This window comes from Streptococcus sp. Marseille-Q6504, assembly GCF_965111625.1.
This window is the reverse complement of sequence record NZ_CBCOON010000002.1, coordinates 229,037-286,707: the sequence shown is the minus strand read 5'-3', so window position 1 is coordinate 286,707 and position 57,671 is coordinate 229,037. Positions and strand designations below refer to the sequence as shown.

At 40.6% G+C, this 57,671-nt stretch carries 56 protein-coding genes (2 of these 56 running past the window's edge); 7 read left to right on the top strand and 49 right to left on the bottom strand.

Annotation, left to right across the window (positions count from 1 at the left end; all coding sequences use genetic code 11):
• From ACWPUA_RS03510 to ACWPUA_RS03470, 9 genes are all read right to left on the bottom strand, one after another.
• On the bottom strand, window positions 1-380 hold the 5' portion of the coding sequence (locus ACWPUA_RS03510; protein ID WP_454379126.1) for a shikimate kinase. 97 nt of this gene lie to the left of the window's left edge; 380 of the gene's 477 nt are visible here — the first part of the coding sequence; it begins with the start codon at window positions 378-380; the stop codon falls past the left edge of the window.
• Entirely contained in the window at window positions 373-1,656 is a 1,284-nt protein-coding gene (aroA, locus tag ACWPUA_RS03505; RefSeq protein WP_454379124.1) for a 3-phosphoshikimate 1-carboxyvinyltransferase, read from the bottom strand. The genes ACWPUA_RS03510 and aroA overlap by 8 nt, the downstream gene beginning before the upstream one ends.
• Window positions 1,657-1,745: 89 nt before the next feature.
• Window positions 1,746-2,084 carry a YlbF/YmcA family competence regulator gene (locus tag ACWPUA_RS03500; protein ID WP_195183758.1) on the bottom strand — a complete coding sequence of 113 codons (339 nt, stop codon included), beginning with the start codon at window positions 2,082-2,084 and terminating at the stop codon, window positions 1,746-1,748.
• A gap of 11 nt (window positions 2,085-2,095) precedes the next feature.
• The gene (locus ACWPUA_RS03495) at window positions 2,096-3,199 is read right to left on the bottom strand and encodes a prephenate dehydrogenase (protein WP_454379121.1); all 1,104 of its coding nucleotides are present in this window, start codon (window positions 3,197-3,199) and stop codon (window positions 2,096-2,098) included.
• A gap of 9 nt (window positions 3,200-3,208) precedes the next feature.
• Entirely contained in the window at window positions 3,209-4,375 is a 1,167-nt protein-coding gene (gene aroC / locus ACWPUA_RS03490) for a chorismate synthase (RefSeq protein ID WP_006151452.1), read from the bottom strand.
• Window positions 4,376-4,384: 9 nt separating this feature from the next.
• A complete protein-coding gene (gene aroB / locus ACWPUA_RS03485) occupies window positions 4,385-5,452 on the bottom strand; it encodes a 3-dehydroquinate synthase (RefSeq protein WP_254724427.1) in 1,068 nt (355 codons plus the stop codon).
• 18 nt (window positions 5,453-5,470) lie between these two features.
• Window positions 5,471-6,325 (bottom strand): shikimate dehydrogenase, encoded by an 855-nt coding sequence (locus ACWPUA_RS03480; RefSeq protein WP_454379119.1) that lies wholly within the window; start codon window positions 6,323-6,325, stop codon window positions 5,471-5,473.
• A complete protein-coding gene (gene aroD / locus ACWPUA_RS03475; protein ID WP_016466646.1) occupies window positions 6,315-6,992 on the bottom strand; it encodes a type I 3-dehydroquinate dehydratase in 678 nt (225 codons plus the stop codon). Before aroD ends, ACWPUA_RS03480 begins: the two co-directional genes overlap by 11 nt.
• Window positions 6,989-8,152 carry a class I SAM-dependent rRNA methyltransferase gene (locus tag ACWPUA_RS03470; RefSeq protein WP_454379117.1) on the bottom strand — a complete coding sequence of 388 codons (1,164 nt, stop codon included), beginning with the start codon at window positions 8,150-8,152 and terminating at the stop codon, window positions 6,989-6,991. The genes aroD and ACWPUA_RS03470 overlap by 4 nt, the downstream gene beginning before the upstream one ends.
• A 260-nt stretch (window positions 8,153-8,412) precedes the next feature.
• On the opposite strand from ACWPUA_RS03470, the gene ACWPUA_RS03465 reads away from it, so the two are divergent.
• The gene (locus tag ACWPUA_RS03465) at window positions 8,413-9,864 is read left to right on the top strand and encodes an alpha-amylase (RefSeq protein ID WP_036757168.1); all 1,452 of its coding nucleotides are present in this window, start codon (window positions 8,413-8,415) and stop codon (window positions 9,862-9,864) included.
• Window positions 9,865-9,910: 46 nt separating this feature from the next.
• On the opposite strand, the gene ACWPUA_RS03460 is transcribed toward ACWPUA_RS03465, so the two are convergent.
• The 12 genes from ACWPUA_RS03460 to cdaA form a co-directional block, all read right to left on the bottom strand.
• The gene (locus ACWPUA_RS03460; RefSeq protein ID WP_004252223.1) at window positions 9,911-10,585 is read right to left on the bottom strand and encodes a DnaD domain-containing protein; all 675 of its coding nucleotides are present in this window, start codon (window positions 10,583-10,585) and stop codon (window positions 9,911-9,913) included.
• A gap of 8 nt (window positions 10,586-10,593) precedes the next feature.
• Window positions 10,594-11,538: a homoserine O-acetyltransferase MetA gene (gene metA / locus ACWPUA_RS03455; RefSeq protein ID WP_036757166.1), complete on the bottom strand. Its 945-nt coding sequence runs from the start codon at window positions 11,536-11,538 to the stop codon at window positions 10,594-10,596.
• A 192-nt stretch (window positions 11,539-11,730) separates the two neighbouring features.
• Window positions 11,731-12,243 carry an adenine phosphoribosyltransferase gene (locus ACWPUA_RS03450; protein ID WP_001049312.1) on the bottom strand — a complete coding sequence of 171 codons (513 nt, stop codon included), beginning with the start codon at window positions 12,241-12,243 and terminating at the stop codon, window positions 11,731-11,733.
• Between the two features lie 139 nt (window positions 12,244-12,382).
• The gene (locus tag ACWPUA_RS03445) at window positions 12,383-12,976 is read right to left on the bottom strand and encodes a hypothetical protein (RefSeq protein WP_006151558.1); all 594 of its coding nucleotides are present in this window, start codon (window positions 12,974-12,976) and stop codon (window positions 12,383-12,385) included.
• Window positions 12,976-14,844 carry an ABC-F family ATP-binding cassette domain-containing protein gene (locus tag ACWPUA_RS03440; RefSeq protein WP_454379113.1) on the bottom strand — a complete coding sequence of 623 codons (1,869 nt, stop codon included), beginning with the start codon at window positions 14,842-14,844 and terminating at the stop codon, window positions 12,976-12,978. Before ACWPUA_RS03440 ends, ACWPUA_RS03445 begins: the two co-directional genes overlap by 1 nt.
• Window positions 14,841-16,040: a CCA tRNA nucleotidyltransferase gene (locus ACWPUA_RS03435; protein ID WP_454379111.1), complete on the bottom strand. Its 1,200-nt coding sequence runs from the start codon at window positions 16,038-16,040 to the stop codon at window positions 14,841-14,843. The genes ACWPUA_RS03440 and ACWPUA_RS03435 overlap by 4 nt, the downstream gene beginning before the upstream one ends.
• Window positions 16,037-16,804 (bottom strand): 4-hydroxy-tetrahydrodipicolinate reductase, encoded by a 768-nt coding sequence (gene dapB, locus ACWPUA_RS03430; RefSeq protein ID WP_006152230.1) that lies wholly within the window; start codon window positions 16,802-16,804, stop codon window positions 16,037-16,039. The genes ACWPUA_RS03435 and dapB overlap by 4 nt, the downstream gene beginning before the upstream one ends.
• Before the next feature lie 263 nt (window positions 16,805-17,067).
• Window positions 17,068-17,916, bottom strand: coding sequence for a DegV family protein (locus ACWPUA_RS03425; protein WP_454379109.1), 849 nt, complete (start codon window positions 17,914-17,916; stop codon window positions 17,068-17,070).
• A 5-nt stretch (window positions 17,917-17,921) separates the two neighbouring features.
• Complete coding sequence (locus ACWPUA_RS03420; protein WP_454379107.1) at window positions 17,922-18,296, bottom strand: DUF1149 family protein; 375 nt, start codon at window positions 18,294-18,296, stop codon at window positions 17,922-17,924.
• Window positions 18,297-18,362: 66 nt separating this feature from the next.
• The gene (gene glmM / locus ACWPUA_RS03415; RefSeq protein WP_454379105.1) at window positions 18,363-19,712 is read right to left on the bottom strand and encodes a phosphoglucosamine mutase; all 1,350 of its coding nucleotides are present in this window, start codon (window positions 19,710-19,712) and stop codon (window positions 18,363-18,365) included.
• A 26-nt stretch (window positions 19,713-19,738) separates the two neighbouring features.
• A complete protein-coding gene (locus ACWPUA_RS03410; protein ID WP_454379103.1) occupies window positions 19,739-20,527 on the bottom strand; it encodes a CdaR family protein in 789 nt (262 codons plus the stop codon).
• A complete protein-coding gene (gene cdaA, locus ACWPUA_RS03405; protein WP_247912694.1) occupies window positions 20,514-21,371 on the bottom strand; it encodes a diadenylate cyclase CdaA in 858 nt (285 codons plus the stop codon). The genes ACWPUA_RS03410 and cdaA overlap by 14 nt, the downstream gene beginning before the upstream one ends.
• Window positions 21,372-21,503: 132 nt before the next feature.
• Here cdaA and ACWPUA_RS03400 point away from each other — a divergent pair, with 132 nt between their 5' ends.
• Window positions 21,504-22,472 (top strand): NAD(P)/FAD-dependent oxidoreductase, encoded by a 969-nt coding sequence (locus ACWPUA_RS03400; protein ID WP_454379101.1) that lies wholly within the window; start codon window positions 21,504-21,506, stop codon window positions 22,470-22,472.
• Window positions 22,473-22,504: 32 nt separating this feature from the next.
• Here ACWPUA_RS03400 and whiA read toward each other — a convergent pair whose 3' ends face one another.
• From whiA to rlmD, 12 genes are all read right to left on the bottom strand, one after another.
• Window positions 22,505-23,416 carry a DNA-binding protein WhiA gene (gene whiA, locus ACWPUA_RS03395; RefSeq protein ID WP_414311827.1) on the bottom strand — a complete coding sequence of 304 codons (912 nt, stop codon included), beginning with the start codon at window positions 23,414-23,416 and terminating at the stop codon, window positions 22,505-22,507.
• Window positions 23,413-24,390 carry a YvcK family protein gene (locus tag ACWPUA_RS03390; RefSeq protein WP_006151791.1) on the bottom strand — a complete coding sequence of 326 codons (978 nt, stop codon included), beginning with the start codon at window positions 24,388-24,390 and terminating at the stop codon, window positions 23,413-23,415. The genes whiA and ACWPUA_RS03390 overlap by 4 nt, the downstream gene beginning before the upstream one ends.
• The gene (gene rapZ / locus ACWPUA_RS03385; protein ID WP_070677118.1) at window positions 24,387-25,277 is read right to left on the bottom strand and encodes an RNase adapter RapZ; all 891 of its coding nucleotides are present in this window, start codon (window positions 25,275-25,277) and stop codon (window positions 24,387-24,389) included. Before rapZ ends, ACWPUA_RS03390 begins: the two co-directional genes overlap by 4 nt.
• Window positions 25,278-25,327: 50 nt before the next feature.
• Window positions 25,328-25,708, bottom strand: a complete 381-nt coding sequence (locus tag ACWPUA_RS03380; protein WP_001140424.1) for a RidA family protein — start codon at window positions 25,706-25,708, stop codon at window positions 25,328-25,330.
• A 9-nt stretch (window positions 25,709-25,717) separates the two neighbouring features.
• Window positions 25,718-26,305, bottom strand: a complete 588-nt coding sequence (gene yihA, locus ACWPUA_RS03375; protein WP_049494688.1) for a ribosome biogenesis GTP-binding protein YihA/YsxC — start codon at window positions 26,303-26,305, stop codon at window positions 25,718-25,720.
• Between the two features lie 8 nt (window positions 26,306-26,313).
• Window positions 26,314-27,546, bottom strand: coding sequence for an ATP-dependent Clp protease ATP-binding subunit ClpX (gene clpX, locus ACWPUA_RS03370; protein ID WP_006152251.1), 1,233 nt, complete (start codon window positions 27,544-27,546; stop codon window positions 26,314-26,316).
• Between the two features lie 201 nt (window positions 27,547-27,747).
• Window positions 27,748-28,254, bottom strand: a complete 507-nt coding sequence (locus tag ACWPUA_RS03365) for a dihydrofolate reductase (RefSeq protein WP_454379097.1) — start codon at window positions 28,252-28,254, stop codon at window positions 27,748-27,750.
• Between the two features lie 127 nt (window positions 28,255-28,381).
• Complete coding sequence (locus tag ACWPUA_RS03360) at window positions 28,382-28,900, bottom strand: Dps family protein (protein ID WP_006148031.1); 519 nt, start codon at window positions 28,898-28,900, stop codon at window positions 28,382-28,384.
• A gap of 149 nt (window positions 28,901-29,049) precedes the next feature.
• Window positions 29,050-30,831: an ABC transporter ATP-binding protein gene (locus tag ACWPUA_RS03355; protein ID WP_414272590.1), complete on the bottom strand. Its 1,782-nt coding sequence runs from the start codon at window positions 30,829-30,831 to the stop codon at window positions 29,050-29,052.
• Between the two features lie 10 nt (window positions 30,832-30,841).
• Window positions 30,842-32,578: an ABC transporter ATP-binding protein gene (locus ACWPUA_RS03350; protein ID WP_254724445.1), complete on the bottom strand. Its 1,737-nt coding sequence runs from the start codon at window positions 32,576-32,578 to the stop codon at window positions 30,842-30,844.
• Between the two features lie 123 nt (window positions 32,579-32,701).
• Window positions 32,702-33,460, bottom strand: a complete 759-nt coding sequence (tpiA, locus tag ACWPUA_RS03345) for a triose-phosphate isomerase (protein WP_006154694.1) — start codon at window positions 33,458-33,460, stop codon at window positions 32,702-32,704.
• A gap of 117 nt (window positions 33,461-33,577) precedes the next feature.
• The gene (gene rlmD, locus ACWPUA_RS03340) at window positions 33,578-34,945 is read right to left on the bottom strand and encodes a 23S rRNA (uracil(1939)-C(5))-methyltransferase RlmD (RefSeq protein WP_254724446.1); all 1,368 of its coding nucleotides are present in this window, start codon (window positions 34,943-34,945) and stop codon (window positions 33,578-33,580) included.
• Between the two features lie 55 nt (window positions 34,946-35,000).
• Here rlmD and ACWPUA_RS03335 point away from each other — a divergent pair, with 55 nt between their 5' ends.
• The 3 genes from ACWPUA_RS03335 (at window position 35,001) to ntdP (ending at window position 37,185) form a co-directional block, all read left to right on the top strand.
• On the top strand, window positions 35,001-35,777 hold the full coding sequence (locus tag ACWPUA_RS03335; RefSeq protein WP_454379093.1) for an aminoglycoside 3'-phosphotransferase: 777 nt from the start codon (window positions 35,001-35,003) through the stop codon (window positions 35,775-35,777).
• A 10-nt stretch (window positions 35,778-35,787) separates the two neighbouring features.
• Window positions 35,788-36,564 (top strand): recombination regulator RecX, encoded by a 777-nt coding sequence (gene recX / locus ACWPUA_RS03330; RefSeq protein ID WP_454379091.1) that lies wholly within the window; start codon window positions 35,788-35,790, stop codon window positions 36,562-36,564.
• An 87-nt stretch (window positions 36,565-36,651) separates the two neighbouring features.
• Window positions 36,652-37,185: a nucleoside tri-diphosphate phosphatase gene (gene ntdP / locus ACWPUA_RS03325; protein WP_004252157.1), complete on the top strand. Its 534-nt coding sequence runs from the start codon at window positions 36,652-36,654 to the stop codon at window positions 37,183-37,185.
• Between the two features lie 77 nt (window positions 37,186-37,262).
• Here the strand turns inward: ntdP and ACWPUA_RS03320 are convergent, their stop codons facing one another.
• The 5 genes from ACWPUA_RS03320 to ACWPUA_RS03300 all read right to left on the bottom strand — a co-directional run bounded on the left by ACWPUA_RS03320 (window position 37,263) and on the right by ACWPUA_RS03300 (window position 42,723).
• The gene (locus tag ACWPUA_RS03320) at window positions 37,263-38,030 is read right to left on the bottom strand and encodes an epoxyqueuosine reductase QueH (protein ID WP_000567559.1); all 768 of its coding nucleotides are present in this window, start codon (window positions 38,028-38,030) and stop codon (window positions 37,263-37,265) included.
• Window positions 38,031-38,097: 67 nt separating this feature from the next.
• Entirely contained in the window at window positions 38,098-39,297 is a 1,200-nt protein-coding gene (locus ACWPUA_RS03315; protein WP_454379088.1) for an MFS transporter, read from the bottom strand.
• 271 nt (window positions 39,298-39,568) lie between these two features.
• On the bottom strand, window positions 39,569-40,912 hold the full coding sequence (asnS, locus tag ACWPUA_RS03310; protein WP_414317136.1) for an asparagine--tRNA ligase: 1,344 nt from the start codon (window positions 40,910-40,912) through the stop codon (window positions 39,569-39,571).
• Between the two features lie 147 nt (window positions 40,913-41,059).
• Window positions 41,060-42,238: a pyridoxal phosphate-dependent aminotransferase gene (locus ACWPUA_RS03305; RefSeq protein WP_454379085.1), complete on the bottom strand. Its 1,179-nt coding sequence runs from the start codon at window positions 42,236-42,238 to the stop codon at window positions 41,060-41,062.
• Window positions 42,235-42,723 carry a cell wall elongation regulator TseB-like domain-containing protein gene (locus tag ACWPUA_RS03300; protein ID WP_414291197.1) on the bottom strand — a complete coding sequence of 163 codons (489 nt, stop codon included), beginning with the start codon at window positions 42,721-42,723 and terminating at the stop codon, window positions 42,235-42,237. Before ACWPUA_RS03300 ends, ACWPUA_RS03305 begins: the two co-directional genes overlap by 4 nt.
• A 268-nt stretch (window positions 42,724-42,991) precedes the next feature.
• Here ACWPUA_RS03300 and ACWPUA_RS03295 point away from each other — a divergent pair, with 268 nt between their 5' ends.
• Window positions 42,992-43,540: an NADPH-dependent FMN reductase gene (locus ACWPUA_RS03295; RefSeq protein WP_454379083.1), complete on the top strand. Its 549-nt coding sequence runs from the start codon at window positions 42,992-42,994 to the stop codon at window positions 43,538-43,540.
• 42 nt (window positions 43,541-43,582) lie between these two features.
• Here ACWPUA_RS03295 and ACWPUA_RS03290 read toward each other — a convergent pair whose 3' ends face one another.
• Window positions 43,583-44,773 (bottom strand): O-antigen ligase family protein, encoded by a 1,191-nt coding sequence (locus ACWPUA_RS03290; RefSeq protein ID WP_004252136.1) that lies wholly within the window; start codon window positions 44,771-44,773, stop codon window positions 43,583-43,585.
• Window positions 44,774-44,984: 211 nt separating this feature from the next.
• On the opposite strand from ACWPUA_RS03290, the gene birA reads away from it, so the two are divergent.
• Window positions 44,985-45,920, top strand: a complete 936-nt coding sequence (birA, locus tag ACWPUA_RS03285; protein WP_303404225.1) for a bifunctional biotin--[acetyl-CoA-carboxylase] ligase/biotin operon repressor BirA — start codon at window positions 44,985-44,987, stop codon at window positions 45,918-45,920.
• Between the two features lie 58 nt (window positions 45,921-45,978).
• Here the strand turns inward: birA and ACWPUA_RS03280 are convergent, their stop codons facing one another.
• The 10 genes from ACWPUA_RS03280 to ldcB form a co-directional block, all read right to left on the bottom strand.
• A complete protein-coding gene (locus ACWPUA_RS03280) occupies window positions 45,979-47,169 on the bottom strand; it encodes an acetate kinase (protein WP_454379080.1) in 1,191 nt (396 codons plus the stop codon).
• A 50-nt stretch (window positions 47,170-47,219) separates the two neighbouring features.
• Window positions 47,220-48,173 (bottom strand): class I SAM-dependent methyltransferase, encoded by a 954-nt coding sequence (locus tag ACWPUA_RS03275; protein WP_454379078.1) that lies wholly within the window; start codon window positions 48,171-48,173, stop codon window positions 47,220-47,222.
• A gap of 96 nt (window positions 48,174-48,269) precedes the next feature.
• Window positions 48,270-49,877 (bottom strand): CTP synthase, encoded by a 1,608-nt coding sequence (locus tag ACWPUA_RS03270; RefSeq protein WP_454379076.1) that lies wholly within the window; start codon window positions 49,875-49,877, stop codon window positions 48,270-48,272.
• Between the two features lie 270 nt (window positions 49,878-50,147).
• Entirely contained in the window at window positions 50,148-50,723 is a 576-nt protein-coding gene (rpoE, locus tag ACWPUA_RS03265; protein ID WP_006148015.1) for a DNA-directed RNA polymerase subunit delta, read from the bottom strand.
• 177 nt (window positions 50,724-50,900) lie between these two features.
• Entirely contained in the window at window positions 50,901-52,100 is a 1,200-nt protein-coding gene (locus ACWPUA_RS03260) for an ABC transporter permease (RefSeq protein WP_454379073.1), read from the bottom strand.
• Window positions 52,097-52,990: an ABC transporter ATP-binding protein gene (locus ACWPUA_RS03255; RefSeq protein ID WP_454379071.1), complete on the bottom strand. Its 894-nt coding sequence runs from the start codon at window positions 52,988-52,990 to the stop codon at window positions 52,097-52,099. Before ACWPUA_RS03255 ends, ACWPUA_RS03260 begins: the two co-directional genes overlap by 4 nt.
• A 196-nt stretch (window positions 52,991-53,186) precedes the next feature.
• Window positions 53,187-55,592, bottom strand: coding sequence for a phenylalanine--tRNA ligase subunit beta (gene pheT, locus ACWPUA_RS03250; RefSeq protein ID WP_454379069.1), 2,406 nt, complete (start codon window positions 55,590-55,592; stop codon window positions 53,187-53,189).
• Between the two features lie 76 nt (window positions 55,593-55,668).
• Complete coding sequence (locus ACWPUA_RS03245) at window positions 55,669-56,178, bottom strand: GNAT family N-acetyltransferase (protein ID WP_036757072.1); 510 nt, start codon at window positions 56,176-56,178, stop codon at window positions 55,669-55,671.
• Window positions 56,178-57,224, bottom strand: a complete 1,047-nt coding sequence (gene pheS / locus ACWPUA_RS03240; protein WP_414309894.1) for a phenylalanine--tRNA ligase subunit alpha — start codon at window positions 57,222-57,224, stop codon at window positions 56,178-56,180. Before pheS ends, ACWPUA_RS03245 begins: the two co-directional genes overlap by 1 nt.
• Before the next feature lie 276 nt (window positions 57,225-57,500).
• A protein-coding gene (gene ldcB, locus ACWPUA_RS03235) for an LD-carboxypeptidase LdcB/DacB (protein ID WP_454379066.1) crosses the window boundary here: on the bottom strand, window positions 57,501-57,671 show its 3' portion. 546 nt of this gene lie beyond the right edge of the window; 171 of the gene's 717 nt are visible here — the last part of the coding sequence; its start codon lies beyond the right edge, outside the window — the gene reads right to left on this strand; the stop codon is at window positions 57,501-57,503.

Here is a 57,671-nt window from a genome sequence, read left to right as displayed (position 1 = left end):
ATCGCAGCTAAACCTTCCTTGCTATTCTTTAAAAATAGTGGACGTTGATTGTCCTTATCAGCTGAAATTCGCTGGTAAAGTGTCTCAAAATCTGCTTTAAGGTAAATGTTGTCTGGATTTTGTTTGAGCAAGGCACGATTACGTGGAGAAATGACTATCCCTCCGCCTGTAGAAATAACTTTATCTGTCTTTAGCAAGTCAGCTAAGACCTCTTCTTCTAGCTGGCGGAAGGTAGCCTCTCCTTTTTCTTCAAAGAAACGAGCAATCGGCATCCCCAGTCGGTCTACCAGCAAGGCATCCATGTCTACAAAGTCAGAATCTAGCTTTCTAGCAATAGTAGTTTTTCCTGAACCCATAAAACCTAGTAAAACCTTAGCCATGAATCAAAGTCTCCAAATCATAAAAGAAGCTTGGGTAGCTAGTATTAATAGCTTCGGCTCGATCCAATTCAACTTCTCCATCTGCAACCAAGAGAGCTGCAATGGCTGTCAACATGCCGATTCGATGGTCTCCAAAGGTATTGACTCTAGCGCCATGGAGGGGAGATTTCCCTTTGATAATCATGCCGTCTGCTGTAGGAGTAATAGTTGCTCCCATGCTATTTAAAGCATCTGCGACAACTTGAATGCGATCCGTTTCTTTAACCTTGAGTTCTTCTGCATCTTTGATAACTGTTTGACCTTGAGCTTGGGTAGCAAGGAGCGCGATAATCGGCAATTCATCAATTAAACGTGGAATCAAGACTCCGCCAATTTCTATCCCGTTTAGTTCTGAAGTCTCGACAGTCAAGGTTGCAGATTTGGCAATTGGATCCATATCAGTAATCTCTAATTTCCCGCCCATAGCTCGGATAACATCGATAATACCTGTACGTGTTTCATTAATACCGACATTCTTCAGCACGACACGAGAATTTGGCACAATCAAACCTGCTACTAACCAAAAGGCTGCACTAGAAATATCTCCTGGTACGACAACCGTTTGTCCACTAAGTTTCTGTGGCCCTTGAACAGTGATTTTCTTACCATTGACACTTAACTCTCCACCAAATTGATGTAGCATATCTTCTGTGTGATTACGAGTGCACTCCTTCTCGATAATGACTGACTGACCTTGAGCCTGCAAAGCCGCAAAAATCAAGGCTGACTTGACTTGAGCAGAGGCAATTGGCAATTCATATTGAATAGGTTTTAAGCTTTTTGTTCCTTTTAAGTGCAACGGTGGCAAGTCTCGCTCTGTTTGACCTGAAATTGTAACTCCCATTTTTTTCAAAGGACGGGTTACACGATCCATTGGGCGTTTAGAAAGACTGTCATCCCCAAACATCTCTACTTCAAAGTCTGCACCAGCAAGGACACCTGAAATTAAACGAATAGAGGTCCCAGAATTTCCCATATCTAGAGCATTCTGAGGAGCTTTCAAACCATCCATGCCAACACCTTGAATGGTAATGACACCGTCCTTGTCCTCAATCTCAACGCCGAGATCGCGAAAAACTTGCATAGTTGATAAGACATCTTCTCCACGTAGGATATCATAAACCTTAGTCTCACCCTCAGCTAAGCTTCCAAAAATGATAGAGCGATGACTAATGGACTTATCCCCAGGTACGCGAATACTACCATTTAAGTACTTAATGTTTGTTTTTAATTTCATACCGGCCCTCATACTGACAATACTTTTTCTTATTTTATCATAAAAAGTCAGAAATTTCTTAAAAATTCCTGACTTTATGAGGTAAATTCTTATTTTAAAAGTTCTGAAATTGGTTCAAAAACAATTTTTTCAATATCAGAAAGGTAAATCGAAAGTTGTTGCTGTTTGGCAAAGAATTCTGACAAGAGAGAGTTACCTTGAATCTGCTTACCAAAGCTTTCCATTTTTTCTTGGAAAGAAACATCTGGAATTTGACCAGTCTGTGCCATGATTTGGATTTCATGTTGAAAAGCAATATAATCTGCAAAAATTTTGCTTGCTTCTGCATCCGCTTGGATGGCATCTCTAGCTTCTTTAACTGCCTTGTATTCAGGCAATTCGCGTAGTCCACGACTTAGTGCATTTGCACTATCATAAATATTTGACATAATTGTCCTCCTTATTTAATAACGACTGTGTAGTCAGTATTTTCTGTAATGACTTGCTCAGCACGTTTTAAATCCTGAGCATTCTTAAAGGAAATTTGCAGAATCCCGTGAACATCCTCACGGTTTTCCTCATTGATATGGATATTGACCAAAGAAGTTCCACGTAGCAATTCCAAGATGCGTAAAATCACATCTTCCTCATCGGGAACATCAACATAAAGGTCATAAGAACTATCTACACCACCACGTTTATGGATTTCCATAGCCTGACGTTGCTCACGCGCTTGATTGAAAAAGTTCCAGATTTGGTTTTCATCACCCTTACTGATAGCTTGTCCAATCTCGTCCAAACGGCCCTTGAAATCCTCGATGCGTTCAATAATGGTATCCCGATTGGATAAGAGGATAGAAGTCCACATACTAGGCTCACTTTCGGCAATCCGAGTCATATCACGAAAACCACCTGCCGCAAAGCGTCGCGCCATTTCATGCTCTTCAGCATAACTTGCAGTTTGTTCCATTAGGCCTGATGCTAAGATATGCGGAAAATGGCTAATCTGAGAAGTCACTCGGTCATGCTCTTCAGCATCGATTTCAATGAAACGAGCATGAAGACCTGACAGCAAGTCTCTCATTTCTTCGAGCGTATCCGGAGTTGTCAGACTAGATGGCGTGAAGATATAATAGGCATTTTCAAAAAGATTAACATCCGCAGAGGCAGCTCCTGTCTTATGACTTCCTGCCATGGGATGAGCTCCAACAAAGCGAACGGACTTATCAGCAAAATACTTCTCTGCTGTAGCCACGATAGCTGACTTGGTCGATCCAGCATCAGAAATAATGACACCTTCTTTCAAGTTCAAGTTGGCCAATTCCTTAATAAAGGCAATAGTTTGCTCGATTGGCAGGGTAAGAATGATGACGTCTGCAAGTGGAGCAAAACTAGCAAAATCATCCGTCGCTCGGTCAATCATTCCTCTCTCCAAGGCAATATCTCTAGACGCTTGACTACGATTGTATCCTAAAATTTCATAATCAGGATGATCCCGCCTGATTCCGAGTGCCATGGAAGCACCAATCAAACCTAGTCCTGCGATATAGATGGTTTTTGCCATAAGAACTCCTTAATAATTCTTTGTATACTCCCGATGTTTCGCAACAGCTTCTTTTAATTCTTCCAGATTATCAGAGGAGAATTTCTCAAGGATTTCTTGAGCCAAAACCGTTGCTACGACTGCCTCCATAACGACACCTGCTGCTGGAAGAGCAGTAGGATCACTTCTCTCTACTGTTGCTTTATAAGGCTCATGAGTTTCAATATCAACACTCATCAACGGCTTGTAGAGAGTCGGAATTGGCTTCATAACTCCACGAACGATAATCGGTTGGCCGTTGGTCATACCACCTTCGAAGCCTCCAAGGTTATTAGTCCGACGAGTATAGCCATCTTCTGATGACCAGAGAATTTCATCCATGACTTGGCTACCCTTAAGATGGCCTGCTTTAAAACCAAGACCAAACTCCACACCCTTAAAGGCATTGATAGAAACAACAGCTTGAGCTAGCCTTGCATCTAGTTTACGATCCCATTGAACATAAGAACCAAGACCAACCGGAACACCTCCGACAACTGTTTCCACAACACCTCCGATGGTATCCCCATCTCGCTTAATCTGGTCAATATAGTCCTTAATCTCCTGCTCACGTTCTTGGTTGACGATAGAAACTTCAGACTGGGCAGCCAATTTCTTAATCTCTGAGACTGTTAAGTTTTCTGGAACATTGATTTCCTTACCACCAAAGACAACAACATGGTTAGCAATTTCGATATCAAGCTCAGCTAAAAGCCGCTTAGCAACAGCTCCAACTGCCACTCGCATAGTTGTTTCACGAGCAGATGAACGTTCCAAAGAATTTCGTAAATCATCAAAGCGGTATTTGATGCCCCCAACCAAGTCTGCGTGACCTGGACGAGGATGTGTGATTTTTCGTTTACTTTTGAGTTTGTCTTCAATATCCTCGGCAGACATGATATCTAGCCATTTTTGGTGGTCTTTGTTAATGACATCCATGGTAATGGGAGCCCCTGTCGTCTTACCATGACGAACCCCAGAAGTGAAGACAACCTGATCACTCTCGATTTTCATGCGTCCACCACGACCGTAACCGCCTTGGCGACGTTTGAGATCCTCATTGATATCTTCTGCAGTCAAAGGCAGTCCTGCTGGAATTCCTTCAATAATTGCTGTCAGACGAGGACCATGTGATTCTCCTGCTGTTAAATATCTCATACATTCTCCTTATTTTACTAAGTAATCTTTCATTTCTTCGAGAGAAACTGGGTGAATCGTCGCTGAACCAAGCTCAGGTACCAAAACTAACTTCATGGTATTCCCACGCGCTTTTTTATCATGAGTCAAAGCTTGATAGAGCTTTTCAAGATCCCAGTTTTCATAATCAACAGGAAGCCCAAATTTCTGACACATCTCTCGGATAGATTTGGTTATTCCCACTGGCATGAGTCCTTTTTCTTCGGCTACCTTAGAGACCTGAACCATTCCCATAGCTACTGCCTCACCGTGCATGACTTTTCCGTAACCAGCAGTTGCTTCGATGGCATGGCCAATTGTGTGACCAAAGTTGAGATATAAACGAACGCCATTATCCAACTCATCCTCAACTACCATCTTGCGCTTAACCTGACAAGAATGCTCAATCAAACTCTCGGAATGTTCCAATATGCTTTCGACAGAACCATCCATATCAGATAATAGGTCCCAAAGCTCTGAATCTTCGATCAGGCCATACTTGATGACTTCACCCATTCCTTCAATCAACTCTCTCTTACCCAAGGTCTCAAGAACAGTTGGGTCAATCAAAACACCATCCGGCTGGGCAAAAGTTCCTACCATATTCTTAGCAAAAGGAGTATTCACTCCTGTCTTACCACCGATTGAAGAATCCACCTGGGCTGTCAAACTAGTTGGAATTTGAACGAAATGAACTCCTCGCATGTAGGTTGAAGCCACAAAACCAGCCAAATCGCCAACTACACCACCTCCGAGGGCTACGATGCCATCACTACGAGTTAAACCTTGCTTAACTAAAAATTCATAGACTTTTTGAACTGTAGTCAGATTTTTTCGTTCTTCGCCCTCTAAAAAGTCAAAAACTGCCACTTGAAAGCCAGCATCCTCCAAACTCAATTTAACCTTTTCTGCATAGAGTGAAGCAACACGGTTATCCGTTATGATAACAATTTTTTGTGGTTGCCAAAGTTCGCGCAACCATTTTCCTGCTTGAGACAAGCATCCTTTTTCAATCTGAATATCGTAAGGATGATGTGGAAGGTCTATTCTAATTTTCATAGCAGGTCTCCTTTTTCTTTATTGGTACTTTTGTTTTAATAATTCCCAGATTTGATCTGTTGGCATTTCCTTGCCTGTCCATAACTCAAAAGCTTCAGCAGCTTGGTAAAGCAACATGCCAAGGCCATTGATAGATTGATTTCCCTGCTCTTTAGCCCACTTTAGAAATGGAGTTTCAAAGGGTTGATAAATCACATCTGCTACCATGAGCTTCTCTGGTAAAACGATGCTGGTCGGGATCGGCTGAGAGGATCCATCCATGCCCACACTAGTAGCATTAACCAAGAGGTCGGCTTGAGTGATGCTGTCTTGAAGTTCTTGAATATCCTCTAATGCAAATAAATCTACTCTAAATCCAGTCGCATTCTGTATTTTTTCTAAGTAAGGTCTTGTTTTTTCCATGGATGAAGAACGAACAAAGACAGAAATCTGACTGACTCCATCCAAGATTGCCTGTGCCAAAATTGCCTTGGCTGCACCGCCTGCTCCTAACAAAACCACTCTTTTCCTTGATATTTTAAAAGAAAGCAAGCTCTTAAAGAATCCCTTGCCATCTGTGTTATATCCAATTAATGTTCCTTCTCGATTCACAACTGTATTAACTGCACCAATTAAACAAGCCTCTTCGCTCAACCGGTCCAGATAAGGAATCACTTGTTCCTTGTAAGGCATGGAAAGATTGATTCCATACATCTGGTAGCGACGAATATTGGCAACTGTTTCTGCTAGTTCAGCCTCATCTACTTCCCAAGCTAGATAAACACCATTGGTATTGGTTGCTTCAAAAGCGCTATTGTGAATAAATGGAGAAATGGAGTGTTTGATAGGATTTGCGACTACAGCTGCTAAACGTGTGTAGCCATCAATCTTCATTTAGAAGCTCCCTAATTTTTTTCATGCTAGATAGTGAAATTTGTCCTGGAGCACTAGCTTCATCTAGACTTGCAAAAGACCAACTAGAACCAGTCACATCTGAAGTAATACGAGAGACCTTGCCCACTTTTCCCATAGAAATCGTTACATATTCTTGTTCAGGATTCAGTGTTTTAAAGCCACGTGTAAAGTTCATCAAATCCAACACATCCTGTTCTGTATTAGCCATAACAGCTATTTTCACAACTTTAGGATTTAAACTTGTTAACTCAGACAATATTTCCATTAGATTTTCAGGTGTCTCTTGAAAGTTATGGTAGCTCAAGACAAGATTTGGAAAGTCCAACATCTGATCAAAAACATCCTTGTAGCTAAAATACTCAAAATCAATATAATCTGGTTGATAAAGCTGTGCCACTTCCTTGATAATTTGAACATACTCTTCTGAAGAGAGCTCAATTTGACCACCCTCGGCACGAGTACGTAAAGTGAAAACAAGCTCACGACCTGCAAATTTTTCAAAAATAGCTGGCGCTACCTGCAAGATAGCTTCCTTGGGTAAGAAGTCTGCTCTCCACTCAATGATATCTGCATCATGATACCGCATAACATCAATAGCCTGAGCCTCTTCTATACTTCTTGGCATGACAGAAACAATTAATTTCATTTACTAACCTTCATGGTAATCACTTTGAGGTAATTACTACTTTCATCTTTTTCATTGTAGACAAAGTCTGCTGGAAGTCCATATTTATGAAGGACCTGATACTTTCTACCTGCAAATCCTTTGTCGATTTGTTCTGTAAATTTTTGACGGGAAACATTAGCCGCATTGGTACTAGCAATAATGATTCCACCTGGGTTTAAAATCTCTAGGCTTTGGGAAATCAACTTATGATAATCCTTAGCTACAGAGAATGTTTGTTTTTTATTTCGGGCAAAGCTAGGCGGATCCAGAACAATTACGTCATAGCTTAAACCTTTTCTTTTAGCATATTTAAAGTATTCAAAGACATCCATGACAAGCAATCGATGATTGTCTAGACTCAAACCATTGGCATGAAAATGAGCTTCTGATAATTCTCTTGAACGCTTGGCCAAATCCACAGAAGTCGTTTCACTAGCTCCCCCCATAGCTGCAGCGACTGAGAAGGCCGCTGTATAGGAAAACATATTGAGCAAGGATTTCCCCATTGCTAAACCATCAACTAAGCTCCCACGAACTTCATGCTGATCCAAGAAAATCCCTGTCATAAGACCATCATTCATAAAGACTTGGTACAAGACTCCATTCTCGAGAACAGTGAAATATTCAGCTGCTTCTTGACCATAGATATGGGCAGACTCATAGACTAGACCTTTAAAGCGAATCTTTTCATAGGCACCTAAGACTTCTGGAAATACCTGAGCAAAGGCTGCCATAATCTCTTGGCGAAGCCCATAGATATAGGAGTTATACCAAGAAAAAACAACATAATCTCCATAAAGATCCAGTGTCATGCCACCAAATCCATCACCTTCTTGATTAAACAAACGAAAGGCAGTTGTCAACTCATCTTGATAGTAGGAAGAACGTTTTAGTTTGGCTTGCTTAAACAAACTTTCAAAGAAGGTTTGTTTAAAAGAAATGTTCTGGTTGGTTACAAACCAACCAATTCCCTTATTTTGTCGGGATAAATAAGCCTTCCCTAAAAATTCTTTGCGTTGGCTGAAAAGTTCAACTTCCTGATCAGTTTCAGATAAGTCTGGAAAATCAACTTCTTCCAAAAGAGCCTGACCTTTGTGGAGCTTTTTTTCGACACGCCGACTGACGAATACTTTATTCATAGATACAATTATATCAAATTTGTTGAAAATTCACAAAGTAGAAAGTGATTTCTCCATTGATGTCATAGGAACTATCCAAGCTTTTTGTTTCCGCTTGATGATTTCTAAATGAGAATGGTCATTTGTGTTGAGAAATTTCATTCTATTACCGTAAAAATAGACATTCACATCCTGAGGTCTATTTTTATAGCGCAAACGTTTGTGCATTTACTTGCTTTGTGGTAAAATGATTCTCAAATTGTTAAGTATGAGGACTATCTATGAAAAATCAAACCCTAATGCAATATTTTGAGTGGTACCTTCCCCACGATGGACAACACTGGACGCGACTTACCGATGATGCTGAGCACCTTGCAAATCTAGGAATTAGCCACGTCTGGATGCCACCTGCCTTTAAAGCTACCAACGAAAAAGATGTCGGTTATGGTGTCTATGACCTTTTTGACCTCGGTGAATTTGACCAAAAAGGAACTATCCGTACCAAGTACGGTTTCAAAGAAGACTATCTTCAAGCCATTCAAACACTTAAATCTCACGGGATTCAACCTATGGCTGACGTCGTCTTAAACCACAAGGCAGCTGCCGATCATTTAGAATCCTTCCAGGTTATTGAAGTCGACCCAGAAGATCGCACAATTGAACTTGGAGAACCTTTCACCATCAATGGTTGGACAAACTTTACTTTTGATGGAAGACAAAACACCTACAATGATTTCCACTGGCACTGGTACCATTTCACTGGAACTGACTATGATGCCAAAAGACGGAAGTCTGGTATCTACCTTATCCAGGGAGATAATAAGGGCTGGGCCCACGAAGAATTAGTCGATAACGAAAATGGTAACTATGACTATCTCATGTATGCGGACTTAGATTTTAAGCATCCAGAAGTCATACAAAATATATACGATTGGGCTGATTGGTTCATGGAAACGACTGGCGTAGCTGGTTTTCGCTTAGATGCAGTCAAGCATATCGATTCCTTCTTTATGCGTAATTTCATTCGTGACATCAAAGAGAAATATGGACAAGACTTCTATGTCTTTGGAGAATTCTGGAATCCAGACAAGGATGCAAACCTAGAATACCTTGATAAAATCGAAGAGCGCTTTGACCTTGTCGATGTCCGCCTCCATATGAATCTCTTTGAAGCAAGCCAGGCTGGTGCAGACTACGATTTGCGTACCATCTTTAATGATAGTCTGGTTCAAATCAAACCAGATAAAGCTGTAACCTTTGTCGAAAACCATGATACTCAACGAGGACAAGCTTTAGAATCTACTGTAGAAGAATGGTTTAAACCAGCAGCCTATGCTCTCATCCTCCTACGTGAACAAGGGCTTCCTTGTGTATTTTACGGAGACTACTACGGTATCTCTGGTCAATATGCTCAGCAAGATTTTAAAGAAGTTCTTGACTGTCTCTTAGCTATCCGAAAAGATTTGGCTTATGGAGAGCAGACAGACTACTTTGATGACCCTAATTGTATCGGTTGGGTTCGTTCTGGAGCTGACAACCAATCACCTTTAGCTGTTCTTATCTCAAACGCTCAAGAGAATTACAAAACCATGTTTGTAGGTCCAGAATGGGCTGATCATACTTTTGTTGATATTCTTGGCAACCATTCAGACCAAGTGACTATTAATGCTGAAGGATATGGTGACTTCCCAGTTTCTGAACGTTCTGTAAGTGTTTGGGGACTTGCTAATTAAAAATAAAAGAACTTGCCAAGCAGGCAAGTTTTTTTGTTATTCATTATTAGTCTTTCCATAGATCCATAGCATTTTTAAAATCAGATGAAACCTGAACATTTTGAGGGTTTGTTGCCTCTCTCTCTTGACGTTTCGCTTCTACCTGGGCTACGCTCCTAATCCCCTCATGACGCCAGTTTCGTAGGATAGCTTGGATATATTTCCAATTTGGTTTTCCATTTAGAACAGCTTCTCGTAAGGCTTCTTTTATCAAATCCGCACTAGTTCCGTCTTCTTTCAAACTCTTTTCCAAGTCTTCAATCTCAAACGGGCTCAATAGACGACCTAGCTCCTGTTGGAAAGTATCTACCAAGCTCTTTAAATCATTTGGGGCAGATTGCACCTGGTTTGGAGCTTGTTTTTCAAACAGTTGGTCTAGGCGCTCCAAGGCAAGAGTTGCATCGAAGATTACTTCTATTTCGCCATTCAGTTCAATGGTTCGGTATTGAAGCAACCCTTTCTCAGTCAATCGTGAAATAGCTTGATTGACTTCAGTGACATTTTTGCCGATTTTTTCAGCAATCTGACTTGGAGACAATTCACCTAAAGCCGTTGTATTCTGTAGGTAAAAGAACTGCCAAACCAAGAAATCATCGCTTGACGAGAACAGTTGATTGTAATGTAAGAGCAGGTCACTCGGTAACACTAAGTTTCCTGATTTGAAAGCATCTAAATATGTCATAATTCCTCTTATAAATATCCAAAATGAGACACATCATCTTCCACACTTTTCCACTCAAACGGCGTTTCTTGGTAAACTGCATAGTTTACCCAGTTACTAAAGAAGAGAGCTGCAGATGAACTCCACCGCATACAAGGAAGCTCATGAATGTCATCATTTTTGAAATAATTTTCTGGTATATGTGGATCTAAACCAGCATCTAGATCTCTAAAATATTCCTTTGCAAGCGTATCGCGATCATACTCTAAATGCCCAAAGCTATAGACTTCTCTCAAATCTCGACTCGCAAGGATAGAGATTCCCACCTCTTTTCCTGATGCTAAAATCTCTAGATTTGTTTTATTCAGGATATCTTCTTTGTGGACTTCTGTATGGCGAGAATGAGGAGATACATATAAATCATCAAATCCTCTCAATAGGAGATGACCTTCTTTCAAAACATCTTGAGGATAAATCCCAGAAAGCTTCTGGTCCATCTGGTATTTATCTACGCCATAGCGATAGTATAGACCCGCCTGTGCCCCCCAGCAAATATACAGGGTTGAAAAGACATGAGTCTTAGACCAATCGATAACCTTAGTAAATTCCTCCCAATAGTCCACTTCTTCAAAAGGGAGATGTTCAACTGGAGCACCTGTAATAATCAAGCCATCAAAATACTGGTCTTGAACTTCTGAGAAGGTCTTATAAAAAGTCTTCATATGCTCAGAACGAGTTGTTTTCGACTGATGACTTTCCATATATAAAAATTCAATATCTAACTGCAAAGGAGTATTGGCTAAATGGCGTAAAAGCTGAGTTTCTGTAACCATTTTCAGTGGCATCAAGTTTAAAATCAGAATTTTCAGTGGTCGAATATCCTGATGAGCCGCCCTCTGGTCATCCATGACGAAAATATTTTCCGTTCGTAAAATCTCAACTGCTGGTAATTTTTTATCAATTCGAATCGGCATAGAAATCTCCTTACTGTATCATATTGGACTCAAGTAAACATGGTATCGTCAACGGGGAAAAATGCTGACGTTTCTCTTTCCCTTTATTATACTGTATGAAGATATAGTTTTCAATTATAGTTTTTCTCTAACTAGATATAGCCTTTTTTTATATCATCATTAAGAGAAAACAGCCCTAGGGACTGTTTTTCATTAATAATGCATCAAAACTTTATAATCGTAATCTCCGATTGCCTCACGACCTTTTAGCTCGTCAAGCTCAATCAAGAAGGCACAACCAGCTACGACACCGCCTAATTTCTCAATCATTTCGATTGTCGCTTTAACAGTACCACCTGTTGCCAAGAGGTCATCTACGATAAGAACACGTTGACCTGGTTTGATAGCATCTGCGTGCATGGTCAAAGTGTCAACACCATATTCTTTTTCGTAGTCAGCTGAAATGACTTCGCGTGGCAATTTCCCTGGTTTACGTACAGGTGCAAAACCAATTCCCAACTCAAAAGCAACTGGACATCCAACGATAAATCCACGCGCTTCTGGCCCTACGATCATATCAATCTTTTTGTCAGTAGCATATTGAACAATTTCACGAACAGCATAGCTGTAGGCATTGCCGTTAGCCATCAAAGGGCTGATATCACGGAATGTAATTCCTTCTTGCGGATAATTTTCAATACTTGCAATGTAATCTTTTAAGTTCATAGCGTTTCTTTCTTTTAAAGTTTTTACTCCCTATTATACCATAATTCCTAGAAAAGCAAAATAGAAAGAAGCCTTGATACTTGGTACAAGACTTCTCATTTTTTCTTCAATTGTTGCTAGCATTCGCTGAATGAAGTACTTACTTCTTTTTGCTTTTAGAGTTTTGGTTTCGTTGACGATTTTGTTCGATGCGCCACTCTCGCTCAAAGTAAGACATGGTTTCAAATACTCTTTCTGGCAAGCCAACATCCAGCAAATAGATTGGGATTTTCAAAACATTAGAATGTTTTGAACTTGTAAATCTACTTCGAAGACGATACCAGAAAAAGTTGGGTTTTAAAAGTTCCTTGTCATAAAACTGAACCTCAATAATATAAAAATCCCTTGCATTTCTACTACCCTTAATTCTCGTGAGAGCAAACTTTTCTACCTGTCCCCAGGAAAAAAACTGCCAGTCTTTCTTCGGATATGGCTTATAGGAAAATCCTTGAGCCGTACATTTCAAATACTCTTTATCAGAAAAAAGAAGTCGCAAACGTTGATACAAAATCAAGCCAACTATGAGGATTAAGAAACCAATAAAGAGAATTAAAGCCACCAATCCCGCAGGTGCTTCTTCGGGATAGCTCAGCAAAAACGAAAAAATCCAAAGTAGAAGAGCCAATTCTAGTAGGTAAAGAATAAGGCTCAAAACGATTTTCTTACTGCTCCATTTAATAATTGTTTCTTCCATTATGCCAACTCACTTAAATATTCATAGCGTTCGTATTTTTCAAGCAAGGCTTCATTCTTCTCATCTAGCTCCTTTTGAAGAGTAGCTAGCTTCCCAAAGTCAGAGCCATTTGCTTGCATTTCTTCTTCAATAGCGGCGATGCGATTTTCCAAGGCTTCAATGTCACCTTCAATACTTGCCCACTCCTGCTTTTCTTGGTAGGTCATCCGTTTCTTTTCTTCACGAACTTTGACGACTTTTTCCTTGTCAGCTTTTTGGATTTGAGTTACCGTTTCTGCTTCAAAGGCCTTTTCATCTAGATAATCTGTATAATGGCCAAAGAAAGGACGGATGGTTCCATTCTCAAAGGCAAGGATCTTAGTCGCAACCTTATCAAGAAAATATCGGTCATGACTGACTGTCAAAACTGGACCTGCAAAACCTTGTAAGAAATTTTCTAGAACCGTTAAGGTCGCAATATCAAGGTCATTGGTTGGCTCGTCTAAGAGGAGGACATTAGGTTTTTCAAGAAGTAATTTGAGGAGATAAAGACGTTTCTTCTCTCCGCCTGATAGCTTCTCAATCAAAGTCCCGTGCGTTGAACGAGGGAAAAGAAATTGTTCTAGTAATTCTGCAATGGATGTCGTAGTACCACCGCTAGTCTTAACCTCTTCTGCCACTTCCTGCAGGTAATTGATAACCCGCTTACTTTCATCTAAACCTTCGATTTGTTGAGAGAAATAAGCAATGCGAACCGTTTCTCCGATAATAACTTGACCTTCAGTTGGTTCAAGACTTCCTGCAATGAGGTTGAGTAGCGTTGACTTCCCAACACCATTATCCCCGACGATTCCGATACGGTCCTTGGCTTGGACTAAAAGATTAAAATGTTTCAGAATCGGTTTATCGTCATAGGCAAAGGAAACATTCTTAAACTCGATGACCTTTTTACCGATACGGCTAGTTTCAAAATTCATGCTTAGGTCTGTCTCAACACTATTATCTGAAACTTCCTTCTTCAAGTCATGGAAACGATTGATACGCGCCTGTTGCTTGGTTGCACGAGCTTGAGGTTGGCGTCTCATCCATGCTAATTCCTGTTTATAGAGTTGTTCCTTTTTGTGAAGAAGAGCTGCATCGCGCTCATCCTGTTCCGCCTTGAGACGAACATAGTCTTGGTAATTTCCTTGATATTCTGTCAAACCTGCTCTGTCCAACTCAAAGATTCGCGTAGAAAGAGCATCTAGGAAATAGCGATCGTGGGTGATAAATAATACTGTTTTCTTGGAATTTTTCAAGAAGAGGGTTAGCCACTCAATGGTCGCAATATCCAAGTGGTTGGTAGGCTCATCAAGAAGCAAAAGATCATGGTTGCCCAGAAGGACTTGCGCCAACTGAACCCGTCTTCGCAGACCACCTGACAATTCTCCAACAGGAGTTGATAATTCTTGAATGCCTAGTTTACTGAGAACAGTCTTGACCTGACTTTCGATTTCCCATGCTTGGAGGGAATCCATCTCCGCCATAACCCGTTCTAAACGAGCCTGCTTGTCCTCACTATAGTTAAGCATGAGCAGTTCATACTCACGTATTAACTGGATTTCCTTCAAATCACTTGATAAGACAGTATCTAAGACAGTCTTGCTGTCATCAAAATCTGGATCCTGAGTCAAATAACCAATCTTGTAATCACTCTTTGCTGAAAATGGGCTTACGTCACCATCAAAACCTGAAACGCCAGAAAGAACATCTAGAAGGGTTGTTTTCCCGGTTCCGTTGACACCGATAAGACCGATACGATCTAAGTCGTGGATGATAAAAGAAATATCCTTAAAAACAGTCTTGTCACCAACTGATTTGCTTAGTTTTTCAACGATAAAATCACTCATTTTCTCTCCCTTAAGTATGCATGAATGGCTTCCACTTCATTATCTAGATTACCATCCACAATAGCGTACTCAATTTCCTCTAAAACATCTCCTAATTCTGGACCTGGATGATAGCCATATTCCTTGATGAGAATGCCACCATTAATTTGCATCTCTTTCTTATCATGAATAGTCAAGCTCTCGTAGGTTTCTGTGATCGCTTGTGGGTTGACTTCCTTCCCTTGAGCTCTGCGAAGATTTTCAGCCTGTAAAAGCAAGTCCAAATCAAAACGGTAACAATCACGTCTACCTAGTTCCCCTTCTTCTCGGAGAGCCAAAATAGACAGCAAATCCTGTACCTGCTTGGCAAATTGGCGTGAAGTCTTCCAATGTTTCAAAAATTGTTGAGCATTTTCCACTTCTAAAACCCATAAAAGTGCTGCCCAAGCTTGCTCAGAAGATTCAAAAGTAAAATCTTTTTCTAAATCAAACAAAGACTGGAGTTTGTCCTGACTGCCTACCATATCTGGAAGATAATCATAAGCTTGACTCTCAATCATAGAAAATAAACCTACTCGCCAATAGGGAGCCAGTAAAAGCTTATCAAACTCGACAAAGGTGCGCTCCACAGAGATTTTCTCCAAGAGTGGCGTTAAGGCCTTCATCGCTTCAAACGTTTCTTGCTCGAGTTCAAAACCAAGACTAGCTTGGAAACGAAAGCCACGCATGATGCGTAGTGCGTCTTCGTTGAAACGTTCACTAGCTACACCGACAGCTCGCAGGATCTGATTTTCTAAATCTTTGAGACCATCAAATAAATCAACGATTTCTCCTGTCTCATCCAAGGCAAAGGCATTGACTGTGAAATCTCGGCGTTTGAGATCTTCTTCGAGTGAACGAACAAAAGAAACAGAACTTGGTCTCCGATAGTCTACATAGACATCCTCTGTTCGAAAAGTGGTTACTTCGTACTCTTCATCTCCATCTAAAACCAAAACGGTCCCATGCTCAATGCCGATATCAGCTGTGCGTGGAAAAATCTGCTTGGTCTCTTCAGGATAAGACGAAGTCGCGATATCCACATCATGGATGGGACGATTGAGTAGGGCATCCCTAACAGAGCCACCCACAAAATAAGCCTCAAATCCTGCTTCTTTAATTTTTTCTAATACTGGTAAAGCCTTCTGAAATTCAGAAGGCATTTTTGTTAATTTCATAGTAAGTGTTCTAATCCATAGACAAGCTCATGACGCTTGACAACTTCTTTGATTCCCAAATTCACCCCTGTCATGAAGGAGCTACGATCATAGGAGTCATGACGCAGAGTCAATCCCTCTCCCTGATTTCCAAATATAACTTCCTGATGGGCTACCAATCCTGGCAAGCGAACTGAGTGGATACGCATACCATCAAAGTTAGCTCCACGTGCTCCCGCAATGAGTTCTTCCTCATCGCTAGCACCTTGTTGAATAGACTCACGAACTTCAGCCATCAACTCAGCTGTTTTGATAGCTGTCCCGCTCGGCGCATCTTTTTTCTTATCATGGTGAAGTTCAATAATCTCCACATTTGGAAAGTATTTAGCTGCCTGTGCTGCAAATTGCATGAGTAAGACAGCACCCAAGGCAAAGTTAGGAGCAATCAAGCCACCCAAGCCTTTGGAACGAGACAATTCCTTTAATTCTTCGATTTCTTGACTGGTGAAACCTGTCGTTCCTACTACTGGAGCAAAGCCATTTTCAAGAGCAAAGCGTGTATTCTCATAGGCGACAGCTGGTGTAGTAAAGTCTACCCAAACATGGGCATCAAAGCCTGCTAAGTCATTTTTATCATTGAATACTGGAATTCCTTGCCATTCAGATGCAGTCTCAAAAGGATCCAAAACAGCTACTAGTTCAAGTTCAGGATCAGACAAAACCATCTGACAAGCAGCTTGTCCCATTCTTCCCTTAAAACCAGCAATAATCACTCGAATACTCATCTTTACTCCTATCTAAGATACAAAGCCTGTAAGAACACAAAGTGAAAATAGGAGTTCTGATCAAGGAGTTTCTTCTCCTTGGAAGAACTATCTTTTTCACATAGGGTTCCAGGCGTGTTCAATTGCTAAGATACAAAGGACGTTAGCTGCCCATGAAAAATAGGGAATGGCGCTGACTTTCCACGAAAGGCAAGACAGGCATCTTTTTTCAAGAGGCAGATAGTCCGTGTTCAATTTTAAGATACAAAGCCTGTAAGAACAATCTAGACAATTGGTGTATAACCTAAAGCAATACTTCCTTCTCCCAGGTGAGTCCCAATAACACTACCGAAGGTTGCAATTGAAATGTCTGTAGCCACTCCGCCGTCTAACAAAAGCTGAAGCAAATCAGCTGCTTTTTGAGGGGCATTCCCATGAATTACAGTAATCTGATAATTTCCATTACTTGTTACTTCTTTGACAATTTCAACCAAACGTTTTGTTGCTTTCTTCTCTGTACGAACCTTCTCATAAACTTCGATAACACCTTGGTCATTGAAATAGAGGATTGGTTTAATGCTAAGAAGATTCCCCAAAATAGCTGCACCATTTGATAAACGACCACCTTTAACCAGATGATCAAGGTCATCTACCATGATAAAAGCAGAAGTATTTTCAATCTGTTCTGTTAACTTATCTAGTATAGACTGGAAATCATCTCCCTGCTCAGACCATTGAAAAACACTGTCTACCATGAAACCTAGAGGGGCACTTGTAATACGAGTATCAGGAAAAGCAATGGTTAGACTTTCGAACTCATCCGTCATATACTGGATATTCTGGTGAAACCCTGAGATTCCAGAAGAAAGGAAGAGACCCAAAACATGAGTATAGCCTTTTTCTTTTAATGATGATAAAATTTCATCCAACTTTGCAATACTTGGTTGACTTGTTTTAGGTAGTTCAGATGAACGAGCCATTTTTTCATAAAATTCTTGAGCGGTTAGATTTACACCTTCAACATACTCCTGTCCGTCGATATTCACAGGAATGTCAAGCACAAATAAATCTTCTTTCCGCAAGGTTTCCGCTTGTAGAAAAGCAGATGAGTCTGTTATGACCGCTAATTTCATTTTTTTTAAAACTCCAAATTAATTCCTGGTAAGTCTAGTGCAATTTCCGTTACTTCATAAGTCAAACGGTTTAGCATATCCAAAGAAGGACGAGCAAGCGTCTCAACTTCTTCTTGACTAAAGTCACTTGGTTGATCTACAATACGACCTTCAATATGGTTGACTTGGGAGATCGTTCCGCTGATTACAAATTTATCAAAGACAATCATAAAGCTCAAAACAACTACAAGAGAAGTCACTTGATTTTCTTGGTCGTGTTGTAGTAGTTGGAAATTCACATCGACCTTTGTTTCAGGAATTCCGTTCTCATTTTCCCATTCAAAATTACGTGCATCAAAATGATACTGACTTACAAATTCTTGTTCACGTTTTAAATTCATCATATTCTCCATGGTTACAATTTACTTTGACATTGTAACATATTTTCTTATTTTCTGCTAATTTTCCTAAATACCAATCTCTGCTTTCACAACTTCAGCAATAGTATCAACATAATAGTCTACTTCTTCAGTTGTTGGTGCTTCAGCCATGACACGCAAGAGTGGTTCAGTTCCACTTGGACGAACGAGAATACGACCGTTACCAGCCATCTCTTCTTCCATCTTATCGATAATAGCCTTAATAGCTGGTACTTCCATAGCTTTTTCTTTCATGGCATTTTCCACACGGATATTGACCAATTTTTGTGGGTAGATAGTTACCTCTGAAGCCAACTGAGACAAGCTCTTACCTGATCCTTGCATAATCTTAGTCAATTGAACTGCTGACAACTGACCATCACCAGTTGTATTATAGTCCATCAAAATAACATGACCTGATTGTTCGCCACCCAGATTGTATCCAGATTTTCTCATTTCTTCAACTACATAACGGTCTCCAACTGCAGTGACTGCTTTATTGATTCCTTCACGATCCAAGGCCTTGTGGAAACCAAGGTTAGACATAACGGTTGTTACGATCGTATTTTGAGCCAATTGACCTTTTTCAGAAAGGTATTTCCCGATAATATACATAATCTTGTCACCATCGACGATTTCTCCATTTTCATCCACAGCAATCAAACGGTCGCTATCACCATCAAAAGCCAAACCGATAGCTGACCCGCTTTCTTTTACAAGTTCTTGCAAGGCTTCTGGATGAGTTGAACCAACGTTCAAATTGATGTTAAGGCCATCTGGTGTTTCACCGATAACAGTTAATTGTGCACCCAGGTCTGCAAAAATTTGTCGAGCACTTGTAGAAGCTGCTCCATTTGCAGTATCTAAGGCTACCTTCATCCCTTCAAGAGCTGTTCCAGTTGAAATCAGGTAGGCTTCATACTTGCGTAATCCTTCTGGGTAATCAACAACAGTACCTAATCCTTCAGCACTTGGACGTGGGAGAGTATCTTCACTGGCGTCAAGCAAGGCTTCGATTTCTGCTTCTTTTTCATCGTCTAGCTTAAAGCCATCGCCACCAAAGAATTTAATTCCGTTATCAAGGGCTGGGTTGTGACTAGCTGAAATCATGACACCTGCGCTCGCTCCTTCAGTTTTCACCAAATATGCTACTGCAGGCGTAGCAAGTACACCAAGTTTATAAACGTGAATTCCCACAGAAAGAAGACCAGCAATCAAGGCTGCTTCTAGCATTTGACCTGAGATACGTGTATCGCGTCCAACAAAAACCTTAGGCGCTTCTGTCGCATGTTGACTGAGGACATATCCTCCAAAGCGACCCAATTTAAAGGCCAATTCTGGCGTTAATTCTACGTTTGCTTCTCCACGGACTCCGTCCGTTCCAAAATATTTACCCATTTTATCATTCCTTTTCTAGTTTAATGTTAATTTTGCTTTGAAGTATCTGCCTTCGTTTCTGCTGCTGTCGTTGATGAGTTTTCAGCAGTCGAAGCATTACTTGTAGTCGTACTACTTGTTGTTCTGACAGTTTTAGTTGAGACTTTTATTGTAGTCTCAGAAGGTGTAATAACCGTTGGTAAGACTGATCCATTTTTATCAACAGCTTGCAAAGGAACTGATCCAGAATAGTTCCCTGTAATCTGTTCACTCGTTGGTAAAACTGCAACAATCCGATCAATCTTAGATAGTGTATCCGCATCACTAGTTACTGAAACTTTTTCATCAGAAACAGTCACACGTTCGATTATAATCTTCTCATCAATTTGACTAGAATCAATTTGAGGTACAACAGGTACATTATCCCTAGTGACCTTCTTACCAACCTTGACTGTGATCTTTTGTGGTGTTGCTACAGCTGTCAAACCACTTGGAAGATTTTCAATGGTCAAGGGAACTTCAATCGTTCCTTCTGTAGCTTGCGTCAAATCAGCAGTCACTTTAAATTTACGAGTGCTCTCTTGCATCTCACTAGCCAAGGTGACTCGATTTGAACCCGTTAGAAAAACTGTCACTTCTGAACTGAAACCACTGATAAAATACTGCTCACTATCATACTGAATATCAATCGGTACATTGACTACTGTATTGGTATAGGTTTCAGTTTTAGTTTGTCTTGCGTTGGTATTGTTTTGATAATTGATTGATGTTGCATAGATAAACAGGACACATGCAAAGAGGAGTGAGGAGATGATATAAAGACTATTTCTTTTCATTATTCCAGCCTCCTAATAGACGTTCTTTTAAGCTTAGTTCTTGTTCATCCTTAGGTATCAGAATACGACGTAGTTCTTCCTCGAATTCTTCCAAACTTAGATCATGTTTGAAGACACCATTGTAGGTGATGGATATACCTCCAGTTTCTTCAGATACAACAAAAGTAAGGGCATCTGAAACTTCTGATAAACCAATGGCTGCACGGTGACGAGTTCCGAACTCTTTGGAAATACCTGTGTTTTCAGTCAGTGGTAAATAGGCAGAAGTTACTGCAATCCGATCTCCACTGATAATGACTGCACCGTCATGGAGAGGCGTATTAGGGATAAAAATGTTAATTAATAACTCAGCAGAAATCTTAGCATCCAAAGGAATTCCTGTAACGATGTACTCCTGCAAGGTTCTCACACGTTGAACAGCTACCAAAGCTCCAATCTTTCGCGGGCTCATATACTCAACCGATTTTACAAAAGCCTGTACCATCTGCTCTTCTGAACTTATAGGAGTATTTGAAAAGAAGTCCGTAGCTCGACCTAATCGTTCCAAACCTGTCCGAATTTCTGGAGAAAAGATAACAACCGCTGCGATAACTCCATAGGTAATCAATTGGTTAATCAACCAGGAAATAGTCGTCAAGCCCAAAAAATTAGCCGCAATCTGAGCTAAGATAAAAACTAAAACGCCTCGAACCAGAATCATAATCTTGGTTCCTGCAATTGATTTTGTAAATTGATATAAGATATAAGCGACGATTAGAATATCAATCACATTTATCGCAATACTCCAAGGACTGGAAAACAAACTAGACCAGTATTGAAGATTAGATAATTGCTGAAAATTCATCCTGTGTCCCCTCTCCAAAAAAGCTTCTCTTCATTATACCATTTTTAATGGAAATTTTCTCCCCCCTACCTCATTTTAAATTGGTAGAAAATATGATAGAATAAAATGATAAAAATGAAATAAGGAGAAACCATGTCTGAATTATATGATATTACCATCATAGGGGGTGGCCCAGTTGGTCTTTTCGCAGCCTTTTATGCAAATTTACGTCAAGCTAAAGTACAAATCATTGACTCTCTTCCTCAATTAGGTGGCCAACCTGCCATTCTTTATCCTGAAAAACAAATTCTTGATGTCCCAGGTTTCCCAAATCTCACTGGTGAAGAACTAACTAATCGCCTCTTAGAACAACTAAAAGGTTTTGATACACCAGCACATCTCAATGAAACTGTTCTTGAAATTGAAAAAGAGAATGATGTATTTAAGATAACAACTACTAAAGGTATTCATAGTAGTAAAGCTGTCATTATCGCTATGGGGGGAGGTGCCTTTAAACCGCGTCCACTTGAATTGAATGGTGTTGATAGTTATGAAAATATCCATTACCACGTTTCTAACATTCAACAATATGCTGGCAAGAAAGTAACCATCCTGGGTGGAGGAGACTCTGCTGTAGACTGGGCCTTAGCTTTTGAAAAGATTGCCCCAACTACACTTGTTCACCGTCGGGACAACTTCCGGGCGCTCGAACATAGTGTACAAGCCCTTCAAGAGTCATCTGTGACTATCAAAACACCATTTGTGCCAAGTCAACTTCTTGGAGATGGAAAAACTCTTGACAAGCTTGAAATTACAAGAGTCAAATCCGATGAGACCGAAACTATTGAAATCGACCACCTCTTTGTCAACTATGGCTTCAAATCATCAGTTGGTAATCTTAAAAACTGGGGACTTGACCTTAACCGTCACAAGATTATCGTCAATAGCAAGCAGGAGTCAAGCCAAGCTGGAATTTACGCTATCGGTGACTGCTGCTACTACGATGGTAAGATTGACTTGATTGCAACAGGTCTTGGTGAAGCACCAACTGCTGTCAACAATGCCATTAACTACATCGACCCTCAACAAAAAGTACAACCAAAACACTCTACAAGTCTATAAGAAAAGAACCACGAATCATAAGATTCGTGGTTTTATAGTTCATCAGCAATTTTATTTATCTTTCTCAATCTATGATTAACACCGCTTTTGGTAAGTGGATTTGTCAAACTGTCAGCCAATTGCTGGATAGAGTAGTCCGGATGTTGGATACGCAAATGTGCTACTTCCTGCAAATCTACTGGTAGGCTATCTAGACCTATGGTATCAATGATTTTACTGATATTGTTGATAGTTTTCATGCTTGCAGAAACCGTACGAGCGATATTAGCTGTCTCTGCATTATTAGCACGATTGAGATCATTCCGAGTTTCTCGGAGAATCTTGACGCCTTCAAAAGTATCTCTCGCTTCCATGGCTCCCACTAAAATCAGAAAATCCATAATATCTTCCGCTCGCTGAAGATAGGTCACCGCGCCTTTTTTTCGTTCGATCACTTTAGCATCTAGCAAGAACTGCTGCAAGAGCGAAGCAATCCCTTGGGCATGGTCTAGATAAACAGAACTTATTTCTAACTGATACTTGCCTGACTCCGGATCCCGAATACTCCCATTTGCTAAAAATGCACCACAAAGATAGGCACGACCTGCTTCCTCATCTCCTAAAATATCTGGATCAATCCCAGTCTCCAAACCAAAGAAAGAGTCCGCCAAACGCAAATCTGCCAGTAATTCCTGGACTCGCTCATCCGTAAAAACAGTATAGACACGATTTTTCCGTAGATTACTTCTCTGGTGGTGACGAATCTCAGACTTGATGTCATAAAAGTGCAAGAAAGATTCATAGAGATGACGGGCCAACTTAGCATTCTCTGTAATGACGGACAAGGTCAAACCAGAGCTCGATAAACCAATACTACCAGACATCTTGATAATAGCTGACAATTCATGACGACTCAGGTGATGCTGACTTAAAATTTCTTCTTTTACTGCTACTGTAAAACTCATTTTCTCACCTGTATGATCCGCATGAGCTCATCTACGATTAAATCACCATCGTGAAAGGCTCCCCCATTTTCCAAGCGTAGAAAGTTGGATGAAATGACACGTGGGACTTGCTTACGCAAACCTTCAAAATCATGCTCAACCTGCACCAAATACTCATCAAAACGGTTGGTATCCATATAGTCCCTCGGAACCTTTTCGATATTAACAAGGACAGTATCGATAAATGGACGGCCCAAATGACGATGTAAGACTTCTACGTGATCACTATCTGAGAAATGCTCCGTTTCTCCACGTTGGGTCATAATATTGCAGACATAGGCAATCTCTGCCTTAGTCTCTAGAAGAGCCTGACCGATTTCTTCGATGACGATATTAGGCAAAATCGAAGTAAAGAGCGATCCTGGTCCCAAGACAATCATATCACTCTCAAGAATAGTATTGACAACACGACGGCTAGCCTGCGGTTTTTCATCATCTAGAGTGTTTGTCACATAGACATGGTCAATCATGCCTGGATGATCAGCGATGTGACTTTCCCCAGCTACTTCTGAACCATCTTTAAACACAGCATGGAGTGTCAAAGGATGGTCACTTGATGGGAAAATCTTCCCTGTAGTATGGAAGAATTTACTCAGCAATTGCATGGCATTATAGGTCGAACCCTGCATTTCAGATAATCCAGCTATGATAATGTTTCCTAATGGATGACCAGCAAAAGCACCAGCATCCTCTGAAAAACGGTATTGAAAGACTTTTTCATAGAATTTTGGCATATCTGACATGGCTACAAGGACATTACGTAAATCCCCTGGAGGTGTTAACTGTTGAATATTCTTACGCAATTCACCTGAAGAACCACCATCATCCGCAACGGTAACTATGGCTGCAATTTCGACGTCTTTTTCCCGTAGACTATTTAAAATAACAGGGATTCCGGTTCCTCCACCAATCACCGTAATTTTGGGTTTTCTCATGAACGGTTTACCGTTTCCTTTCTTCGGTCTTTATCACGATGACTTTCATTTACAGGCCAACTTTTAGATAGGTCATTCGCTAAACGCTTGGCAAAAGCAACACTTCGGTGTTGGCCACCAGTACAACCAATCGCAATAGTTAAGACTGATTTGCCTTCTTTTTTATAGCCTGGTAGGATTGGTTCAACCAAGGCTAACAAATGACGGTAAAAATCTTCAGATTCTTCATGGTTCATGACATAGTCATAAACTGCCTGGTCCTCACCTGTCTGATTACGAAGTTCTGGCAAATAGTATGGGTTTGGCAAGAAACGAACATCAAATACCAAATCGGCATCAATTGGAATGCCGTATTTAAAACCGAAGGACATGACCTCAATACGGAAGGACTGCGTTTGTTCTTGGTCAGAAAACTGCTCTGCAATGGTCTTGCGAAGTTCACGAGGAGTTAGTTCAGTAGTATCAACCACATTTTGGCTCATATTTTTTAATGGAGCTAAGAGTTCGCGTTCCAACTTGATACCGTCCAAAATACGACCATCTGCTGCAAGAGGGTGACTTCTTCTAGTTTCCTTATAACGTGCCACCAATTCCTTATCAGCAGCATCCAAAAAGAGAATCTTGAAGTCCAAATCATCTTGATTTTCCAATTCATCCAAGACAGCCTGAATCTCTGAGAAGAAAGAGCGGCTTCGCATATCCACCACTAGGGCTAACTTGTGGTCATCATCCTTGGTCTCTACCAACTGCAAAAACTTTGGCAATAGAGCTGGTGGCATATTATCAATGGTAAAATATCCTAAATCTTCAAAGGATTGAATGGCTACAGTTTTCCCTGCACCACTCATCCCTGTTACAATCACCAGGTGAAGTTGTTTCATTGTCATCATAGTCTCCTTATATCAAAAGAAGTTTGGAAGAACCAAACTTCAACTCGCTATCCAATCTCAGCGATGACTTCAATTTCGACTTTTACATCGCGAGGAAGACGAGCTACTTCGACAGCTGAACGAGCTGGAAATTCCTTATTAAAGGCTGTTTGGTATACCTCATTGAAAGGTACGAAGTCGTTCATATCACTCAAGAAACAAGTTGTTTTAACAACATGGTCAAAATCTGTGCCTGCTTCAGCCAAAATAGCTCCAATGTTTTTCAAAACTTGTTCAGTCTGTTCTTGGATCGTTTCTCCTACGATTTCTCCAGTTTCTGGAGATAAAGGAACTTGACCGCTAGCAAACAAAAGGTTTCCAACGATTTTTCCTTGAACGTAAGGTCCAATTGCCTTTGGAGCTTTATCTGTATGAATTGTTTTTGCCATATGTATTCCTCACAATTTTTCTAAAATAGCATCCCAAGCTTGATCCATTCCTGCTTTTGTTACGGATGAAAAGAGGATAAAATCATCACTTGGATCAAAGTTTAATTTCTTTTTAATAGCTGATTCGTGCTTGTTCCATTTACCACGCGGAATCTTGTCTGCCTTGGTGGCCACAATGATGACAGGAATCTCATAATATTTAAGAAATTCGTACATCTGTACATCATCTGCTGACGGATCGTGACGAAGATCAACGAGACTAACCACTGCTCGAAGATTTTCTCGAGTGGTTAAGTACTCCTCAATCATGCGTCCCCATTTTTCGCGTTCCTTTTTGGACACACGGGCATAACCATAACCAGGCACATCTACAAAACGCATCTTATCATCAATATTAAAGAAATTGAGTAGTTGTGTTTTCCCTGGTTTTCCAGAGGTACGAGCTAGATTTTTACGATTGAGCATGGTATTGATAAAGCTCGATTTACCAACATTTGAGCGTCCTGCAAGAGCAATTTCAGGAAGTTCATCCTGCGGATAGTGGGACTTATTGGCAGCACTCAGTAAAATCTCAGCATTGTGTGTATTGATTTCCATAGTCACCTCTAGGCTGTCTCTAGGATTGGCTTAGCTGTTCCATCAACTGCTTCTTTTGTGATACGAACAGTTTTCACATTTTCTTGACTTGGAACTTCAAACATAACATCTAGCATGGTTTCTTCGATGATTGAGCGAAGACCACGCGCACCAGTTTTGCGTTCAATAGCTTTGTTAGCAATCTCTTGGAGAGCCTCATCGTCAAATTCAAGCTCAACATCGTCATATGAAAGCAAGGTCTGGTATTGTTTAACCAAGGCATTTCTTGGCTCTTTCAAAATGCGAACCAAGTCATCCACTGTCAACTGCTCCAAGGCTGCAAAGACAGGCAAGCGTCCAATTAATTCAGGAATAATACCGAATTTCTGAATATCTTCTGCAATGATTTCTTGCATGTATGAGCTGTTTTCGTCAATAGCCTTGCTATTTTGTCCGAAACCGATAACTTTTTCACCAAGACGCTGTTTGACAATTTCTTCAATTCCATCAAAGGCACCACCCACGATAAAGAGGATATTCTTGGTATCTACTTGAATCATTTCTTGTTGTGGATGTTTGCGTCCACCTTGTGGAGGAACACTTGCTACTGTACCTTCGATAATCTTGAGGAGGGCTTGTTGCACACCTTCACCAGAAACATCACGTGTGATGGAAACATTTTCGCTCTTCTTAGCAATCTTATCAATCTCATCGACGTAGATAATTCCACGCTCTGCACGCTCGATGTTGAAGTCAGCTGCCTGCAAGAGTTTGAGGAGGATATTTTCAACGTCCTCACCTACATAACCAGCCTCAGTAAGAGCTGTTGCATCAGCAATGGCAAAAGGTACATTCAAACTTCTAGCAAGAGTCTGAGCAAGGAAAGTCTTCCCTGACCCAGTTGGGCCAATCATTAGAATGTTTGACTTTTGCAAATCAACATCTTCAGTCTCTTCACGAGTGTCATGGAAATTGATGCGTTTGTAGTGGTTATATACAGCCACTGCCAAAGCACGTTTAGCACGATCTTGACCGATCACATAGTGGTTCAAAATATTTAGGAGTTCGATTGGTTTTGGTACCTCAGACAAGTCCGCCAAAACTTCCTCAGCCAACTCCTCACGAATAATTTCCTGAGCCAACTCCACACATTCATTACAGATAAAGGCATTGTTCCCAGCAATTATTTTTTTAACTTCTTCTTGGCTTTTGCCACAAAATGAGCAATAAACCATCATATCATTTTTCCTATTTGTAGACATGATTCCCTTCCGTTCTAACTATTCATTCTATCTAAAATAAGGTCATATAAAAAGCATGAATGCTATTCACCAAGTTTGTGAAAGCATTTAGCCAAAGCAGAGTAGCAAGTCCAAAGCGCTTTTTACGAAAAGCGTGTGTTCCAGCTACAAGACAGACAGCACACAAAAGAGCTGTAAAAAATCCAAAAATACTGCGCTCCATTAGACTTCCTTTCTCTTTCTATATTCGATGGTAAAATCATAGACATTTTTCTCATCTTTGGAATAAGATTTGCTTGCAACAGTCTCAAAAGCAGTCAAGTCAAAATCTTCTGGGAAATAGGTATCCCCTTCAACTTGAGCATGAATTTGTGTCACAATAATCTCATCGAGATAAGGTTCAAAAAGCTGAAAAATCTGTTTACCACCAAGAATGTATAGATTTTTATCCTGGTTATGGCACCAGTCTAAAACATCCTCGACATTTTGGAAAACCAGAGCTCCCTCAATTGACTCTTCAGGATTGCGCGTCAAAATCAAGGTTTCACGTCCTGGAAGCAATCGTCGACCAATCCCATCAAAGGTTACACGACCCATTAAAATGGCATGATTCAAGGTTGTTTCTTTAAAATGCTTTAACTCTGCAGGCAAATGCCATGGTAAGCGATCCTCTTTCCCGATCACACCCTTTTCATCTTGAGCCCAGATGGCTACGATTTTTTTTGTCATGCTTTCATCCTTTTCATTGATAGTTCTATTTTATCAAAAATCTTCAAAAAAGACTGTTTTGGAATGCCCTCTTGAATAGAAAAAATCCGTAGAAAACTTCTACGGATTTTTAGAAAAATACAGTATCTTACAAACCAGGTGTTTGTCCTAATTCTGCTGCAAGCATCCAGACTGTTTTTTCAAGGTCTGCCTTAGCACCAACGAAAATATCATTAGTAACATCATCACCTTCTTCATCTGTTACATCCAATGCTTTTTGGAAAAGAGTGATGAGGTAACGATAAATTTCAAGGACACGTTCCAAGCTTTCTTCTACGTTACGGAACTCTCCAACTTCTTCTTCGATTTCACTGTGTTGAAGGAATTCTGTCAAAGTAGAGTAAGGTTTGCCACCAAGAGTGATCAAGCGTTCGCTGATTTCATCAAGGTAACCATCCAGGCTATCCATGTATTCATCCATCTTAGGATGCCATACCATAAAACCACGTCCACGCATGTACCAGTGTACTTGATGAAGAGCGATATGCGCTACGTACAAGTCTGCCACGGCTTGATTCAAGACTTCCTTCGTTTTTACTAGCGTTTCAGGAGCTGTCTTAGATAATGTTGTTACATCTTTTAATGCATCTTTTTTCAATTCAACCATTTTTCTCACCTCGTAAAATTATTTTTGTAACCATATTTATTGATTACTACCTCATTATACTACTCCAAGTAGACAAAAGCAAGAAAATTAACCCATATTAAAAAAGTTGTAATTGACTGATAATTTAAGAAAATGAGTGGCTATTTACCCTAGCTATTTTCTCTGTTTTTACTAGAAAATTGACTTTGATAAAGGTCATAATAGAAACCTTTTGCAGCTAGGAGACTTTCATGATTTCCTTGTTCGATAATCTGCCCATCTTTCAGCACCAAAATTTTGTCAGCTTCCTGAATAGTCGAAAGTCGATGGGCAATGACAAAGCTTGTTCTCCCTTTCATCAAACGTTTCATAGCCTTTTGAATCAAGAGTTCTAGACGAGTATCGACTGATGAGGTCGCTTCGTCCAAAATTAAGATTGTAGGATCCGCCAAGAGAGCACGCGCGATAGTTAACAACTGTTTTTGCCCAAGAGAAATATTACTTGACTCTTGGTTCATTTCCATGTTATAGCCACCAGGAAGGGTGCGGATAAAGTGGTCAACATTGGCCGCCTTAGCAGCTTCAACGATTTCTTCATCTGTTGCATTCAGATTTCCAAAGCGAAGATTTTCCTTGATACTGCCTTCATAGAGCCAGGCATCCTGTAGAACCATCCCAAACTGGCGACGATAGTCCTGACGAGACAGGTCACGAATATCTTGGCCATCCACTAAAATGGCACCAGCTGTCACATCGTAAAAACGCATGAGAAGGTTAATCAAGGTTGTTTTCCCTGCTCCGGTAGGTCCAACGATAGCTACCATCTCTCCAGGTTCAACATCTAAATTAAAATTGCGAATCAATGGTTTGTTTTCCACATATTGGAAATCGACATTTTTGAAACTAACTTGACCTGTCAATGGTGCTAGTTCTTTCACTTCAGCAGTTTGAACTTCTTCCTGTTCATCTAAAACTTCGAAGACACGATCAAGCGAAGACTTAGCACTTTGCATTTGCCCAGCTAATTGAGTAATGTTTTGGATTGGTTGACTGACCTGCCACACATACTGAACGAAGGCCTGCATATTACCAATCGTCAAACGCCCTGCAATAACCTGCAATCCACCTAATACTGCAACAATCAGGTAGGTTAAATCAGATACGATGTGAAGGGCAGGCATCATCAATCCTGAAATAAAGCTCGCCTTGAATCCGACTTGTTGCAATTCATCCGTAATCTTTTCAAATCTCTCTTGAGAATTTTCTTCTCGTCCGAAAAGTTTTAAAACATTGAAACCTGTCAAGTTTTCCTGTACAAATCCATTCATACGTCCCAATATAGCTGCCTGCTGTTTAAAGTATGGCTGCGAACGGTTTAGAATCGTTTTGGCTCCAAAATAAGTCACTGGAATCGACAAGATAACAATGATAGCCAACTGAAGATTTAGATAGAGGACCATTCCCATAACAAAAATAATGGTAAAGACTGCATTAACAATCTGTAAGAAGGATTGTTGGAGTGCATTAGATACGGTCTCTACATCACTAGTAAAACGTCCCAGCAAATCTCCAAATTGGTGCTTGTCAAAGTAAGACACAGGGATGCGGTTGATTTTTTCGCTCATTTCATTTCGCAAATCCTGTATCATAGACTGGACAGCATTGGTCATGAAATAGTTTGAGTAGTAAGAACCCAACTCATAAAAAAGGCCACGCAAGAGATAGATCACCAGAATCACTGCGATATAGCTGGTATTAATCCCTGCTCCTGCAACACCATTTGCCATGGCAAGGAGGTTGCTGGTTAACTCAGTGATAGCAAGCCCCAATATGAATGGCTCGATAACACTCATTATGACGCTGACTATTTTCAAGAAGACTGCAAAGAAAACAGAGAAACGGTAGGCTTTTAAATAACTCCATAGACGAGCTAGGCTAGATTGTTGTTTCATCCTTTACCTCCTATTCTTCTGTCAGAGACGCATTTTTCAACTGCGACTCAGCAATTTCTCGATAGATGTCATTGGTTTCCATCAATTCTTCATGACGACCACGGCCAACTATTTCGCCCTTATCAAGGACGATAATCTGGTCCGCATCCATAATGGTTCCAACACGTTGCGCAACAATCAATACCGTAGCATCTTGAGTCACTTCCTTGAGACGACGGCGCAAGATAGCATCAGTACGGTAGTCCAAGGCTGAGAAGGAATCATCAAAGATATAGATATCTGGACCCTTGATGACTGCGCGGGCAATCGACAAGCGTTGCTTTTGACCACCTGATAGATTGCTTCCCCCTTCAGCTAGATGAGTTGCAAAACCTTCTTCTCGACTCTCGATAAAGTCCTTGGCTTGGGCTACATCAGCTGCTTGGTGCAAGTCCTCATGACTGGCGTCCTCTTTTCCGTAACGGAGATTATCTGCGATAGTCCCTGTAAAGAGCAAGGCTTTTTGTGGAATAAAACCAATTTTCTGGCGGAGTGATTTGAGACGGTAATCCCGGACATCAACACCATCGACCTTAATTTTCCCCAGTGTAACATCATAAAAACGAGGAATTAACTGAACCAGAGTAGACTTACCTGACCCAGTCGAACCGATAAAAGCAATGGTTTCTCCCGGTTTAGCAGTAAAGGAAATATTATGCAAAACAGGGCTTTCCGTCTCACCAGGATAAGCAAAGGTCACATTATCAAATTCTAAGTAACCATGTGTTTCTGTTTCTTGAATTCCGTCTTCATTTGGATCAATGGAAATAGGCATATCCATGATTTCCTTCAAACGCTCACTAGACACAGCCGTACGTGGATACATGGTAAAGAGGTTTGACAAGAAAAGGAAAGACAAGAGGGCGTGAAAACTATACTCGATGAAGGCTACCAAATCCCCAATCTGCAAACTTCCTTGCTTGAGAGGATCTAGAGCAAACCAAACGATAGCTACAATCATGGCAATAATGATTTGCACAAAAAGCGGCTCTGTCAAACCAGTCAATTTGAACAAACGATTTGAATTATCCGCATAGATTGCATTTTTCTCTTCAAAACGGATTTCTTGGAAATCTTCACGAGCAAAGGCACGAATCACTCGTAGCCCCATCAAATTTTCACGGACATATTGATTTATCTTGTCCAGTGTTTTCTGTTGTTTTTCAGATAAGGGGCGCGTTTTCACTGCCACATAAAGGACTACTACAGCTAGGAAAGGAACTGAAAAAGCGACAATCCAAGCTAGTGAGGGACTAGTTAAGAAAATCATGAGAATACTCGACAGCATCATCATGGGAGTGATCACACCCAACTTAAGCGTCTGCTCTGCAAACTGCATAAGGACAAAGGCATCACTAGTAATACGAGTCACCAATGAAGAAACACCAATTTGTTCATATTCGTGATGAGAATACTCTTGTAATTTAGCATAAACATCATTTCGCATATCCTTAACCATATTGGTGGTCAATTTACTAGCAGCATAGGATAGAACAACCCGCCCAAATGTCCCCAAGACGATAATAACCAACATTACGATAGCCCAAAAATAGAGCTTTTCTTCATTACCTTGATTAATCCCCTGGTCAATCATGCGAGCAAGAACAGTCGGTAGCCCAAGATTGACAATCACAAAGAAAATAGCTCCGAAGAAGTCTAACACTAGCCACTTGGGATAACGTTTGAGATAAGACCAAATATAAAGCATAATTCTCCTTTCCTTTTCATTCAAAATGCAGAAAAGAGCGTGCTTTCGCACGCCTTTTTACTAAAAGAAGACAGACAATCTTAACCTCGAGGGAGGGAACTGTCTGTCTCAGATATTTGAAGCTTATTTTACAAAGTCAAGCAATGCCAAGAAGCTTTCTGGATCAAGTGATGCACCACCAACAAGAGCTCCGTCAACGTCTGGACAAGCCATGTATTCTGCAACGTTTTCAGGTTTCACTGAACCACCGTATTGAACACGTACTTTATCAGCTACTTCTTGACCAAAGTCAGCTGCTACAACGTCACGAACAACTTTACACATTTTTTGTGCATCGTCTTGTGAAGCTGATTTACCAGTACCGATAGCCCAGATTGGCTCATAAGCGATAACTGATGAAGCTACTTGTTCTGCAGTCAATCCTGCAAGAGCAGCTGAAACTTGAGCACCTACGAATTCAGCAGCTTTTCCTGCTTCGTAAGTTTCAAGAGACTCACCACAACAGATGATTGGAAGCATACCGTTCGCAAAGATTGCTTTTGCTTTTTTGTTGATGTCTTCATCTGTTTCGTGGAAGTAGTCACGACGCTCTGAGTGACCGATCACAACATAGTCAGTACCGATTTCTTTCAAAACTTGTGGGCTAGTTTCACCAGTGAAAGCACCAGCATTTTCAAAGTAGCAGTTTTGAGCAGCAACTTTAAGATTTGAACCTTTAGCAGCAGCAAGAACAGTTGTCAAGTCAAGAGCAGGTACAGCAACCCCAGCTTCAACAAGGTCTGATGAAGGAAGTTTTGATGCTACAGCTTCAACGAATGCTTTTGCTTCTTCTGGGTTTTTGTTCATTTTCCAGTTACCAGCGATAAATGGTTTACGTGACATTTCACATACCTCTTTTTTCATTTTATTTTCTACTTATTTTATCATAAATATAGGGAGCTTGCAAATCTTACTCTGTAACTAGAAGTCTTCTTTTCAAATACTTTCCAGTCGTCAATTCTATTTAGAGTCTGGCTTTTTCCTGGTTAATTTGACCACTGCTTCTGTCCTAGCCGTGTGCGGAAACATATCAACTGACTGGATATAATGCAGGTCATAGACTTCAACCAAGCGGACTAAATCACGCGCCAGGGTAGATACATTGCAGGAAATGTAGACCATCTTTTCAGGAGCGTATTTGACGATGGTATCCAAGAGTTTGTCATCTAAACCGGTACGAGGCGGGTCTACAATCAAGGCATCGGCACGATAGCCTTCCTTGTACCAACGAGGGATGATTTCTTCTGCAATTCCAGCCTCATAGTGAGTATTGGTATAACCCATGCGCTGGGCATTTTCTTTGGCATCCTCAATAGCTTCTGGAATAATATCCATCCCTCTCAGACTTTTAACTTTTTTGGCAAAGGCAAAACCAATGGTTCCAACACCACAGTAGGCATCAATCAGATGGTCATTCTCATTTACGTCCAAGGCCTTAGCGGCTTCACTATAGAGGATTTCAGTCTGTTCAGGATTGAGTTGGTAAAAAGCTCGTGGTGAAAGAGAAAATTCATAATCAAGAACACCTTCGCCTATACTATTTTGACCCCAAATAATTTCAGTCTTGTCCCCATAAATCTCACTAGTTTTAGCGGTATTGGTATTGACTGCGACAGTCACTACTTCAGGATAATCCTTGACTAAATCTATCACAAATTGAGTCAGATTTAATTGACGATTGGTCACAATGATAATCTGAACTTGCCCAGTTTTCCGTGCGCGACGAACCATGATGGTCCGAACTCCAAGGATTTTTCGTTCATCCGTAATCGGAATTTGATGATAGGTCAAGAGCTCAGAAATGCGGTTGGCAATAGCTTGTGTCTCCTTGTCTTGAACCAGACAGTCTTTTAACTCGACCAAATAATGCGAATTTTGAGCATATAATCCTGTCTTGACCTGACCCTTAAACTTTCGAGTTTGGAATTGCAGTTTAGCTCGATAATACTTGGGTTCCTGCATACCAATGGTTGGTCTAATCTCAAAGTTTTCATAGCCTGCAGGTGCAAATTTTTTCAGAGCTTGATGGAGAAGATCCGTCTTGAACTCCAGCTGCTTGTCATAGTGCAGATGCATGATTTGACAGCCACCACACTCATTATAAATGGTACAGTCTGGAACCACTCGAAACTTAGATTTTTTATTGACCTCAAGCAGTTTGGCCTCAACGTAATTACGCTTAACAGAAGTCACCTGACAATAGATATCTTCTCCCTTGAGGGCACCTGGAACAAAAACAAGGGTTTTCTGGTAAAATCCGATACCCTCCCCGTTTATCCCCATACGCTTGATTTTTAATGGAATTTTTTGTTTGACTTTAAGACTCATAAGTCTATTATACCACGTAGTTTCTCAATGTTTAAGAATATGTTACAATAAAACCATGAATACAAAGATATCTCACTTTTCCCCATTGGATTTTCCTGAGCAATTACGAACTTATATAGAGGGAGCAACTCTTTCTGACAGCTCTTCTCATTCAGGCGCAAGGGTTCTCTATCTTGATTCAGGTTACTATTTGAAAATAGATCAAAAGGGAAGATTAGAGCGAGAAGCTAGCATTGCAAGTTTGTTTGAACAAGAAGGAATAGGAACTCCAGTCATCCACTATCTATCTACAAATAAAGACTACCTTCTGACGAAAGAGGCTATTGGCCATGATGCTCTCGCTTTTTTAGATCAGCCAGATAAAATTTGCCGAACCATGGCCGAGGCTCTTAAAAAACTTCACAGCTTTTATCCGCAAAATTTCCCATCAGAAAATCATTTACAGGCCTATAAAGACAGAGCCTTGAAAAACTATGAAAAAGGTGAGTTCTATGCCAAGGCTCTCCTACCCCAATTCCGGATTAGCAGCCGTGAAGAGGCCTTCCAGCTCATTCGAGAACAAGGGCACCTTTTAAAGACAGATGCCTTTATTCACGGGGATGCCTGTCTACCGAACTTTATTCTAAAAGAGGCTGACCACTTTTCTTGCTTTATTGACCTTGGCTTAGCTGATTTCAGTGACCGACATATCGATCTCTTTTGGACAGTTTGGTCCCTCAACTATAACCTACATGACCCTAAATACGCTGAACTATTTCTTGACTATTATGGGAGAGAACAGGTCGATGTAAATAAACTTCGACTCGTTGCTGCCTTTGAAGCGTTTGGATAAAAGGAAAACCATGAAAATCACAAAACTAGAAAAGAAAAAACGTCTCTATCTGCTAGAACTTGATAGCGACCAAACCTGCTATATTACAGAGGATACCATTGTTCGCTTTATGTTGACCAAGGATAAGGAAATTAGTCCTCAAGAGTTTGCAGAAATTCAGACCTTTGCACAATTTTCCTACGGAAAAAACTTGGCGCTCTACCACTTATCCTTCAAGGCCCGTACTGAAAAAGAAGTCAGAGATTATCTTGTTAAACATGAGATTGATGAGAAAATCATACCCCAAGTCATCCAAGCTCTCAAGGAAGACAACTGGATCAATGACCGTCAGTATGCCTATGCGATCATCAATTCCAATCAGCTATCTGGCGACAAGGGAAGCTACATGCTGATACAAAAGATTTCTCAAAAAGGAGTTGCTAAGACCCTTATCCAAGACGTCTTACAAGAATTTAACATGATGGAAGTCGCAGAGCGTACAGCCGAAAAACTACTGAAAAAATATCAGGGTAAATTGCCTGCTCGCGCTCTACAAGATAAGATAATCCAAAATCTTACCAACAAAGGTTTTTCCTACTCGGAAGCTAAAATAGCCTTTGACCAACTGGATAGTCAGGTCGATGAAGAAACTGTCCAAGAGCTGATTTTTAAAGAGTTGGATAAGCAATATCGAAAATATTCGCGTAAGTATGAAGGATACGAACTCAAGCAGCGTTTGACCCAAGTTTTAGCACGAAAAGGCTACGATTTTTCGGATATAGCCAGCGCTCTCAGAGAATATCTTTAATTTTTTCATGAAAAACTAAGAACTTTAAACAAAAATGTGATACAATAGTAAACGATAAACTTATAAATTGTAGAAAGTTGGTTAGTTATGAAACTTCCAAAAGAAGGCGACTTTATTACAATTCAAAGTTATAAGCATGATGGGAGTCTTCACCGTACTTGGCGAGACACCATGGTACTAAAAACAACAGAGAACGCTATTATCGGCGTCAATGACCATACACTCGTTACCGAGAGTGATGGTCGTCGTTGGGTGACTAGAGAACCGGCTATTGTTTACTTTCACAAGAAATATTGGTTTAATATTATCGCTATGATTCGTGATAATGGTATTTCCTACTACTGCAATATGGCTAGCCCATACTATCTAGACGAAGAAGCTTTAAAATACATCGACTATGATTTAGATGTTAAAGTTTTTACAGATGGTGAGAAACGCCTCTTGGACGTCGAAGAGTATGAACGTCACAAGCGCAAGATGAATTATCCTGATGATTTAGACTATATTTTGAAAGAGCATGTTAAGATTCTTGTTGATTGGATCAACAACGAACGAGGCCCCTTCTCAGAAGCCTATGTCAACATTTGGTACAAACGCTACGTAGAACTAAAGAATCGGTAAAGTTGTCAAAGGTCAGGAACAAAATCCTGACCTCGTTTTTTTATAAGCAAAAAACCTGCCTTGAGGCAGGTTTTCCTTTAAATATCTAACTTTGTAACAGTAAATTTGATGTGAGAATAATCTTTCTCGATATCCTTATCAACCATAAAGGCGGTTGCATCCTTCTTGACCTGTACCAAGTCAATATTTTGAGCTTGAGCTGCATAGACACAGCCACAGTAACATTGGCGATAAATGTCGTACTCTTCACACATTTCTACAGAGCGTTTATAACCTTGATTTTTCTTAAAATCACTCGGAAGATAGTGAGTGGTGTAGATTTTCTGCACATCAATTCCAATACTATTAATCGTTTGCGAATTTTTGTGAGGACTGATGGTTAGGGCTGAGCCAAAGTAGTCAAAGCCTAAGTCCATAGCCACTTGCGCTGTCTTGTCCAAGCGATAGTCAAAACAAACCTTGCAGCGATCGCCACCTTCAGGTTCTTCTTCCAAACCTCTGACCAGCTGACGGTATTCGTTGGGTTCATAGGGTGCTTCTAGATATTGAACCTTGTTGCCAGTTCGTTCATTGAAATCACTGACAAACTTTTTTGTCACATAGGCACGCTTATGATACTCAGCTTTTGGATGGATATTTGAATTTGCAAAATAGATGGTCACATCCGCATACTTGGTCAAATACTCTAGAGTGTAAGTGCTACAGGGAGCACAACAGACGTGCATGAGAATAGTTGGTCTCTCTTCATTTTTTTCCCAAACTTGAACCATCTTTTGCATGACACGGTCATAGTTGATCTTTTGATTGGGATTCATCTTACTTAGAATTTCTTCTACATCAATCATGCTCTTCTCCTTTTCTTCTTGCTATTGTACCACAGGATCTTTCTTTGGGCAAATAGGGTTTCGTGCTTTATTCAGTTTTTAAGTCCTGATTTAATAGCTTCCCCATCCTTTTTAGACCAATTCTTAAGATAGGATAGGTTAATAGTAAAATAAGACCTAGAACTAAAAAGACAGCTACCAGACCCCAACGATCAATCAACCAACCTGTCAATGGGAAAATGACAATCATAGATAAACTAAAGAGCATAGAATTGATACTAAGCATAGTTGCTCTTACACTGGACGGTAAATAGCCTTGTAAGTCATTAAAATAGATTGGTTGATAAACTGCATAGAGTATATCGGTTAAAAGATAGACGAGAAGAAAAGCAAAGGGAGTTCCAAAAAATACCAATAGTAAGGCCAAGCCCGTTAGTGCAACAAGAGTCGGAAAAACTCGATTGCTATTCCATTTTTTACCGATTTGACTAGCTACATAAACTGCTATAAGATTTAAGCCACTACCAATCAGCATGACCAGTGAAACCTGCCATCCTGCTAAGTCACTTATTTTCTGCTGATAGTAAAAGTAAAACATGCACATGAGTGTTCCGACTAGCTGATAAGTCATCATCCAATAAAAGAGTACTGGTTTTTCATGCCATTCTTTTCGAACTTGCAGGACAATCTTTTTAAAGGTTAAGATTTCATTTATTTCTCTCTTAGCCATTGGTTCTTTCATCAAATAAATCAAGATTATAGAAAGAAATGATAAGCCAATAGCGATTAGATAGGTCCAAGCCAAGGCTCCGTGAATAAAGAATCCTGCCACAACTGTACCTAGGGTTCGAGTCACTTCTGCCACACCAGACAAAAAGCTAGAAATCTGAAGATAACGTTCCTTTTGACCAGCTTCAACTGCAGAATCATATAAGAAAGCGGTGCTGGTTCCCGAGTCAAAATTATAGGACCAAGCACTGACCATCATAGCAAGAGCATAAATCCAAAAATTCCCCTGACCAAGTAAGATCAAGATAGAGGATCCAATACTGGCCAAGCGAGCCAAATAGAGATTAGTCTTGTAGCTAAATCGATCGGCCAACATACCAGATGGGATCTCACACAAGAGACTCGTCCCATGAAAGATACTCTCTAAGAGACCGATTTGAAGTAAGGAAAGACCATTCTGAATAAAAAATAAAATCCAAAAACTGGTAATTCCAAAATAAGATGTAAATTCCAGTCCTGCTAGGAGTGGAATATTGCGTTTGTAAGTTCTTTTAAACATTGTTTTCTCTCTTTCAATATATAATATGAGTTTTTCTAAAAGACTTACCTAGATTTGCCTACATTTTCTCCACCTCTTTCATTTAAAGTGAGAGTGGGACAGAAATCGGTAATTCGTTAGAATTCGATTTCGTCGTCCCACCTCCGCACAGTTGAGTAGGGCTGTAAAAGCTGATGAATTCAGCGTGGTAGAGCCCACTCAACCACTGCGTCTTGCTCGATAATCCAAAGACAATTGAGAGGCTAGGACTTTTGTCCCAGCCTCATAGTTATTAAGGTTTGATACGGTGCAACATACGTGGGAATGGAATAGCTTCACGGATGTGTTTAGTTCCAGCTGCGAAGGTTACCATACGCTCGATACCGATACCAAATCCACCGTGTGGTACTGTACCATATTTACGAAGGTCAAGGTAGAATTCATACTCTGTACGATCCATACCAAGTTCATCCATCTTAGCTACAAGGGCATCGTAGTCTTCCTCACGCATAGATCCACCGATGATTTCTCCGTAACCTTCTGGCGCAAGCAAGTCTGCACAAAGCACGCGCTCTGGATTTCCAGGAACTGGTTTCATGTAGAAGGCCTTGATGGCTGCTGGGTAGTTCATGACAAATGTTGGTACACCAAAGTGGTTTGAAATCCAAGTTTCGTGTGGTGAACCGAAATCATCTCCATGCTCAAGATGTTCGTAGTCAGCATCTTCGTCGTTCTCATGCTCTTGCAAGAGGTCAATGGCTTCATCGTAAGTAATGCGTTTGAACGGCTCAGCAATATAGCGTTTCAAGAGCTCTGTATCACGCTCCAATGTTTCCAAGGCTTGAGGAGCACGATCAAGAACACCCTGAAGAAGAGCTTTTACATAAGCTTCTTGCAAGTCAAGTGACTCGTCGTGTGTTAAGTATGAGTACTCCGCATCCATCATCCAGAACTCTGTCAAGTGACGGCGAGTTTTTGATTTCTCTGCACGGAATACTGGACCAAAGTCAAAGACACGTCCTAGAGCCATAGCACCTGCTTCAAGATAAAGCTGACCAGATTGACTCAAGTAAGCTGGTGTTCCAAAGTAGTCTGTTTCGAAAAGTTCTGTAGAATCTTCTGCAGCATTTCCTGAAAGGATTGGGCTATCAAATTTCATGAAGCCGTTCTTGTCGAAAAACTCATAAGTCGCATAGATAATCGCGTTACGGATTTGCATAACCGCTACTTGCTTACGAGAGCGGAGCCATAAGTGACGGTTGTCCATCAAGAAGTCAGTTCCGTGTTCTTTTGGAGTAATTGGGTAATCTTGAGATTCACCGATCACTTCGATGTCTGTAATATCCAACTCATAACCAAATTTTGAGCGCTCGTCTTCTTTGACAATACCAGTCACAAAGACAGACGTTTCTTGGCTTAGACGTTTGATGGTGTCAAATTTTTCAAGACCTACTTCTTCTCCAAATTTTTCGATAAAGTTTGGCTTGAAAGCCACGCCTTGGAAGAAGGCTGTTCCGTCACGCAATTGCAAGAAAGCAATTTTCCCTTTTCCTGACTTGTTAGCAACCCAAGCACCAATAGTGACTTCTTGACCAACGTAGTCTTTTACTTCGATAATTGTTACACGTTTTGTCATGTTTTATCTTCCTTTTTTTTTAACTTGTCTAAAGACATTATTACCCACTATTGTACCACAAATAATGCCTGATAGCTAGATTCTATCAGAGAAAAATCTCAGGTTATATCCAAAAAAATCTCCGTCAAGACGACGAAGATCTTATTTTTATTTTTCCATAAATTGGTGCAAGCGACGAATAGCTTCTTTGAGTGTATCTAGGTCTGTCGCATAGCTGAGACGGACATTCTCTGGTGCTCCAAATCCTGCTCCTGTAATCAGGGCCAGACCAACTTCCTCAAGAATAGCCGTTGTAAATGCTGTTACATCTGTATAGCCTTTCATCTCCATAGCTTTTTTGACATTTGGGAAAAGGTAGAAAGCTCCTTGCGGTTTGACTACTTCAAAGCCAGGGACTTGGCACAAGAGAGGATAAATGGTATTGAGACGTTCCTCGAAAGCCTGACGCATGGTTTCTACGGAGTCTTGTGGACCAGTTAAGGCCTCGATTGTTGCGTATTGTGAAACAGCGGTTAGGTTAGAAGTTGTTTGACCTGTTAGTTTACTCATAGCAGCAATAATTTCTGGATCACCTACTGCATAACCAACACGCCAACCTGTCATGGCATAAGCTTTAGATACACCATTGATGACGATGGTTTGCTTGCGAATGGCTTCTGACAGACTAGAGATTGGGACAAATTCATTTCCGTTATAGACCAAACGTCCATAAATATCATCTGCTAGAATCAGAATATCATGCTCAACTGCCCAATTTCCAATGGCTAATAATTCCTCACGAGAATAGATCATCCCAGTCGGATTAGATGGTGAGTTTAGTACCAAGACTTTAGTCTTATCTGTGCGAGCTGCTTCTAATTGCTCCACAGTTACTTTAAAGTGATTGTCTTCCTTGGCTTGGACAAATACTGGAAGACCTTCTGCCATCTTAACCTGATCCCCATAGCTGACCCAGTAAGGAGTAGGAATGATTACCTCATCTCCAGGGTTGATAACAGCCATAAAGAAAGTATAAAGGGAAAACTTGGCACCAGTCGCAAAAGTCACCTCGTTAGCTGATACAGAATACCCATAGTAACGTTCAAAATAGGTATTGACTGCTGCTTTTAACTCAGGCAAACCTGAAGCTACCGTATAGAAAGACGCGCGACCATCTCGAATGGCTGCAACCGCAGCATCCTGAATATTTTCAGGAGTATGAAAATCGGGCTGACCTAAAGTCAAGAAAAGAACGTCTTTTCCTTCAGCTTTTAACTTCTTTGCTCTTGCATCACTAGCCAGAGTAACGCTTTCTTCCATCTCTAAGACACGTTTGGATAATTTCATTGTTTCTCCTTTTCGACTAAGGCGCCAGATTCAAAATCTACTAGATAATAGTCTCCTCCAGACTTGATTTCCCAGACAGGCTTTTCAGCGTACCGTCCGAAGGTAATCTTGTCGATCTCAGTTGCTCCTTTTTCTCTGACAACTGCTTCTGCTTTTTCTCGAGAAGTACCATTTTCTAGTTGATATACGTAAATATTGTTGCTACTTTTCTCTATTAAGACAGCAACTGGTTTCTGGTTCTTATCTTGGCCAAGAACACTATAATAGCTTTCTAAACCATTGAAGATATCAATCTGGCTAACCGTTTCTAGATTTGCATACTGCTTAGCGAGTCTCTCACCTTCAACCTTTGCAGTTTGATAAGGCTTCATGCTGAGCCATACCAAGTAGAGAAAGGAAGAAGTGATGACTAGAGTTAACAAAATTATACCAATAATGTACTGAAATAATAGGGAATTTTTTTCTTTTTTCTGTCTCTTTTTCACTCGTCTATTTTACCATCTATCCTAGTGAATTACAAGTGAAGTTAGGGGAGGAATCTGGATTTTCAATACGTTTTTAGGATATCATTACATAACTTCAAGCCGTGTTTTTATAGACTTTTCTACAGTCTTCATTTTTAATTAAAAACTTAGATTCTATTGATTTTATTTTCTGAGCATATCCCTTGCAAATGATTTTATCGTGTTGTAACATATATTATAACAACAGAGTGATTCTGATTAAAAGATTGAAATTTAAAGGAGACTCCCTATGTCTAAAAAAATATTGTTTATCGTTGGTTCACTTCGTGAAGGTTCATTCAACCACCAAATTGCACTAGAAGCTGAAAAGGCACTTGCTGGCAAAGCCGAGGTAAGTTACCTTGACTACTCAGCCATTCCTCTCTTTAGCCAAGACCTTGAAGTTCCTACACTTCCAGCTGTTACAGCGGCTCGCGAAGCTGTTCAAGCTGCTGATGCCATCTGGATCTTCTCTCCAGTCTACAATTTCTCAATTCCAGGGACTGTAAAAAACTTACTAGATTGGCTTTCACGCGCCATTGACTTGTCTAACACTCGTGGAGCATCTGCTCTTCAAGATAAGATTGTTACGGTATCATCTGTAGCTAATGCTGGACACGATCAACTCTTTGCGATTTACAAAGACCTTCTACCATTTATCCGTACACAGGTTGTTGGTGATTTTACCGCAGCCCGTGTTAATGATTCTGCCTGGGCAGATGGGCAATTAGTCCTTGAAGATAGCGTCGCTGCTTCTCTAGAAAAACAAGCTGAAGATTTACTTCAAGCTATTCAATAATAAAAAAGATAGTAGAAAATCTCATTTCTACTATCTTTTTGTTTATTCAACAAACTCTCCGATCATACTATGTTTTAATGGCAAACTACACATTACCAAAAGGAAGATGAAGGAGGATTGAATCCAAAAGAGGGCCAAATCAAAAATGCCATGCACAGCAACTACTGTTAAGAATGAAAGATAAAGACCAACAATTGGACGCTTGCTCGGCTCCTGACTCATATCAATCAACATTCGAATTGGACCAGAAGAAGCTATTCCTAACAATACCGTTCCAACCACACCGTAACTCAATATCGTATCAATGTATATACTATGAGCATGTTCGTGATAAGGAGCAAAAATACGGGGATAGGAATGCATATAAGTTAGGGGACCCTCACCCCAGAAGGGATTTTGTTTGAATAAGGTCATACCAGCATTCCAGATCGACACTCGTTCTTCCATAGACGAATCGAGCGTCCCCATTCGAACTCCCAAATCGCTCGAGAAGAGAAAGGCTAGACCAACACCAAATACTCCGATACTGAGCCAGAAGGCACGCCAGTTCTTAATGGTTGTGAAAAGATAAATAATCGCACCAAAGATAATAGCTGGAAAAGCTGTTCTATTTTGGGTGAAATTCAAGCCAAACAAATTCGCAAAGATTGCAATGAGAGAGAAAATTCTCAACCATCTCAATCTAGTCGTACTAATTAGGTAAAATCCAATCATAATACAGAAGCAACAGATAATCCCATAATAATTAGGATTAAAGAAGGCTACCTCTGCACGGTTCTGATGCCAGACCTGCATCTTAGGTGATAAGAAAGTATAATCAAATTTCTTTACAATCTGAAAGTGCTCTAAGGCTGCAAAAACTGATGCTAGCACACTAAGCGACATAACCGATTGCAATACCAATCTGAAAAACTTAGGGGTTAAATGGGCTTGGTAATAATAAAAGAAAATTGCAAAAAGGAACATTCCTAAAGTGGAAACCATCCCCATCACATTTTGAGCTAAAAGAGAGATAACACCACTATAGCCGATAAATAAAAGTAAGATAGAATGGTGGGATAATCGTTTTAATATCCCCTTCATCTCTCCTGTAAATATTAGACCTATTAAGTAGGCGATAAAAATAATAACGAAAATATAAAAAGGCAAGAAAATACTTAGAATAACAGCTAGTAAGACTAGCTCTTGCTTGGATAAGCCTTTCAATTTTTCAATGATACCTATTGATTTCACAACAGATCCTTTCTCTCTGCGCTATAAAGCTCAGATAAATAAACTATTAAAACATTTTACCATTTTTCAAATGATTTGAAAACCACTTTGTCCATGTCATCCTGACTAAAACTAGGTAAAATTTTATAGCGAGCTAAGATATCTCTCAAAGCGCGCATCCTTTTTTAAAAATATGGTACAATAAATCTAGTTGTTCCAGAAAGGACCTAGTATGAAATCCTACCAAGAAGTTTACAAAATCTTAGCTCATGAAACAGATTATTTAAGCGGAGAGAAAATCGCTGAAATATTAAACCTCTCTCGCACCTCTGTTTGGAAGGCTATCCAACGCCTCCAGCAGGAAGGTTTAGAAATTGACAGCATCAAAAACCGTGGCTACAAACTTCTTCACGGTGATCTAATCTTACCTCAAGAAATAGAAGCTAACAGCCCAATCTCAGTTCAATTTAAACCTATCACCAAATCAACCCAGAGTGATGCCAAGGAGGCCATGGAAGCTGGTGCCAAAGGAGACACACTCTACCTATCAACAGGCCAAACTATGGGACGTGGTCGATTTCAACGCCCCTACTATTCTCCAGAACAAGGTGGGATTTACATGTCTCTCCACCTCAAGCCCAATCTCTCTTATCTAGATCTACCAGCTTATACACTCCTGACTGCAGCCGCAATTTATAAGGCTGTTAAAAACCTTTGTCTAATTGATTTAGATATCAAATGGGTAAATGATTTATACCTAAATCAGAAAAAAATAGCCGGTATTCTAACCGAAGCCATCACTTCTGTCGAAACAGGCCTTGTTACAGATGTTATTATTGGTGTTGGTATCAACTTTTCTATCGCTGATTTTCCAAAAAACCTACAAGGGAAAGCTGGAAGTCTCTTCTCTCAAAATAGCCCAATCACTCGCAACGAGCTGATTGCAGAAATCTGGAAATGTTTCTACGAAACCGAGGCCGATGAGCTGCTTTACCTTTATAAAAAACAATCAATTGTTTTAGGCAAAGAAATTTCCTTTAAGAAAGATCAAGAAATCATCTCAGGAAAAGCTTGTGATATCTCTGACCAGGGTCAACTACAAATCCAATTAGCTACTGGTGAAAAAATTTGGCTCAATAGTGGCGAAGTTTCACTCACTAAATGGTGAAGATTTTTTAAAAATAAAAAAACGACCTCTCTTTCGAAAAGGTCGTTTTTCTTATCATTTATTTTTTCAAACGCTCCACATCACGCGCAATTACAAGTTCTTCATCCGTTGGGATGACAAGTACACGAAGTGTCGCAGCATCTGTAGAAATGTCTCCAGTTACTCCAAAGACATTTTTCTCTGGGTCTAGATCACAACCAAACCAAGAGATACCTGAAATAACTTTCTCACGCACAAGAGTTGCATTTTCACCAACACCAGCAGTAAAGATAATAGCATCTGCCCCGTTTAGGACTGCTAAGTATTGTCCAATGTATTTTTGGATACGGTCAACATACATTTCAAAGGCAAGAATAGCATCGTGATTGCCTTCGTTCACGCCATTCTGAACATCACGCATGTCACTTGATAAACCTGAAACGGCCTGAAGACCAGATTCACGGTTTAGAATACGACTGATATCTTCTGGAGTCTTGAAGTCTTCTGTATGTTCCATCAAGTAAGGAATGATAGCAGGGTCGATATCTCCAGTTCTTGTTCCCATCATAACACCAGCAAGTGGAGTGAATCCCATAGAGGTATCGATTGATTGACCTCCCTTAACAGCTGTGATAGAAGCACCATTACCGATATGGCAAGTGATCAATTTCAACTCTTCTAGTGGACGTCCCAAAAGTTTTGCTGCTTCTTGAGCAACGTACTGGTGACTTGTACCGTGTGCTCCATATTTACGAACCTTGTTTTCTGTATAGTACTTAGTTGGTAATGGATAACGATATGCCTTTTCTGGCATTGTTGTGTGGAATGATGTATCAAAGACTGCTACACTTGTAATATCTGGCAACAATTCTTTGAAGGCACGAATCCCAGCTGCATTGGCAGGGTTGTGCAATGGAGCAAGAAGTCCTAGTTCTTCAATTTTTTCTAAGACATCACCTTCAACAACTGTAGACTCTTTGAAGTACTCTCCACCTGCAACAACACGGTGTCCGACACCAGTAATTTCATCATAAGTTTTAATAATATTAAAACGAATCAAGTCATCAAGTAAAATCTTAACAGCCAAGGTATGGTTTTCAATATCAAGAACTTGTTCTTCAGAACGACCATCAAACTTAACTGTTGAAACAGAATCCTTCAATCCGATTCGCTCAATTAAACCTTTTGCAAGCACCTTTTCTTCTGGCATTTGATATAGTTGCCATTTCAAGCTAGAGCTTCCAGCGTTAATTGCAATGGTTTTTGTCATAAATTTATTCCCCTTTTTAAGCGTTTTCAACTATTATACCAAAATTTGCACTAGATTTCATGCCCTTGACACCAATTTTGAAAATTTTCCTTAAATTCCATCAAAATTTCAGGGTCACGAAGACTGGTAAGTGGATAAACAAATGGTTCAACTCCTTCTCCTGTCTTCTTTTGTAGGACAAAAATGCTCTTAGACTGAGCTCCTTGAGCGAAGAGATCCTCTGGTAAGGCCACAATAGCCACTAGTTGGGCCTGTTCAGTCAGCCATGATTTCAAAAGTTCACTCTGAGGACTTGTCAGGAGATCTGTTGGAGCTAGAAAAATCGCATAGCCTCCTGTTCTGAGATACTTGAGCGATTGTTCCATTAACAAATGATGAGCATAAGTATGTTCATTCTTAGCCGCTACTTGATAACGTGAGGCTATCTGATCATCTGGATAGTAACCGACAGGCAGGTCGCTCACAATGATGTCACTTTCTTTTAATACTTGTGGACGTACTGCATCTCCTTGGACAAAGCCCATTTGAAGATCCATTACTTCCGCCATGCTTGCCGCCAAGTCAATCAAGAGGTCATCAAGTTCTATTCCCAGGTAATCTACCTTTTTGTTCATGGACGTTAAGAAACTAGCTCCCAGAATTCCCATCCCAGATCCCAATTCCAATAAGCTCACATTTTCAGCAGGGAAAAGTTGTTCAATGATAAAAATCATCAAGTGACCAACCGCATCCGGTGTGAACTGGTGATTGGCTTGAAGAGGTTCTGTTTGAGCTGCCTTCATTAACAAAAATTGATAGGTCCGTAACCACTCCTCTTTTCGAAGTGCCAAACGTTTCAAAGCTTGATTGTTTTTCTTGACATCTTCCAGATTTGTCTGACCATCCAGATAGATCCCATTTTGTTCAATCAAGGCATCATAAAAACTTGTCGCCAAATCGTTTTGAATGATTTGGACATTTTCTAGTAAATAGGTATATGCTTGTTCAATTTTTTCAAAATCCATAATCTTATCTTACCAAATTCAGAGCTGATTTTCCAGATTTTCATAATACTGAAAACAAATAAAAACCTCTGAGATGACTCTCAAAGGTTTATTCTACTATTTACTATTTTCAACAGTTGCTGTTACAAAAGCAGTGTAAAGTTCTTCTGGACGATTTGGACGACTTGAAAGCTCTGGATGGTACTGACAAGCCACAAAGAATTTGTTTTCTGGGATTTCAACAATTTCGACCAAGCGATTGTCTGGTGAAACACCTGAGAAGACAAATCCTGCCCCTTCAAACTGTTCACGGAAGGCATTGTTAAACTCATAACGGTGGCGGTGGCGACGTTGGACCACTTCTTTGTTATGATAAGCTGCCGCTGCCTTAGAACCACGTTTCAACTTAGAAGGATAAAGTCCTAAACGAAGGGTTCCCCCCATGTCCTCAACATCAATCTGATCACGCATGATATCGATGATTGGATATTTTGTATCAGGATCAAGCTCTGCTGAATTAGCCCCTTCAAGTCCCAAAACATGACGAGCAAACTCGATACAAGTCAATTGCATTCCCAAGCAGACTCCCAACATTGGTACATCGTTTTCTCTAGCATAGCGAATCGCTTGAATCTTACCCTCAGTGCCACGTTGACCAAAACCACCTGGAACGATGATTCCGTCAGCGTCAGATAGAAGTTCTGCCACATTGTCAGCTGTCACATCGTTAGCATTGACCCAATCAATCTTGACTTCTGTATCATTGGCATAACCAGAGTGTTTCAAGGCCTCTACGACAGAAATGTAGGCATCTTGCAACTCGACATACTTACCAACAAGAGCAATTTTGACTTGTTTTTTTAGATTCATAACCTTATCAACCATAGCTGACCACTCTGTCATATCTGCTGCCGGTGCATCAATCTTCAAATGGTCACAGACGATTTGATCCATGCCTTGGGCTTGCAGATTAAGCGGAATTTGATAAAGATGATCTACGTCTAAGGACTCGATAACAGCTTCTGGCGCCACATCACAGAACTGGGCTAGTTTGTTTTTAATCCCTTGTCCTGCTGGTTTTTCTGTACGAATGACTAACATATTTGGCTGTATTCCCAAACCACGCAATTCTTTGACAGAGTGTTGAGTCGGCTTGGTCTTCATTTCTCCAGCCGCCTTGAGGTAAGGAAGCAAGGTCGTATGGATATACATGACATTATCTGCTCCGACATCAGTCTTCATCTGACGGAGCGCTTCTAAGAATGGAAGGGACTCAATATCTCCAACTGTTCCACCAACCTCTGTAATAATAACATCAGAGTCAGTTGTTAGGGCAGCACGCTTGATTTTTTCTTTCAAGGCATCTGTAATATGAGGAATGACTTGGACAGTTGCACCGAGGTACTCTCCACGACGTTCTTTACGCAGAACTTCGCTGTAGATTTTACCAGTTGTCACATTTGAGTATTTATTGAGATTAATATCAATAAAACGTTCATAGTGACCCAAGTCCAAATCTGTCTCAGCCCCATCATCTGTTACAAAGACTTCCCCGTGCTGGTAAGGGCTCATGGTCCCTGGATCGATATTGATATAAGGGTCAAATTTTTGGATGGTTACCTTCAAACCACGATTTTTCAAGAGCCGTCCTAGGCTCGCCGCAACGATCCCTTTCCCAATAGACGACACCACACCACCAGTTACAAAAATATATTTCGTAGACATAGATTCCTCTTTCTAAAATGCTCAAGATCTTATTCACTAGAGGGGGACTAAGAAAACAAGACCTTCACCGATAACTACAATCCAGGATAATAATTCCCCTGGAAAAACAAAAATAGCTCCCTAGAAACTAGGAAGCTCCGACCTCAAAAAGAGGTGCCCGAACAATATCTTACCTCAATTTAGCTCATTTGTCAAATGTCATTCTTTACTAGGTTTATAGTTCTACTGCAGAAAAGAAAAACAACAAGGGAATTCCCTTGTTGTTTGGTATTATTCTTCTTCTTCCTCAGAATCTTCGTCATCTTCTTCAACGAGATCGACATCTTCCCCAAGATCGTCTGGTGCGATTTCGTTGATTTCAGCGTCGTAGGCTTCTACTTCGTTCTTCTCATCGTCTGGATTTTCATCATCATAAGAAAGAGCTGGATCTTCTTCGTAGGCGTCCTCATCCTCTGGATCATCTGCACCATAATCAATGGCATCCGTATCTCCATCCATAAAGGCATTAACACGTTTTTTCTTAGCCTTAGGTGCTACTTCTTCATCGTCACTTTCTTCAAGAGCAATGATTTCTTCGTCAATTTCATCTACTCCATACCATGAACGAAGGCCCCATTTGTTATCTCCAAGAGAGATGAAGCTACCATCAAAGTTCAACTCTGTATAGAACAAAGGTAGTGCTTCGCGAATATCGCTATTAGAGGTACCAAGATAGTTTTGGATTTCATTGACCAAATCGCTAAAATGCATTTCGTGGTCGCGACCACGTTGTTCCAAGATGGCACGAGCCACCTCAATCATAGATAGTTCACTTTTTTCTTGCCCAGCAAATACTTCTAATTCCAAAGCGTTTCTCCTCTTTTTTTACTACTAACGCCAGAGTATATAAACTCTGGTCTCATTTTATCACGTACTCTTTATTGTACGATAATTTTCTTTATTAGTCAAAGGTTTAGAAGAAATTAATGTGAAATATTTCAGCGAATAAAATGACCTGGGAGATACACTCACAGGTCCGTTATTTTATTTATAGCTTAAAGCTCGTTTAAAGGTTTTCCAGATACCTAAATCATCTGTTTGAAGGACTAGGCTAGCATACATACGTCCGATAAATGCTGTTGCAGTCACGGCGAATACAACTGTTATCGCAAGAGAAATCCAAGCCTCGATGCTATTTGCATAACCATTAATAGCTCTGAAAGGCATAAAGAAGGTTGAGATGAATGGGATATAAGATCCAATTTTCAAAATCAAATTATCTCCTGCAGCGCCTAGGGAAGTAACGCCAACAAAACCAGCTATTATCAAAATCATCAACGGAGATAAGGCCTTTCCTGCATCTTCAGGGCGAGAAACCATAGAACCTAAGAAGGCTGCCAAGACCACATACATAAAGAGACTGACCAATACAAACAACAAGGTATTGACCGAAAAAGCTTCTCCCAAATGACTTAGAATACCTGAATTAGCCAAGAAAGGCATATCCTTAAAGAATAAGATAGCTCCAAGTCCGCCTACAACATAAATACCAATATGAGTCAAAATGACAAGAAGTAAGGCAATCATGCGCGCGTAAAAGTAGTGACTAGCACGAATACTTGAGAAGACCACTTCCATAATTTTTGTCCCTTTTTCACTGGCTACCTCTTGAGCAGTGACACTGGCATAAGTAATCAAGATCATATAGAGGAAGAAGCCTAGTCCTGCTGCCGCAAAGGTTTGGACCATCTTTTTACTTTCCTTAGATTCATCAATCTGCTCTGAGAATTGAATCGTTTGTGCCAAGTGCTGTTCCTGTTCCTGAGATAAATGTGCCTCTGAACGATTGAGTTGGTATTGGAGTTCATTCAACTTAGTTGTCACAGCTAATTTAATGCCACTCTCTAGTGAAGTTTCACCGTGATAGACTGCCTTGAGGACACTACCTTCTTGATCAATCGTTAGATAGCCCTTGATTTTTTCATCCTTGATAGCTTCTTGTGCGCTTGCTTCATCCTTATAGTCAAAATTAATGCCATTGGTCGATTTAAGGCTCTCTGTTACAGCAGGCACCGAACTAACTACTGCCACCTTATTATTCTGAGCCAGAGAGGAACCTTGGAGATAGCCAATCCCGCCAGACAAGCCGATAAAGAGAAATGGCGAGATTACCATAAAGAAGAAACTCCAGGATTTGACATGACGTAGATAAGTTTCTTTGATTACAACCAACATATTTCTCATACTTCCACCCCTGATTCTAGTTTAAAGATTTCATCAATTGTCGGAGCTTGCTGGTCAAAGGTCGCAATATAGTGTCCTTGAGTCAAGATAGCAAAAAGCTCCTGTCCAGCATTTTCATCATCTAGGATGAGCTTCCAAATCCCCTGCTTGGTCAAGCTAGCATGAATGACATGCGGGAGTTTTTCCAAGTCTTCCTGACTCTTTTCACTTGCTACAAAGAGTCGCGTTTTGCCGTATTGATTACGAACATCTTGGACTGGTCCATGCAAGACCACTTGTCCATCACGAATCATCAGGATATCATCACATAGCTCTTCGACATTGGTCATGACGTGGTCTGAAAAGATAATGGTCGCACCACGTTCTTTTTCTTTGAGGATAACCTGCTTAAGCAATTCAGTATTGACTGGATCCAGGCCACTAAAAGGTTCATCTAAAATGATCAGATCTGGTTCATGCATCAAAGTAATGATCAGCTGGATCTTCTGTTGATTTCCTTTTGAGAGACTCTTAATCTTGTCTGTCAATTTTCCCTTGACTTCCAGCTTCTCCATCCATTGAGGGAGTTTTTCTTTGACTTCTTTTGCATCCATGCCTTTTAACATGGCTAGGTAACGAACCTGCTCTAGAACTGTCAACTTAGGCATGAGACTACGTTCTTCGGGTAGATAGCCAATCCGAGCATAGGTTTCCTGACGAATTTCTTGACCATCAAACTGAATTTTTCCTTGATAATCTAAAAATTTCAAAATACTGTGAAAAATGGTTGTTTTCCCAGCTCCATTTTTCCCAACTAGACCTAAAATTCTTCCAGGCTGAGCTTGAAAGTCAACGCCAAACAAGACTTGCTTGGGACCAAAACTTTTTTCAAGATTGCGGACTTCTAACATAATCCACCTCCTACTAATCTTACCCTCATTATACTCCTTTTTTTAGTCATTACAAGGATTTATGTACATTTTTATTAGTAGAATTTACTAGGCATTTTTTATATTAAAACGAAGAAGATTCAACTACATTTTTCTTTCCAATATTCGGCATATACAAAGACAAAAAAATCCATCCCTAGGGATGGATTTTAGACTATTAACGCACTTCTGCATTTACTTTTTCTTCGAGTGATGCTTGGATTTTTTCCATATAGCGTGCGACTTCTTCGTCGGTCAAGCTATCTTCTGGATTTTGGAAGGTCAAGCTGTAGGCCATAGACTTCATGCCAAGTCCTAGTTTTTCACCTGAGAAGACGTCAAAGAGTTTGATGTCTGTCAAACGTTTCACGCCAGCGGCTTGAATAGCATCAACCACCTCTTGGTGAGTCACTTCTGCTTTGAGGAGAAGGGCGATATCACGGCTGACTGCTGGGAATTTAGTAATTTCCACAAAGGCTGCTGCTGGTTGAAGAGCTGCCTCAATAGCTGAAAGGTTAAGCTCAGCTACATAAGTCTCTGGAATATCGTAAGCCTTAGCCGTCACAGGGTGCACTTGACCGAGGAAACCGACTACTTGATCATCGAGTGAGATCAAAGCTGTACGTCCTGGGTGAAGACTCTTAATCTCTTGCGTTGCTGCATAAGTCACTTCAAGACCCAAACGAGTAAAGAGTGCTTCAAGGATTCCCTTAGCATAGAAGAAGTCAACAGGAACAGCTGCTGTTTGGAAGTCTTTTTCAGCGACTAAACCAGTCAAAGCAAAGGCGAAACTGTTGATTTCATTTGGCAAGTCTTCTTTTGGGTTACCTGTTTGTTCAAAGACTTTTCCAATCTCATAAAGAGCCAAGTCTTTGTTCTTACGCGCTACGTTGTAAGCAACGGTATCCAAAATACCTGAAACCATATTTTGACGGAGAACTGAACGGTCCACGGTCATTGGCCACATGAGCTCCGTTAAGTTACTTGGTGCAGTCGTAAACTCCACTGCTTTTTCAGGGGTTGTCAGAGCATAGGTGATGATTTCAGTTAAGCCTGCTCCTTCTGCAATGGTACGAACTTGACGGCGCAATTTTTGTGTCGCTGTCAACTCACCAGCTGTCCCATCATCTTTTGGAAGACTGGTTGGCAAGCGATCGTAACCATAAATCCGAGCGATTTCTTCAAAGAGGTCCGCTTCGATAGTGATATCCCAACGGCGACGTGGAACGCTAACTGTGAAGGCTTCTGCATTTCCAGAAAGGCCAAATCCTAGACGACGGAAAACATCCTCTACATCCGCGTAGGAAAGCTCAGTACCAAGGACACGGTTAACGTCTGCAAGAGTTGAAGAAACTTCCACATCAGATGTATCCAACTGACCTGCTGAAACGATACCCTTACGCACGGTCGCACCAGCCAATTCCGCAATCATACTTGCTGCCGCATCAAGGGCTTCATTAACGGTTGCCACATTGATGCCTTTTTCAAAGCGTGAAGATGATTCAGAGCGTAGGTTGAGACGACTACTTGTCTTACGGATAGATTTGCCATTGAAGACAGCAGCTTCAAGGACGACACGAGTAGACTTTTCAGAGATTTCTGTAGCCTCTCCACCCATGACACCTGCAAGGGCTACTGGTTTGTCAGCAACAGTAATGACTAAATCAGTTGTTTCCAACTCACGCTCTTCCCCATCCAAGGTCACTAATTTCTCACCAGCACGTGCTTCACGTACACGGATATCAGTTCCTTCAAAGGTATACAAGTCAAAGGCATGCATAGGCTGACCAAAGTAAAGCAGGATATAGTTGGTCACGTCGACGACATTGTTAATCGGACGGATGCCTTCGTTCATGAGGAGGTTTTGCAACCATTGTGGACTTGGCGCGATGGTCACATTGTCCAAGATACGAGCGGCATAGTAAGGAGCCTTGTCTGTATCAATGCTGACAGAAAGAGCATCCGCTGCAACTTCGGTAGTTTCTGTTAAAGTAAATTCTTTAAAATTGACTGCCTTGTCGTAGATAGCTGCTACTTCGTGAGCTACCCCACGCATAGAGAGAGCGTCTGCACGGTTTGGAGTGATAGAAAGTTCGATGATTTCATCATCCAAGTCTAGATAGGAGAAGACTTCATCACCTGGAACGGCATCATCTGGCAAGATTTGGATGCCATCTGCAAATTCTTTTGGTACAACGGAGTCAGAAATCCCTAATTCACCAAGTGAACAGATCATTCCGAGTGACTCTAAGCCACGGATTTTCCCTTTTTTAATCTTGTAGTTGTCCGCAATGCGAGCACCTGGAAGAGCCACCATAACCTTGATACCTGCACGCACATTTGGTGCTCCACAGACGATTTGACGGGCTTCTTCTTCACCAACGTTAACCTGACAAACATGAAGGTGAGTTTCGGGCACATCTTCGCAAGACAAGACCTCACCGACGACAATTTTTGAGAGACCAGCAGCAGGTGATTCCACACCTTCTACTTCGATCCCTGTGGTTGACATTTTTTCAGCCAACTCTTGTGATGGTACATCAATGTCCACCAATTCTTTTAACCATTTATAAGATACAAGCATAATTTAGTTCTCCAGAATGACAGTTGTCACTCTAGTTTTTTTCCTTTCCTATCATTTCATTAGAAGAATCATCTTCTTACCTTAATTTCTTTTTCAGTAACCAATCCGTATCTACCTTTTGCCCAACCATAAAACGATGTTGGCTAAATTTTTCAAAACCATATCGATAATAAAATACTTGAGCTTTTGTATTATGCTCCCAAACACCTAGCCAAGCCCAGGAAAAACCATTTTTTTCGGCATGTTCCAGAGCGAATTCAAATAGTTGCTTACCAAGTCCAAATCCTTGATATGTTTGTAGCACGTAGAGGCGTTGAATTTCAAAAGCGTTCTCTAATTCTCTCTCGGTTTGAGCATTTCCCCAGTTGACTTTGAGAAAACCAGCTATCTCCTCTTCATGCATAATGAAATAGGTTTCGGAGTCAGGATCTTCCAACTCAGTTGACAAAACTCTCAGATTATAAGCCTCTTCAAAGTATTCCTGTAACTGCTCTTCCGTATTATCATGAGCAAATGTTTCACGAAAGGTTTGTTTGGCAATTTTTGCCAACACCTCAACATCTGCTATTTCCACTTTTCTAATCATTATTTAAACTGTTCTGAGAAGCGGACATCTCCTTGGTAGAATCCACGGATATCGTTGATTCCGTAACGAAGCATAGCTACACGTTCTTGTCCAAGACCAAAGGCAAAACCAGAGTATACAGTTGCATCGATACCACTCATCTCAAGGACACGTGGGTGAACCATACCGGCACCCATAATCTCGATCCAACCAGTTTTCTTACAGACGTTACAGCCGGCTCCTCCACATTTGAAGCACGAAACATCCACCTCAACAGAAGGCTCAGTGAATGGGAAATAAGATGGGCGTAAACGGATTTGACGCTCTTCACCAAACATTTTTTGTACAATTAACTGGAGGGTTCCTTGTAGATCCGCCATAGAGATGTTTTTCCCAACAACCAAACCTTCGATTTGGTGGAATTGGTGACTGTGGGTTGCATCGTCTGTATCACGACGGAATACACGTCCTGGTGAGATCATCTTCAAAGGGCCTTTAGAAAAATCATGGGCATCCATCGCACGCGCCTGAACTGGAGACGTGTGAGTACGGAGCAAGATTTCTTCTGTGATATAGAAAGTGTCCTGCATATCACGAGCTGGGTGATCCTTTGGAAGGTTCATACGTTCAAAGTTATAGTAGTCTTGTTCTACTTCAAAACCATCCACTACTTGGTAACCCATCCCGATGAAGATGTCTTCAATTTCCTCACTGGTTTGTGTGAGGATGTGACGGTGACCAGTCGCAACTGGACGACCTGGAAGCGTAACATCAATGCTCTCACTTGCTAGTTGAGCTTCAACTTTCTTTTCTTCCAAGAGCTTAGCTGATTCTTCAAATGCAGCTGTCAAAACATCACGAGCTTCATTGACGTGTTTTCCGATAACAGGGCGCATTTCTGCTGATACATCCTTCATCCCTTTAAGAATTTCAGTAAGGGAACCTTTTTTACCAAGGACAGAGACGCGCAATTCTTGCAGCTCTTTTTTATTTTCAGCAGAAATCTGCTTCAAGCTAGCTAGCGTTTCTTCACGAAGCGCTTTTAATTGTTCTTCAATAGTTGACATAATTCCTCCATCAGTCTCTCGTAGATAAAAAGAAAACCACATGCCAAAAACTCCACTCGGAGCGTTGACACGCGGTACCATCCGTTTTCATCTGACAAATCAGACCTTTATTTCTGAATCCATAGGCAAGTGAATTCACCCAGCTTTCATATAGAGAGCTTTCAGTCACGGCTCTCCTCCCTGATATACTTCCCCTGAGATACTAGTCTTGCAGATTCCTATTTAATTATTATTCATTTTATCAAATTTCAAGCATTCTTGCAAGATATTTTGCGACTAATCAACATAGTCCCCACCTTCAAAGCCGTAATACTCTTCCAAGCTGAGACCACTTGCAGCGATGTCCTTGGCTTCTTTCCCGACGTAGCGAAGGTGCCATTCTTCAGCCATATAGCCTGTTTCTTTTTCCTTACCTTTGAGATAGCGAACGACAAAACCATAGTCTGC

Bases quoted from the DNA above. Each gene is read 5' to 3' on its own strand.
- ACWPUA_RS03260 (WP_454379073.1), bottom strand. From the start codon at position 52,100: ATGAGAAATATGTTGGTTGTAATCAAAGAAACTTATCTACGTCATGTC.
- ACWPUA_RS03350 (WP_254724445.1), bottom strand. From the start codon at position 32,578: ATGCTTTATATTTGGTCTTATCTCAAACGTTATCCCAAGTGGCTAGTG.
- ACWPUA_RS03435 (WP_454379111.1), bottom strand. From the start codon at position 16,040: ATGAAATTAACAAAAATGCCTTCTGAATTTCAGAAGGCTTTACCAGTA.
- ACWPUA_RS03305 (WP_454379085.1), bottom strand. From the start codon at position 42,238: ATGAAATTATCCAAACGTGTCTTAGAGATGGAAGAAAGCGTTACTCTG.
- ACWPUA_RS03245 (WP_036757072.1), bottom strand. From the start codon at position 56,178: ATGATTAGAAAAGTGGAAATAGCAGATGTTGAGGTGTTGGCAAAAATT.
- ACWPUA_RS03425 (WP_454379109.1), bottom strand. From the start codon at position 17,916: ATGAAATTAGCGGTCATAACAGACTCATCTGCTTTTCTACAAGCGGAA.
- ACWPUA_RS03380 (WP_001140424.1), bottom strand. From the start codon at position 25,708: ATGGCAAAAACAATTCATACAGATAAAGCTCCAAAGGCAATTGGACCT.
- ACWPUA_RS03400 (WP_454379101.1), top strand. From the start codon at position 21,504: ATGTCTGAATTATATGATATTACCATCATAGGGGGTGGCCCAGTTGGT.
- ACWPUA_RS03460 (WP_004252223.1), bottom strand. From the start codon at position 10,585: ATGACATATTTAGATGCTTTCAAATCAGGAAACTTAGTGTTACCGAGT.
- aroC (WP_006151452.1), bottom strand. From the start codon at position 4,375: ATGAGATATTTAACAGCAGGAGAATCACATGGTCCTCGTCTGACAGCA.
- cdaA (WP_247912694.1), bottom strand. From the start codon at position 21,371: ATGAATTTTCAGCAATTATCTAATCTTCAATACTGGTCTAGTTTGTTT.
- ACWPUA_RS03410 (WP_454379103.1), bottom strand. From the start codon at position 20,527: ATGAAAAGAAATAGTCTTTATATCATCTCCTCACTCCTCTTTGCATGT.
- ACWPUA_RS03450 (WP_001049312.1), bottom strand. From the start codon at position 12,243: ATGAACTTAAAAGATTACATTGCAAGTATTGAAAATTATCCGCAAGAA.
- ACWPUA_RS03480 (WP_454379119.1), bottom strand. From the start codon at position 6,325: ATGAAGATTGATGGCTACACACGTTTAGCAGCTGTAGTCGCAAATCCT.
- ACWPUA_RS03365 (WP_454379097.1), bottom strand. From the start codon at position 28,254: ATGACAAAAAAAATCGTAGCCATCTGGGCTCAAGATGAAAAGGGTGTG.
- tpiA (WP_006154694.1), bottom strand. From the start codon at position 33,460: ATGTCACGTAAACCATTTATCGCTGGTAACTGGAAAATGAACAAAAAC.
- ACWPUA_RS03500 (WP_195183758.1), bottom strand. From the start codon at position 2,084: ATGTCAAATATTTATGATAGTGCAAATGCACTAAGTCGTGGACTACGC.
- ACWPUA_RS03275 (WP_454379078.1), bottom strand. From the start codon at position 48,173: ATGGATTTTGAAAAAATTGAACAAGCATATACCTATTTACTAGAAAAT.
- rapZ (WP_070677118.1), bottom strand. From the start codon at position 25,277: ATGACAATGAAACAACTTCACCTGGTGATTGTAACAGGGATGAGTGGT.
- aroB (WP_254724427.1), bottom strand. From the start codon at position 5,452: ATGAAAATTAGAATAGACCTTCCACATCATCCTTACGATATTCAGATT.
- birA (WP_303404225.1), top strand. From the start codon at position 44,985: ATGAAATCCTACCAAGAAGTTTACAAAATCTTAGCTCATGAAACAGAT.
- ACWPUA_RS03420 (WP_454379107.1), bottom strand. From the start codon at position 18,296: ATGAATTTAAAACGTGAACAAGAATTTGTAAGTCAGTATCATTTTGAT.
- pheS (WP_414309894.1), bottom strand. From the start codon at position 57,224: ATGTCAACTATTGAAGAACAATTAAAAGCGCTTCGTGAAGAAACGCTA.
- ACWPUA_RS03255 (WP_454379071.1), bottom strand. From the start codon at position 52,990: ATGTTAGAAGTCCGCAATCTTGAAAAAAGTTTTGGTCCCAAGCAAGTC.
- ACWPUA_RS03280 (WP_454379080.1), bottom strand. From the start codon at position 47,169: ATGACAAAAACCATTGCAATTAACGCTGGAAGCTCTAGCTTGAAATGG.
- ntdP (WP_004252157.1), top strand. From the start codon at position 36,652: ATGAAACTTCCAAAAGAAGGCGACTTTATTACAATTCAAAGTTATAAG.
- rlmD (WP_254724446.1), bottom strand. From the start codon at position 34,945: ATGAGTCTTAAAGTCAAACAAAAAATTCCATTAAAAATCAAGCGTATG.
- ACWPUA_RS03320 (WP_000567559.1), bottom strand. From the start codon at position 38,030: ATGATTGATGTAGAAGAAATTCTAAGTAAGATGAATCCCAATCAAAAG.
- ACWPUA_RS03315 (WP_454379088.1), bottom strand. From the start codon at position 39,297: ATGTTTAAAAGAACTTACAAACGCAATATTCCACTCCTAGCAGGACTG.
- aroA (WP_454379124.1), bottom strand. From the start codon at position 1,656: ATGAAATTAAAAACAAACATTAAGTACTTAAATGGTAGTATTCGCGTA.
- aroD (WP_016466646.1), bottom strand. From the start codon at position 6,992: ATGAAATTAATTGTTTCTGTCATGCCAAGAAGTATAGAAGAGGCTCAG.
- clpX (WP_006152251.1), bottom strand. From the start codon at position 27,546: ATGTCTACAAATAGGAAAAATGATATGATGGTTTATTGCTCATTTTGT.
- ACWPUA_RS03355 (WP_414272590.1), bottom strand. From the start codon at position 30,831: ATGAAACAACAATCTAGCCTAGCTCGTCTATGGAGTTATTTAAAAGCC.
- ACWPUA_RS03295 (WP_454379083.1), top strand. From the start codon at position 42,992: ATGTCTAAAAAAATATTGTTTATCGTTGGTTCACTTCGTGAAGGTTCA.
- ACWPUA_RS03270 (WP_454379076.1), bottom strand. From the start codon at position 49,877: ATGTCTACGAAATATATTTTTGTAACTGGTGGTGTGGTGTCGTCTATT.
- ACWPUA_RS03440 (WP_454379113.1), bottom strand. From the start codon at position 14,844: ATGAGTGATTTTATCGTTGAAAAACTAAGCAAATCAGTTGGTGACAAG.
- yihA (WP_049494688.1), bottom strand. From the start codon at position 26,305: ATGGAAATCAATACACACAATGCTGAGATTTTACTGAGTGCTGCCAAT.
- pheT (WP_454379069.1), bottom strand. From the start codon at position 55,592: ATGCTTGTATCTTATAAATGGTTAAAAGAATTGGTGGACATTGATGTA.
- ACWPUA_RS03495 (WP_454379121.1), bottom strand. From the start codon at position 3,199: ATGGCAAAAACCATCTATATCGCAGGACTAGGTTTGATTGGTGCTTCC.
- ACWPUA_RS03390 (WP_006151791.1), bottom strand. From the start codon at position 24,390: ATGAGAAAACCCAAAATTACGGTGATTGGTGGAGGAACCGGAATCCCT.
- asnS (WP_414317136.1), bottom strand. From the start codon at position 40,912: ATGACAAAACGTGTAACAATTATCGAAGTAAAAGACTACGTTGGTCAA.
- ACWPUA_RS03445 (WP_006151558.1), bottom strand. From the start codon at position 12,976: ATGGAAGAAACAATTATTAAATGGAGCAGTAAGAAAATCGTTTTGAGC.
- ACWPUA_RS03470 (WP_454379117.1), bottom strand. From the start codon at position 8,152: ATGAATAAAGTATTCGTCAGTCGGCGTGTCGAAAAAAAGCTCCACAAA.
- whiA (WP_414311827.1), bottom strand. From the start codon at position 23,416: ATGAGTTTTACAGTAGCAGTAAAAGAAGAAATTTTAAGTCAGCATCAC.
- dapB (WP_006152230.1), bottom strand. From the start codon at position 16,804: ATGAGTATTCGAGTGATTATTGCTGGTTTTAAGGGAAGAATGGGACAA.
- glmM (WP_454379105.1), bottom strand. From the start codon at position 19,712: ATGGGTAAATATTTTGGAACGGACGGAGTCCGTGGAGAAGCAAACGTA.
- metA (WP_036757166.1), bottom strand. From the start codon at position 11,538: ATGCCGATTCGAATTGATAAAAAATTACCAGCAGTTGAGATTTTACGA.
- ACWPUA_RS03465 (WP_036757168.1), top strand. From the start codon at position 8,413: ATGAAAAATCAAACCCTAATGCAATATTTTGAGTGGTACCTTCCCCAC.
- recX (WP_454379091.1), top strand. From the start codon at position 35,788: ATGAAAATCACAAAACTAGAAAAGAAAAAACGTCTCTATCTGCTAGAA.
- ACWPUA_RS03335 (WP_454379093.1), top strand. From the start codon at position 35,001: ATGAATACAAAGATATCTCACTTTTCCCCATTGGATTTTCCTGAGCAA.
- ACWPUA_RS03360 (WP_006148031.1), bottom strand. From the start codon at position 28,900: ATGGTTGAATTGAAAAAAGATGCATTAAAAGATGTAACAACATTATCT.